Origin of the sequence: [Clostridium] aminophilum DSM 10710 (assembly GCF_000711825.1) — a bacterium.
GTDB classification, from domain to species: Bacteria; Bacillota; Clostridia; order Lachnospirales; family Lachnospiraceae; genus Clostridium_R; species Clostridium_R aminophilum.
On record NZ_JONJ01000013.1, the window covers coordinates 1 to 57,671 of the forward strand.

Here is a 57,671-nt window from a genome sequence, read left to right on the forward strand (position 1 = left end):
CTGGTGTATCTGTTAGGAATCAATCCTATGGCAGAGTAGCCAAGCCGGGAGGGGATAAACGCTGAAGGCATCTAAGCGTGAAGCCCCCCTCAAGATGAGATATCCCATTCGTAAGAAGTAAGACCCCTTAAAGAGTATGAGGTTGATAGGGCAGAGGTGGAAGTGCAGTAATGCATGCAGCTGACTGTCACTAATAGGTCGAGGGCTTATCCAGAAGGTTTCAAAAATCGGAGTATTTCAATCAGTAAGCAGTTTTGAAGGTATATTCCTTCGATGGCCCGGTGGCTCAGTTGGTTAGAGCGCCGCCCTGTCACGGCGGAGGTCATGGGTCCGAGTCCCATCCGGGTCGTTGTTCTGCGACAGCAGGACACATTGTTAAGAATATGGGGTGTTAGCTCAGCTGGGAGAGCATCTGCCTTACAAGCAGGGGGTCATAGGTTCGAGCCCTATACGCCCCATTTCTTCTTTCAAAGACAATTTTATATTCGCCGATATGGCTCAATTGGCAGAGCAGCTGATTTGTAATCAGCAGGTTGACGGTTCGAGTCCGCCTATCGGCTTATGGGCGATTTCCCGAGTGGCCAAAGGGGACAGACTGTAAATCTGCTGCAGATTGCTTCGGTGGTTCGAATCCACCATCGCCCATTTTTTTAATTTAATATCGCGGGGTAGAGCAGTCTGGAAGCTCGTCGGGCTCATAACCCGGAGGCCGCAGGTTCAAATCCTGCCCCCGCAACTTCTTTTGACATCGGATTTACATCCGGTGTTTTTTTTATTTCAGGTGAGAGGTTTTAATGATTTCCGATAATATTTTGACAGAAAATATGCAGGGTTTTATTTAAGAAAGATCCGAGCGGTTATGATATAACAGAATCTGAAAAAATGTGATCACGAAGCGTCGATGGAGGAATACAAGTGCTCGCTTGACCAGCGCTTTTTTGTGACATAACCGTCGCGCAGCGGCAGTTATGTCATGCCGTCTCCATATGAGCGTAAACGCTCGCATGGCTCGTGGCTTATGTGGTATAATGGGAACGTATTTTTGACATGAGAAAGATGAGAAGATCAATGAGTTTTACATACAGAATCCGGAACACCAGAAAACAGTGTATGATTTTTGCAGCGGCTGCCTTTCTGACAGCGGGGGGGATCGGAAGTTCCGTATCCTACGCTGCAAGTGCGCCGGATACCTCGAGCAATGCTGCCGCCATGCAGGTGAATGCACCGGAAAGCAGCGTGAGAGGCGCAGCGATATCGGATACAGCGGAGAATTATCTGAACGGTGCCGAGATTCGTATGATCGAACCGGTCGGAACCGCACAGAATATGTCGTTTGTACTGAAAACGGTGGATGGACATGTGATTGTTGTGGACGGAGGCCGCGAAGAGGATGCGGATGCTCTGATTTCCGAGATTCAGTCGATGGGAGGAACCGTTTCGCTTTGGCTGCTGACGCATCCGCATGATGATCATGTCGGCGCGTTGACGGAGATTTTAAACCGCAATCCGATTCCTGTTCAAATTGATCAGATCGCCTATCGTTTTCTGACCAACGATGATTATGAACAGGGCGATAATATGGGCCGTATGGAAAACTATACTTCGATTGCCACGGCGCTCGACCGCATTGACCAGTCGAAGAAAACGATTGTCGGAAAGGGTCAGACGATAACGGTGGGAGACGCCGTCGTTCACGTGCTGAATGATCCGTATGTCTGCAAGGTCAGTACCTTCAATAATGCATCCATTGCCTATCGGATCGATATGGGAGGAAAAAGAATTCTTTTTCTCGGCGATATGGGAAGAGAAGGCGGCAACCATCTTCTGAGCACCTGTAACGGAGCAGAATTGAAGGCGGATATTGTTCAGATGGCACATCACGGGAACCATGGAGTGGGACGGAATTTCTACGAAGCGGTCCGTCCGGAGGTTTGTATGTGGCCAACGCCGTCCTGGCTCTGGAACAATGAAAAAGACGGCATAGCGGGTGCGGGCCGGTATGAGACACCGGTTGTGCGCCGTTGGATGAAAGAACTCGGCGCCAAAAAGAATATCATTTCGAAGGATGGAACCCAGAGCCTGAAGTGATGCACAGGGAGGAACTCGGCGGTGGATAGGGCAGAACTTTTGAATAAGAATGCGATGCTGGCCAGAACCGGTGACGGCTCCGGGTATGAAAATATCTATATTCTCACGGTTGGCGAGACGTATGGGAAAGTACATTCTCTTCAGCTGGAACCGGGAGATGAGGAAGTTCTGATCGAAGAAGTGTATGTCAGTCTCTTTCGGCATGTCCATGAGCTGCCGATGACGGAGGAAGACCTTTCCGGTGCGATCGAGGATGAAATCTACCGATCAGCGGGTCGAATCTTCGGAGAAGAGGTGGCGGACCGTGTGATTACCGGAAGTCCGGTGGAAATGTCGGAAAATATCGCAGCCGCAATTTGGATGCGGATTGAGGACGCCGCCGGAATCCGAAGCGATGAGGATGCGGAGGAAGCGGACTGGAAGATCTGGGCGGTGATTGCCCTGAAGGTGTTCGGCACTTTTCTGATGCTGGTACTGATTGCGGCGGTGATCTGGTATATCTGGGAACATGCAACGAGGATCTGAAGATGGGAAAAATATATTATCTGATGGGAAAAAGCGCCTGCGGAAAAGACACGCTCTATAAGCGGATTCGCATGGATCTGCCGGAACTGGCCGTGTCCGTCCCATATACCACGCGACCGATGCGCGAAGGTGAGACCGACGGTGTAGAATATCATTTTACGACCGAAGCGGATCTCGATCGGATGCGGAAGGAAGGGCGCGTGATTGAGGCGCGAACATATCAGACGGTAGCCGGTCCCTGGACATATGCGACGGTGGATGACGGATCCTTCGATCGGAAGGGAAAGGATTTTCTGATGATCGGAACGCTGGAATCCTATTGCGCTGTCCGGGATTATTTTCCGGAAGGGGCAGTGATTCCGCTTTATATCGAAGTGGAGGACGGTATCCGTCTGGAGAGGGCGATCCGGAGAGAGAGAGAACAGGAGAAACCGCAATATGCGGAACTCTGCCGGCGATTTCTGGCGGATGAACAGGATTTTTCCGAAGAGAATCTCCGTAATGCCGGTGTCGCAACAGCATACCCGAATCTGGATTTTGATGCGTGTGCGGAGAGACTGGAGGACGTCATTCGAAACGGACGGGCGGATTCGGAATAAGGAGGAAGGAAGATGGCAGGTTTTCACGATATATTGGGACATGATTCCATTAAGGATCATTTCCGGAAGGCAATCGAATACGGAAGAGTTTCACATGCCTACATCCTTGCGGGTGAGCGGGGAATGGGAAAAAAGTCGCTGGCGAAGGCATTTGCCATGACACTTCTCTGTGAAAAAAGTGATGAGGAACCGTGCATGGAGTGTCATTCCTGCAAACAGATGCTGTCGGACAACCATCCGGATGTCATCTGGGTTACGCATGAAAAGCCGGCATCGATCGGCGTCGATGACATCCGTGTTCAGGTGAACGACACCATTGATATCCGGCCGTACAGTTCCGCACATAAGATTTACATCATCGATGAGGCGGAGAAAATGACGGCGGCAGCGCAGAATGCGCTTCTGAAGACAATCGAGGAGCCGCCGGCCTATGCGGTGATCCTTCTGCTCACAACCAATCAGGAGCTTTTTCTTCCGACGATTCTCTCCCGCTGCATTCAGCTGAAACTGAAACCGCTGCAGGATTCCCTGATCGTTCAGTATCTCACGGAGAAAATGAGTCTGAACGAGAACCGGGCCGGCATGGTTGCCGCATTTGCCCGGGGAAATCTCGGACGCGCGGCATCGATTGCCGGATCCGAAGAATTCGCGGAGATGACGGAGACATTGCTTCGGATTTTGAAGAGTATTCATGAGATGGACACCGAAAAGATGCTGGATACCATCCGGATGATGACGGCAGAATTTTCCGATCTGAATGAATGTCTGGATTTCATGCAGCTGTGGTATCGTGATATACTGATGTTCAAAGTCACAAAAGACATGAATACTCTGATCTTCCGGAATGAGTATTCGGCAATATCGAGAATCTGCGCTTCCAGCTCCTATCCCGGACTGGAGCAGGTGCTTGATGCAATCGACAAGGCGAGAGTGCGGCTCGGCGCCAATGTCAATAAGGAACTGGCATTAGAGCTCCTGTTCCTGACGATGAAGGAGAATTGATTTATGATAAAGGTAATCGGGGTTCGGTTCCGCAGTGCGGGAAAAATCTATTTTTTTTCGCCGGGTGAACTGGAGATCAAAAAGGGTGATCATGTGATCGTGGAGACCGCCCGCGGGGTTGAATTCGGAAAGGTCGTTCTGGGCAATCGAGATGTGGAGGAAGAAAAAGTCATCCAGCCGCTGAAACAGGTCATCCGTATGGCAACGCCGGAAGATATCGCAGCGCAGAAGGCACATCGCGAAAAATCGAAGGAAGCGTATAAAATCTGTCAGGAAAAGATCCGCAAACATGAGCTGGATATGAAACTGATCGATGTGGAATATACGTTTGACGGAAACAAGATCCTGTTTTATTTCACGGCAGACGGCCGCGTCGATTTCCGCGAGCTGGTCAAGGATCTGGCTTCCGTGTTCCGCACCAGGATTGAGCTCCGTCAGATCGGTGTCCGCGATGAGACCAAGCTTCTCGGCGGAATCGGTATCTGCGGAAGACCGCTGTGCTGCAACACATTCCTCTCGGATTTTGCGCCGGTTTCCATCAAGATGGCCAAGGAACAGAATCTCTCCCTGAACCCGACCAAGATTTCGGGTGTATGCGGAAGACTGATGTGCTGTCTGAAAAATGAAGAAGAGACATATGAGTACCTGAACAGTAAAATGCCGGCAAACGGCGATTTTGTGACCGCAGCCGACGGAACAAGAGGACAGGTACAGAGTACCAATGTTCTGCGCCAGACCGTCAAGGTGATTGTCAATACCGGAGACGACGAAAAAGAGCTGCGCGAGTATCGGGTGGAAGAACTGAAATTCCGTCCGAAGAGAAAAAAGAATGCGGAAAATGACAGCGATGAGAGCGCTGAGCTTCAGGCGCTGGAAGACGGAGATTTCTCCGGTGCGGAAAAGCAGGGAAGAAAAAAAGAACGCTCAGGCCGCGGAAACCGGGAAGGCCGGGATGGTCAGGAACGGGAAAACCGCGGCAGAGGCGGCCGTGAGAACCGCGAGGAAAAAGATGGACAGGAGCGGGAAAACCGCGGCAAAGGCGGCCGTGGAAACCGTGAGGGCCGTGACGGTCAGGAACGGGAAAACCGCGGTAAAGGCGGCCGGGAAGGCCGCGAGGAAAAAGACGGTCAGGAGCGTGAAAGACGCGGCAGAGGCAGCCGGGACAGCCGTGAGGGAAAAGATGGTCAGGAGCGCGGAAAAAACCAGCGCCAGAGAGGACGCCGTGACGGTCAGGAACCGGGAAACCGGGAAAACAGCGAAAGACCGGAAGAAAAAACTGCTTCCAATCCCGGAGATTCTGCAACCAACAGCCGTGAACCGGAAAGAGGGACGGAAGAATGACCTTGCAGGACGATCCGGGCAGAACAGAAGACGGACATCCGGTACCGGCAGTCATGCTGGCCAATGATGTTCCGCTCTATGAGGATGAGCTGGTGGATGATCTCCAGCGGAATCATTATCAGATCATCCAGAAGAAAAAAGGCTTTAAGTTCGGCATGGATGCCGTTCTGCTCTCCGGATTTGCGAAAGTGAACGACGGAGAGAGAGCCATCGATCTCGGAACCGGGACCGGAATTATCCCGATTCTTCTGTCGGCAAAGACGGAGGGAAAGCATTTTACCGGTCTTGAGATTCAGGAAGATATCTGTGAGATGGCACAGCGAAGCGTGCGGCTGAACGGAATCGGAGAGCGGGTGGAGATTCTCCGCGGCGATATCAAAGAGGCGTCAAAACAGTTCGGTGCGGCGTCATTTGAGGTCGTGACCTCCAATCCGCCGTATATGAATGACAGTCACGGACTGAAGAATCCGAATCTGCGAAAGGCGATCTCCCGCCATGAGGTGCTCTGCACTCTGGACGATGTGTGCCGGGAGGCGGCAAAACTGCTGATTCCGGGCGGCCGGTTCTATATGGTTCACCGCCCGCACCGGATTGCGGAGATCATTACGGCGCTGAAACAATACCGGCTTGAGCCGAAGCGGATGAAATTCGTTCATCCGTTTTCGGACCGCGATGCCAACATGGTTCTGATAGAAGCCGTGAGGGGCGGAAACCCGATGGTAAAGCTGGAAGCACCGATCATTGTTTACAAATCCCAGGGCGTATACACCGATGAGATTTATGAGATTTACGGATACTGAAAACCATGTTGGAGGAATATGATGGCTGGAAAACTGTTTCTTTGCGCGACACCGATCGGCAATCTGGAGGATATCACGCTGCGGGTTCTGGAGACACTCAGATCCTGTGATCTGATCGCGGCGGAGGATACCCGGCATACGATCGGACTGCTCAACCATTTTGAGATCAAAAAGCCCATGACCAGCTACCATGAGTTCAACAAAGTGGATAAAGCGCGGGTTCTTGTGGAAAAGATGCAGGAAGGTGTGAATATCGCACTGGTAACGGACGCAGGAACACCGGGAATTTCGGATCCGGGCGAGGAGCTCGTGCGGCAGTGTGTGGAAGCGGGAGTGGAAGTTACATCGCTTCCGGGACCGGCGGCATGCATTACGGCGCTGACGCTGTCCGGACTGGCGACCAGAAGATTCTGTTTCGAGGCGTTTCTGCCGATGGATAAGCAGGACCGCGCGTGGGTTTTAAAGGAACTGCAGAGTGAAACCCGCACGATCATCCTGTATGAGGCGCCGCATCGACTGGTCAGAACCCTGAAAGAACTGCGGGATGCCCTCGGCGAGAATCGGCGGATTTCCCTGTGCAAAGAGCTGACAAAGATCCATGAGACGGCATTTCGCACGACCATCGGAGAAGCGCTGGAGTATTACGGCGAAAATGATCCCCGGGGCGAGTTTGTCCTTGTGATCGAGGGAAAACCGATCGAGGAGATTCTCCGGGAAGACAGCGCCAAATGGGACTCCATGACGATTCCGGAGCACATGGAATTCTATATGAGCAAGGGAACCCCGAAAAAAGAGGCAATGAAACTGGTGGCGGCGGACCGCGGAATCTCCAAGAGAGATGTGTATGCGGCGATGCTCGAAGAGTGATCGCAGACGCCAGAAAATCGCGGACTCCGGTTTGGAAAGATACATTCGGACGGCGAAAGTCCTGAGCGTTATCGTTTCAGGTATTCCGAGGAAACCGGAAAATCAAAATAGGTGTCCGGGTAAGGTTCATTTTTCAGCGTGAAATGCCACCATTCGCAGTCCAGAGTGGAAAAGCCGTTCCGGACCATGGCATTCTGTAGAATCATACGGTTTTCAATCTGTTCATCCGTGATGTTCCGATAATCAATATGAGAAGCTTCGCTGAAGAGATCAAACGGACTTCCCATATCCAGTTCTTTTCCTGTCTTCATGTCCAGCAGAGTCGCATCGATCGTGCTTCCGCGGCTGTGGCTGGACTGTTTGGCAATGTAGCCTTTGGAAAACAGTTCCTGTTTTTCCAGATCCGGGTAAAAATACGGTTTCATCCGGATATCCTGATCTTCAATTCCCCAGAAAATAAAATGTTTTACGGCGCGGGCCGGACGATAGGCGTCAAACACCTTCAGGCGGTATCCTTTGACGGACAGCTCGGTGTTTACGGTTTTCAGGGCCCGGGCCGCTTCTTTGGTGAGGAGCGCGCACGGTTCTTCGTAGCCGTCGATCCGGTCACCGACAAAATTATATGTGGAATAATAGCGTATCTCCTGGATGATGCCCGGAACAAGATCGGCCAAAAGGACGAAGCCGGACGGATCCATCGTTTCATTTTTATAATCAGCTCGCATCGTTAAAACCTCAATTATCATTTTTATGATGCTATTGTAACGGGTAATTTTTTTCTTTTCAAATCATTCCGGAGACAATCGGAAAATTGGATACAACCAAACTGATTTGACGAGGAAAGAACGATACTTCGATGCATTGGTAAAAGAGGAAATCAAGACGGAATATTTCTGAAAAGGAAAGGGCGAAAAGAAGAAATAACGGTTTATTTTCGGGATAACGCTGAAAAGGAAAAAGGGACTTGCGCCCTGAAAAAAACGTAAATATAATTTAGACATCCTGAACGGAAGCAATCTGAAAGGCAGAGTTCTCCGGCGGTTCTTCGCCGATTCTGTCCGGCAGTTCAGGTCTTGGTGAATCAGAACAGGCTTTTCAAAAAGCCCGGACTGATTCCATATCGATCGGGTTTCACCGAACGTTCAAGAAGAAGTAAGAAGATTCAAGAAGATGAGGAATCAATATGGGTTTACGATGGACGATCCTGCTGGCGGTCTGTGCGGCGGGGGCGGTCAGCGACCTCAAAAAAGGAATAATACCGAACCGGATCCTTCTGACCGGCTTCGCCGCTGAGGCAGCAGGACTCCTGTGGACCGAGCCGCTGATCACTTTGGGAGCAGAAGAGGCAAAACTGTGTTTTATCACGATCGGAACCATGGTTCTGTTCAGCCCGCTGTTTTTTTTGGATCTGTGCGGCGCCGGGGATGTGAAACTTGCGTCACTGATCTTTGGCAGCGTCGGAATGTATGAGGGACTCAGGGTATTGTTCTGGGGCGGGCTTCCCGCCGCAGTCTGGTCGCTGGGAGTGATGCTCTCCCATGGGATACTTCGGCAGAGGATTCAGTGGGTGTATGAGTATCTGAGAACATGGATGATATGCGGGAGTCCGACGGCATATCCGGTCGGAATAACGAACCGGAACACCGGGACGGCAATCCGGCTTGCGCCATTTCTCTTGATTGGCGTTCTCCGGGAGATGCTGTTCGGCGGATGACAGGAGGGATAGTATGCGCAGGATTATGGCAATTTATGACCCGGATGAAGATTATGCGTATCGGTTTGCGGAGATCATCAACCGGAGGGAGCGGATGCCGTTTGAGGTGATCGCCTTTTCTTCTCTGGAGAGTCTGGAACGCTATGCAAAGGAAAATAACGTTGCGGTTCTCATGGCGGGCGGAAAGGCAGATCACAGCCGGGTGAGGGCTATCCGGGCGGAAAAAAGGGTCTGGCTGGAGGACGGCCGGTCGCTGGCAAAAGATGCGGACAGTATGAGCATTTACAAATACCAGTCCAGCGACAGTATTATCCGAGAGGTAATGAGTGAGTACTGTGATTCGGAGGAGATTACATCGGAGGACGGAATCCGGGGAAAAGCAGAGATTCTGGGCGTTTATTCACCGGCGGAAACAGGCCTTCGGGATGCATTTGCCGTGACGCTCGGGCGTATTTTTTCTCAGCGGACGCCGTCTCTGTACATCAGTCTGGAGGAATTTTCCGGGATGGGGATTCTCACCGGAGATGAGTTTCGGGAGGATCTGTCGGATCTGCTCTACTATTACGGTGCGGGATCATACAGCAATGTGCGTCTCGGAAGTATTGTCCACTCTCTGAACGGACTGGATTTTGTGCCGCCGGTGCGATGCCCGTCGGATCTCGATCTGTCGAGCGAGGGAATTATCCCCGGACTGATCGGAACGATCGCGAGTGAAAGCACCTACCGGAAGATTATTCTGGATCTCGGCAGATGCCGGAAGGTGACGCCGAAGATTCTTGCCATGTGCGCCAAAGTCTATATGCCGTTAGCAAAAAACGGTCTTTCCGGGGCAAAAACGGGGGAATTTGAGGAATATCTGAAAAACACCGGGGACAGCAGCATTCTGGACCGTGTACAGAAGGTCTATCCGCCGACGGAACTTCCGTCCGTGAGCAGAGGATATTTTGAACAGCTTCTGTGGGGACCGATGGGCCGGTATATCCGTGGACTGGTGATGGGAGGAGCGTATGAAGAAGAGGAAAACAGGGGAAACGGATATGCGGGAGAATGCGTCGGATGAATGGGAAATGGATAACAACCGGACGGGAAGCCTTTCGGAGCGGATCCGGGACGATATCGAGATACGGCTGCATGACCGCATGGCCGTTTCGGATGAAGAACTGGCCGAACTGATCGACGACCGGATCCGGGAGCACTCCAGGGAGGGAATCCTGAATCTGGAGGACCGGCTCCGGCTTCGCAAGGAATTGTTCGATTCGTATCGGAAACTGGGGGTTCTGCAGGATCTGGTGGATGACCCGAATGTCACGGAGATCATGGTCAACGGATATGACTGTATTTTCTTTGAAAAGCGTGGCAGAATCACGCTTTGGGACCGGAAATTCCGGTCAGAGGAGGAACTGGAAGATCTGATTCAGCAGATTGTGGGCCGCGTTAACCGGACAGTCAATCTCGCATCACCGATCGCGGATGCCCGTCTGGAAGACGGATCCCGTGTTCATGTGGTACTGCCGCCGGTATCCATCGACGGCGCATCCCTGACCATCCGAAAGTTCCCGGAGAGTTTCGACATGAAAAAACTCATCGCAAAGGCTTCTCTGACGGAGGAAGCGGCGGAGTTTCTTCAGGTTCTTGTCCGCAGTGGATACAACATTTTCATCAGCGGCGGAACCGGAAGCGGAAAGACGACATTTCTCAATGCACTTTCCGGTTTTATCCCGGCATCGGAGCGTGTGATTACGATCGAGGATTCTGCGGAGCTTCAGATTCAGCATGTCAAAAATCTGATCCGGCTGGAGACAAGAGAAGCGACCCGGGACGGTGCGGAAGCGGTCACGATGCGGGATCTGATTCGGGCCAGTCTTCGTATGAGGCCGGACCGGATCATTGTGGGTGAGATCCGCGGCGCGGAGGCACTGGATATGCTGCAGGCGATGAATACCGGACATGACGGATCACTGTCGACCGGACATGCGAACAGTGCGGCGGATGCCCTGAGCCGTATTGAGACTATGGTTCTGACCGGGGAAGGCGGACTGCCGCTTGCGGCGATCCGTCGGCAGATTGCCTCGGCAATTGATCTGATTATACAGATTGCAAGGCTCCGGGACCGCTCGAGACGGGTAATGGAGATTACGGAGGTGACCGGATATGAAAATGGTGAAATTACGCTTTCACCAATCTTCCGATTTGAGGAAGAGGGATGGGAAGAAGCAGGTGCCGGGGAACGGAAAAACAAAAAAAGAAAGGAACCTTTTTCGGACGGGATTCACGTGGAAGGAACACTTCGGAAAGTGGGGGAACTTAAAAACCGCCGGAAGCTTCTTCTCAGCGGAATCTGCACCGGATAACGGGGGCGGAGGGAGAAAGAGAAAGACGGAAGGAGCGGAGAATGCACCGCCGGATTACCGGGTATACCGGCTGAGTCCTCGGGAATGGATTTCCTATCTTCTTCAGGGAGCAGCGGCCTGTGCATTGATTTCCTATGTGTTCTACCGGTCCGTTCCGGTATTTGGCATTCTTCTTCCGCTGTCGGTCCTTCGGCCGCTGTTCGCGGCAAAGACACTCGGGAAAGCGCGCAGAGACCGGCTCCGGTTGGAGTTTCGGGAGGGAATCGGGGCGATCGCTTCCGCGCTGGAAACCGGTGCCTCTCTGGAAAACGCCTTTTCACTGGCAGCAGAAGATATGAAGGAGATCTACGGGGAAGACGGAATGATTGCGGGAGAATTTTACAGAATATCCCGTCAACTTCGAATGAATCGGACGGTGGAGACACTGGTGGAGGGATTTGCGGAGCGAAGCGGCGTGGAGGAGATCCGGAGTTTTGCGGAGATTCTTGCGATTTCCAAGCGGAGTCAGGGGGGAACCGCGCAGATCATCGCCCATGTATCCGGAGTGATCAGCGGACGGATCCGGGTGAAGGAAGAGATTGAAAACATGACGGCGGAAAAACGATTTGAACAGAAGATTATGAATCTGATTCCGTTCGGCATTGTGATCTACATCGATTTCACGTCGCCGGGGTTCTTTCAGGTGATGTACACGACCGTCGCAGGCAGAGTCGTGATGACGATTTGCCTTATCGTCTACGCGGTCAGCTGGATGATCTCGGACAGGATTCTCCGGGCGGGACAGGCAAAGTGCGCGTAAAGGAAAGCGTCAGAGCGAATGAACGCCGGCTGTACATGTCTGTGGCGGAAAAGTGACCGGTCAGAGACAGAACAAAGAAAAATGAACGGATCGATCGGGGAAAAAACGGTATGAAAAAGAGAAAAAGCGGGAGGAGAGAAGGTGAAGATTCCGAAAGCGAAAGTCGGCATTGACCGGCGGCAGCTGATCGCCGCCGGCGCGGGAATTCTGCTCGGAGCAATGATGTGCGTGGTTTCATCCGCGGAGGATCATTCCGGAATCCGTTCGTTTCACCGGAATCTGTACGGCGGCAGCGGGCGGGATGAGGAGGTTATCGTCTCCGGCCTGACGGATAAGGATGAGACGATGACCATTCATGTCGCGGAACGGGCGTACAGCAAAGAGGAGGCATACCGGGCGATGGAAGAGGCAGCGAAGATGCTGCCGGAGCTGATGCGGGGAAAGAATCCGGGTCTTTCGGAGGTGAGCGGCCCGCTGAATCTGCCGGAACGTCTTCCGGATTCGGGAATCCGTCTGGACTGGATTCCCGATGATCCCGATCTGATCCGTTTTGACGGGGAAGTGGACCGGAAGCACATAAAGGGGAAAATGGAGACCGGAATCACTGCATCGATGGAGGCAGAAGATTACAGCAGCCGGTTTTATTATCCGATCACCCTTGTGGAATCTCAGCAGACAGATGGAGAGAAACTGCGCAGCGGGCTGGAGCAGCAGCTGGAAACGGAAGATGAACGGCAGAAAACAGAGGAACACTTTCAGCTTCCGGAGGAATACGAGGGAAAGCCGATCGTATTTCGAAAGCCGGAGGATCGTTCCTGGGCGGCATTTCCGCTGCTCGGATTTCTTGCCGCAATGGCGATACCGGCGCTGGATCGTCAGAAAAAACAGGAACAGGAGAAAAAACGGGGAATCCGGCTTCAGGAAGACTATCCGGAGATTGTATCGAGACTGGTGGTTCTCTCCGGGGCCGGGCTTCCGGTGATACGGGCCTGGGAAAAGATTGTCCGGGATTATGAGAAGACGGAAAAAGAACGGCCGGCCTATGAGGAGATGGCGAAGACCTGGCATCAGATGGAACGGGGGATGCCGGCTGGAAAGGCGATGGAACTGTTCGGCGCAAGATGCGGTGAGCTTTCATACCGTCGTCTGATCGGACTTCTGCGCCAGAATATCCGAAACGGTTCCGGGCAGTTCCGGGAGGCATTGGAGAACGAGATGGAAAGAGCGTTTGAAGAAGAGCGGAATATGAGCCGCAAGAGAGGGGAAGAGGCGTCGACGAAGCTTCTTCTGCCGCTGATTTTAATGCTGATGATTGTCATGGTAATGGTGTCGGTTCCCGCATTTTTAACATTTACGGCAGGCTGACAGAAAGGAGAAGAGTATGATTCGTGAGATGTTCTGGGAGTTTTGGGATGATGAGAGAGGTGTCGGTGTGATCGAGCTTGTACTGATTCTGGTTGTCCTGATCGGCCTGGTTATTCTTTTTAAAAAGAATATCACCATGCTGCTGGAAAACATTTTTAACCAGATCAACAATTCCAGCAAGCAGGTATACTGATGCGCAGGCAAATGCCGGCGTCGGTAACCGTATTTCTCGCCATGGTCTTTGTTCTGATGCTGTCGCTGCTCGGCGGACTTTTTGAGTCGGTCCGGGCAGCAGGAGCGGGGACTTATGTGCAGACAGCACTCGATGCCTCTGCGGATTCCGTCATGAGCCGTTATGACCGCAAGGTCTTTGATCATTACCGGATTTTTCTTCTGGAGGAACCGACGGGGGAAATCCGGGATCAGATCCGGAAAAACATGCTGACCTATCTTAAGGATGCACCGTTCTATCCGGTATATTCGCCGGAACTCTCCGTCAGTCCCGAGGTGAAACTGACGGATCGGGATGGGAAGCCGTTTGAAGATCAGGCGGCGGCTTATATGAAATTTGCGGTCATCCCGGAGCTTCCGAAAGCGGAGGAGGCGGTGGAACAGGCAAAAGCGGCGCGCAGCGGGGAACAGTTCGGTGAACTCGGCCGGGAGTTTAACTTTTCCGGAGGCGATGTGGTCCGGTTGGAAGAGGCGCTGGACCGGATTGGAGAATCCAGACAGAAACAGCTGGATCGTATGGCAGAGGGCGATCGGGCTCTGGACGGCGGCGATGGCGATGGATTTCGGGCATCAACAGAGGAACTTCTGCGGGAGCTGAGGCGAATGCCGGGGCTGGCTGCAGATTATGAGAAAAAGGCGGACCGGCTCGGAGAACAGGTAAAAAAAGCGGGAGAATCCTATGAAAAACGGAGGGAGGACATGGATGATACCGCGAGAGCGCATGCGGAGGAACAGCTCAGCCTGTACCGGAGTTATACGGAAGCCGGCGGTGCAGTCCGGGAATCGGTCAGAGAGTCGGTGAGAAAGGCGGAAAAGAACACGGAAACGGCCGAACGGGCGTTGGACCGGGCGGATGAGGTCGAGGAACTGATCGAGAGGCTGGAAGAAGCCTTTGACGACGAGGACGATGATGCGGATGAACTGGAAGCGAGAATCGAAGCTCTCTGGAGGAGCATCCGATCGATCACGGCAGGATATCAGAAGGAAACACCCTGGGATAAGGGAAAACGGGACCGGAAGAAACTGTCACTGCTGGAACGTATGGCGGATCTGACGGAAGAGGGAATCTTCCATCTCTGTCTTCCGGAGTCGGATTCGATTTCTTCTGTGCGGGCAGATTGCAGAAACTGGCCTTCTTATCAAAGAGAAAAAGGGTCTGTTTCCGGTCTTGCGCCGGGAGAAGGGATCGGTTTTCTGCCGACGGAGGCAATCGGAAAGATACTGCTGGACGAGTACGGAATGCAATTTTTTACCGATTATCTCGGGGGCGGAGAAGCACGTGGCGAGATTCCGGACGGAGGGTTTACCTGTGAAAAGGAATATCTTCTGATCGGCGGAGAGACGGATCGGGAAAATCTGCGCGGAACCGTCATGCGGCTGTTTGCGCTGCGGCAGGGGATGAACCTTCTGACGATTCTCGGAAGCAGCAGTATGAAGGCGGAGGCCAGAGCCGCGGCGGCATCCATTGTCGGTGCGTCCGGCGGAGTTCTTACACCGCTGGCCGCAGTGGTCTATGGACTGATCCTGACGGTCTGGTCGGCAATGGAGTCGGCAGCCGATGTAAGAGTGCTGTTGAAGAACGGAAAGGTTCCGATTATGAAAAAATCCGGAGACTGGAAGGTATCTCTTAAGGGTATTCTGGAGCAGGGAACGGGAATTTTAGACAACGTAACTATGTCGGAAAAAGGACTGAATTATTCGGAATGGATCCGGATTCTCATGCTGGTTACCGGAAAACGGGAACTTCGATTCCGAATGATGGATATGATACAGAAAAATCGTGACAAATTAGGTAATTCGATTCGTTTAAACAACGGAATAGTGCGCATAAGAGCGGAATATTCCGGTCAGGGCATGCTGATCCCGGTAAAGAAACGAACCGTACGGGAATATTGAAAAAAATTGTATCCGGCAGCGACAGCAGGACAGGACCGAACGGAAAAAATAACAGTTTGAAACTAACATTCAGGTTAAAACGTGCCTCTCCAAGTACAGTTCAGCCGCATTGCGATCGTTCAAAAAGGATGTGTTCGGAGTTCCTGCCCTGCTCTCACTGCCGGATGCAGCGAGATGTAGCAACGGGGGGCCTGCTGGATGGACAGAAGCAGAAATGGAGTGCAAGCCGGTTCGGGTATGAAGGGGAAACTTTGCGCAAGCCTGACCGTGGAAGCGGCTATGGCGTTTGCCCTGTTTTTATTTGCAGTGATCGCGATGGCATTGCCGATGGATATGCTGAATACGCATCGACGTGTCGAATTCGTTCTGGAACAGACTGCCCGCGAACTGAGTCAGAATGCATATCTTCTTCACGGGGGAAGAATGCACGATGATCCGGGGAAGCAGCAGGAAGAACAAATGGAAGAACAAATCAGGGAGCGGAGTGATCCGTCTCTTCTTTCCATCGTGGAAGATGCGGCAGTTCAGGCGTATCTTTACACCACGATACAGAAGAGGAGCGGAAATCATCGGATTGAGGCACTGGATCTGACGAAATGTCATCTCACAAAAGACGGAGAGTGGGTTGATCTGAAAGCGTCCTATCGATACCGGATTCCTTTTGGTATCTTTCCGAATCTGACCGTTCCGTTTTGTGCCCGCAGTCGGCACCGCGGGTGGATCGGATCCGATCCGAAACGGGAAAAGGACGGGGAAGAGGCGGAGGAAGACCGGATCGTTTATGTAGGAAGAGACAGCACCCGATATCATCTTTCTCCGAGATGTCATTATCTGAATCATGAACTGAAGCCGATTTCCAGAAACGAACTGGAATCCGCACGGTCCGGAAGCGGCTCGACGTATCGGCCCTGTGATATCTGCGGAAAAAAGGGTTCATCCGGCACCGTCTATATATTGCCGAACGGCGAAAAATATCATACCGATCCGGACTGTTCTTCACTGAGAAGTTACATCCGGGAAGTGTGGCTGTCGGAAGTCCGGAATCTGGGCGCCTGCAGCTACTGCGGTGGGGGATAATAACATGACAGCAATGGTCAGAATGATATATTTTGTGATCCTCGGATGGATGGCCATATCGGACTTGCGGACAAAAACCATTCCGGTATGGGCACCGTGGATCATGGGAATTACCGGGCTGCTTTTTTGCACCGCACCGGGGCTGATTGAGAATCCGGCATGTTATGCGGGAGAAGAGGGCTTTGGGCAGATTCTTTTCCGGTTTCTGCCCGGAATCGCCGCTCTGATTCTGTCACATCTGAGCAGGGAATCGATCGGCCGGGGTGACGGAGGCATACTTCTTTCGCTGGCGTTCTGGTTGGATGCGGGAGATCTCTCCCGCATCGCGCTGGCGGCTGCCGCATTCTGCGGAATATACGGGATGCTGCTTTGCGGGTGGTCAATTCTTGGCGGAAGAGGCATTGCCGGCATACGAAAGAGAAGAATTCCATATCTGCCGTTTTTGTGCGCGGCATCGGTCATGATTCAGGGGAATATGTTATGAGGAACAGCGTGTATGCAGTCCGAACGACGAAACATCGGGAGAACATTTTTCAGGATAATCAGGGTAGAGTGGAAGGAACCGGGACAGCGGCGAAAAAAGGACTGAACGCCAGCCTGTCTGTGGAGGCGTCACTTGTAATCTCACTGACGCTTCTTTTTTTCGCGGTTTTGATGAACGGCATTTTGGGGATACACCGGCGTTCGGTTGAGGAAATGATTCTGGCGGAAGGGGTAGAGAAAAATGCAGTATTTGAAGAAACGGCGGAATTGGAGGAAGGACGGACAAGAAACGATATCACCGAGTCGGAAAATGCGAAAGTTCACTGCTTTTATGGATGCGGCGGGGCAGAGATCACGTATGGGAGAAGGGGATTGTTTCATGTCGTCGGCAATGTGCGGGATCAGCATGAGATAGAGATTTCCATGCGGATATACGACCCGGAGAATATGCTGAGGCTTCAGACAGCGATACTGAAAGGACGGTGACACGGATTGGAAGTTCGTTATCAGCGGGAAATGACGCACAACTATATGATGATACGAGCGGAAAAGCCGGAATGGAGTGATAATTACACCTGTCATATGATGGAGGAAAACGCGATTCCGGGGCTTCTGGCTTTCCAGACGAGACATACCGGACAGGGCGTGGATTTCTATTATGAGATTACGTCCAGACAGCCGTTAAACCGGATTTTTGAGCGAAAGAAGCCGGACGGGGAAACCATACGGAAGGTGATTTCCCAGATTCTGGATACCCTTTGGGTATTGGAGGATTTTCTGCTGGTGGAAGAAGGGGTGGTGATGGACGCATCCTACATCTATGCGGATCCGGACACCATGGAGATTCGGCTTTGCTTTGTGCCGGGGCTCTATATGGACTTTGCGGAGAAAATGAAAGATTTTCTGCGATGGATCATGGAGCGTGCGGATCATCGGGATTCCAGAGCGGTAATGCTTTCCTATGACCTGTATGAGGCGAGTCTTCGGGAAAACTATGGAGCAGAAGATCTGAGGCGATGTCTGAACGGAAACCGGAGCAGCATTTTCTGTGAAAGAGAAGGCGGAACACATACCGAATGTGACGGACTGCATTCGGGAGTGGACGGATACTGTGCGGTCTGTGAGAAAAAAACGGGAGCTGCGCCGGGGCAGGAGGGGAGCAGAGTGATGCCGGATTATCCGGTTAGACCGGGAAGGAGGCCGGATTTTCCGGAAAACGGAAAAACAAAGATGCGAAAAACCGGAAGAACAGGACAGGAGGACTGTAACCCTGCGGTATGGCAAAGCGGAATCCGTCAGATCGAGGAGAATGGGGATCGGATCAATCCGGTTCTCTCCCCGAACTGGAGAAAAAAAGCGGCGGATCGTTTCCCGACGGTTTATCTGGCGGGCGGTTTTGCATTGGAGCTTGTCCTGTGGTTCGCGACCGGATTTCGGGGACAGGGATTCTATGCGGGTATCTTCTGTGCGGTGATGACGGTGATTCTGATCGTGTTCCGGCTCACGGCCGCTGGAAAAACAGAGTCGGCAGAAGATGATGTTGTTGATGATGCCGCCTGTGAGGAGAAGCCAAAAATCGATCCGGGATACGAGTGGGAATCGGATCCGGCGTGGAATGAGGAGTGGCATTCCGCCGAGGGATATGAAAGTGCTGCAAGATATGAACGGAGAATACCGGAAGAAGCACCGGCGGAGAATCGAATCCGGACCGAAGCCACGGATCGGACAGAGGGATCGGAAAGAAAACAGGACGAGATACTGCCGGATAGCCCTTATGCGGAGCTGATTCCGGATCCGGCAAACGACAATGCGGCGTTGAATTACGAGGAAATCCGGATACCGTATACACCGTTTTTTATCGGTCAGAATCCGGATCTGACAGATTGCTGCATTCCGGATGCGTCAGTCAGTCCGCTGCATCTCCGGTTTGATCAGGATGAGCGGACCGGGGAGTATACCGTCACGGATCTGAACTCGGAGGACGGAACCTATGTTGACGGGAAACTGCTCTGTAACAATGAGCGTGAACTTCTCCGAGATGGTGACCGGCTCCGGATCGCCGGGCTGGAATATCGTTTTGCCGTCAAAAACGGACCGGTTGTGATGTGACCGGCTTGTGCTGTTTCGTGGTTTAACAGGCTCGAATCGCCTGTTATCACGCAGCGTTGCCAGATGAGAACAAGTGCTCGCGCGGCTCATGCTTTTCGTAGTATAATGTTTTCGAAAATATTCCCGCAAAGGATATGGAATACCGCAGCGGGGAGATCAGAACAGGGAGGGCCGACGAATGACTGACAAAGACTGTATCTTCTGTAAGATTGCAAACGGAGAGATTCCGTCTGCAAGTGTCTATGAGGATGAAAATTTCCGTGTGATTCTGGATATGGGACCGGCAGCGAAGGGACATGCGCTGATTCTGCCGAAGAATCATTTCAAGGATCTGAATGAACTGGATGAAGCCACTGCGGCGAAGGTGCTTCCGCTTGCGGGAAGGATCGGCGCGGCGATGAAGAAGTCGCTGGGCTGTGCGGGATATAACGTGGTTCAGAACAACGGCGTGGAAGCAGGCCAGACAGTTTTCCATTTCCATGTTCATGTCATCCCGAGATATGAGGGCGGACCGAAGATGGTTGAATGGGAACCGGGATCATCGACTCCGGAAGGACTGGCGGAGACCGCAAAATCCATCGCACAGGGTTTAAACTGAGCGGATACGAAATCAGAATAAGTCGAAATGTCTGGGAGGAAAGCCGTTGATTCAGCGGCCGGATCAGACACAATAGAGTGAGCAAAAGCCGCAAACCGTGGAAAGACGGTTTGCGGCTTTTGCTATAGAGGACGGCCGGTGCATTGCATATTGTAAACTTAAATAAAGCAATAGGTTGACAATTCAAAAAAGACTGTTTACGATAGGACTCGTTGAGAAACGCTGCGCAGTGTTCCAGACAAAAAGAATACACTCTGTGTGATGAAAAATCCGCACAGGGGAGGGGAGAACAAGAAGATGAGAAACTCTAAGATCAGAGATCTGACCTTTATGGCCATATTCATTGTATTGATCGCAATTGGTGCCAGAATCACGATCCCAGTGCCGGTCTGCCCATTCACGCTGCAGTTGGAATTCACCACTCTTGCGGCATTGATCCTCGGATGGAAGAAAGGCGGATTTGCCGTTTTTGCCTATGTTCTGCTCGGACTGGCAGGGCTTCCGATGTTTGCTGCCGGCGGCGGACCGGGATATATTGTTCAGCCGACGTTCGGGTATCTGGCCGGGTATATTTTCGGAACCATTGTGACCGGACTGATTGCGGGGAAAAACCGGGAGCACAAGAGCTTTATCCGCCTTCTGGCTGCCAATCTTGCGGGGCTCATGGTGGTTTACGCATTTGGCATGGCTTATCTCTGGTTCATCCGGAACATTTATATGACCGGAAATCCGATCACCTTTCAGGCACTTGTGATTTACTGTTTTTTTCTGGCTGTTCCGGGCGACATTCTGCTCTGTGTTTTTGCGGCGGAACTCGGGAGGCGGTTATTGCCGGTTCTGGAGAAAAATGATCTTTTGCTGGACAACCGGACCCGGGTGGCCGGTGTGTAAGAAAAGGGAGAATGAGGAAGATGAGCAGAAATCTTTTTATTACGGGAACCGGAACGGATGTCGGCAAGACATTTGCGGCGGGGCTGATTGTGAAGAAACTTCATGACGCGGGAGTCCGCGCCGCCTATTACAAGGCAGGCATGAGCGGCAACGAGCGGAGTGCGGACGGAACGCTGATTCCGGGGGATGCGCTCCATGTAAAAAATGTGTCCGGGATCCCGCAGCCGATTGGGGAAATGAGCCCGTACGTCTACGAACACGCGTATTCACCGCATCTGGCTTCCCGGCTGGAGGGAAATCCGGTTTCGTTCGAGAAGGTCCGGGAAGGATTTGATCAGGTGTCTCAAAAATATGATTTTGTGACCATGGAAGGGAGCGGAGGAATTACCTGTCCGCTGGAGTTTGACCGTGAAGAGCTCTATCTGGATCAGATGGTGAAACGCCTTGGACTTTCGTCGGTCATTGTGGCGGATGCGGGGCTCGGAACCATCAATTATGTTGTACTGACCGCAGAGTATATGAAACATCATGGCCTTCCGGTAAAAGGAGTCATTTTCAACCAGTGTCATCCGGGAGATGTGATGGAGGAAGACAACATTTTCATGTGTGAACATCTCACCGGACTTCCGACCATCGCGAAGATTAAGCCGGGAGATACGGAGCTGGAGATCAGCGCAGAAGACCTGATGAGACTCTATGACTGAAAAGAGAATAAAAAGGGAGAAGAATCAAGATGCCGACTGAAAAGAATCATATCTGGTATCCGTATACCCAGATGAAGAATATGAAAGAGCCGTATCATATCATCGATGCGGAGGGAGTTTATCTGTACACGGAAGACAGCAAACTGATCGATTCCGCGTCCTCCTGGTGGTGCATGATTCATGGATATAAAAATCCGGAAATCACGGAGGCCATTAAGCGACAGGCAGATAAATTCTGTCATGTGATGCTCTGCAATCTGACCCATGACGGAGCTCTGAATTTTTCCAGAGAACTCGCCGATTTTCTGCCCGGAGATCTGAATCATGTGTTTTTCTCCGACTCCGGGAGCGTCAGCGTGGAAGTCGCTCTGAAAATGGCGCTGCAGTTTTATGTCAATGATACCGTCCGCCGGGGAACACACAACGAGCGGACGAAAGTTCTGTCCCTGACACATTCCTATCACGGAGACACTTTTAAAACCATGGAGATCGGAGATGATGAGGATTATCATTTTGCATTTCCGGAGAAAAAAGGTGTGACACATATCAATACGGAGATCGACGAACTGGAAAATGCGTTCCGGCGGGAGGGAGAGCAGTTCTACTGCATGATCGTCGAGCCTCTTCTGCAGGGGGCAGGCGGAATGCGTATGTATGATGTCAGCTTTTTGAAGAGAGCGAGAGAACTGTGTGATCAGTACGGCGTACTCCTGATCTTTGATGAAGTTGCCACCGGATTTGGAAGAACCGGAAACCGCTTTGCGGCAGATCTCGTGCTTCCCGATATCATTTGCCTCGGAAAGGCACTGACCGGCGGTTATGTGGGACATGCCGCGACGGTTGCATCCGAGAAAGTTTATCAGGGATTTTATGACGATGATGAGAGACTTGCGCTTATGCACGGGCCGACGTTTATGGGAAATGCTCTTGCGATGGCGGCCGGCCTCAAATCGCTGGAGATCTTCCGTCGGGAAAATTATATGGATAAGATTCATCATATTGAGACGGTTGCCAGGCGGGAGATCGCAGGGTATGAAGCGGAAGGTCTGCGAGAAGTCCGGACAATGGGAGGTTGTATCTGTTTTGAGGCGGACAACGGAGAATCTCTCTCCGGATTTCAGGATTTTGCCGCAAAGAGGGGCGTGTTTGCGAGAAATTTTCTGAACGTACAGTATGCGATGGTTCCATACATTATAAAAGATGAGGAACTGATACAGATTATTGATACCATGAAAGCATGGTGGGAAAGATAACATTAATGTGGAAGAAAGACTGCAATCTAAGTGATAATTCAGATTGCAGTCTTATTATTGTTTCATAGTTTTCCTTCTTTTGAAAAATTTACATTAAAACCAAATTCCATGCAGGAAGAGTTTATTGTTAATCTTCGAAAAATAATTCAGAACGGCAAAAACAAAGCACTTCTGATTTCCGCCACGGGGGACGATGCAATAATACAGACAGGACGAAAAGCCGCTTAAAATAAGGCTTTTTCGGACCTGTCATTTTTACGGAAACATAATATTGTTTATCAAGAGAAATGAACAGGCTCGGACTGTGAGAAATCACAACGTCCGAGCCTGTTTTATTTTGCGTGATAGAAAAGTGTTGCCTGAGTGTTAGAAATTGGATTGCTATAGAAAAACGTTGATATTGCCAGCAATTGGCTCATGTTAACTGAGTGTTAGGTTAAGCGTTACCGCAATATCGATACTTAGCATAGCGTCCTTTATTTATTGGTTCAAGCAATTTTTGTTCTACAAGAGCTTTGAGTAATCGATAAGCCTTATTTTCATCGACATGTAATAACTGAATTACGTCAGCACGAGAAATGAACTCATTGCTTTTTGCCATATTAATAATCAGTTCCGGGTATCTGGTTTCATCAATATCAACCTGACGCACATAACCGATATTCTTAGATTTTGTGCTGTAAACCTTTGGTGACAAGATATAAGTCCTATTTCGTCCGCTACCGTAAATATCAACGATGCCAGATTCAATAGAGCTATCCAAAATAGCCTTTGTAGCAATCTCTGATAAGTTTGCCGCGGCAGCAAGTTCGCCAACTTTAGTACGGGGCATATCTTTTAGCGTATTAAGGACTAAAAGTGTATTTAAGGATAAAGGACGTCCTAAGCGGTTCTGTTCATTTGAAACTAATTTTGCAATTTGCGAATCTGGTTTGCTACGTGGAATGAATAGCGAAACGGTAACAGGCGTGGAATTGCTGTAATCCGGAAGTGGATTACCATAGATTAAAGAACCTTCAAAAATTCGGTCAATTCCACGACCAGTTTTTTCAGCAAGTCCGATTCTCTTTAACGCATCTGCTTATTGTGGATTTCTGCCATGCGGTTCAGCTGTAAGTAGATTTTTTATAGAAACACCTTCGATAAAGCCACCAGGGTTTGCAATTGTAAGACCGTCATCGCTTACAGCAACACGAACACGCCCCATCTTAGAATAGTCGCGATGGCTGAATGCGTTAACAAGAGCTTCACGAAAAGCACGTTTATTAAAGGCAGGAACAGAAACACGAAATAGTCCCATTTCAATTTCTTGCTCAGGGTTCCAAGCTTCCATGTATGTGTTTATTTTATCGATGGTTGATAGGAGCGGAAGACAAATATCGTCATTAACTTTTATATCAGTACCAGATAAAACTTGGAATGAAGAGCTATGGGTAGGGATGTATCTCTTTATGACAGGTACGCGACCAATCATAAGAATACCAGTTACCGTGGGGATTAATTGTCCATTAAAGTCTCTCACAAATCCTAAAGCTTTAAATAGATCGTCATTAGGAAGTTGAAGCAAAGTGGCTTCACCGTTGTATGCAAGTATTAGGTTGCGTAGATGCTCTATTTCGACAGGATCGAAATCTTCAGTTGTGCAATCAAGAAGTGGCATAGCTGAATAATCGAGCATCCTGAGATCTGAGAGCCGTGTTGCAAACTCTGCTGGGTACATAGGGACATTTTCTGGAGTCCCGTCAGCTTTGATTTGACGGCGCTGAATTTTACCAGTAATTGTCGCGACAATACCGCTATAGGACTTAGGAACTGAAATTTTAAGTACAGGATAAATATCTTCAATGATCTCTGCACGTATGGCAACAGGTGGCAATGTGTTATTTGCAATAAAGGCACCAAGAGTGGATGGATCCATGTGATCTTTGTGTACACCAGTCACTTCACCGGAATCCTCGATACCTAGATACAAATCACCACCTTCAGTATTAGCAAAAGCGACAACAGCATCGAAAATATCAGAGTTCTGTAATTTACGTTTATCACTTTTGAATTCAATTGTAAGAGTTTCCTTTGTAGGCAGCATCGTATCACCTCCTTCTGACATTCTAACACTATTGTGTGTTAAAACAACGTTTCTAACGCACATAACGCGTTAAAACGAGTGTTGATGTGATAGGATCACTAAGCTCGAAAAGACCAGCCGCAGCACGCTATTTCACTAAGCGGCAAAGCCGCTAAGTGAAATATGTGTCGCTAAGAGCTTCGCCAAGGAAGCTGTCACCTAACGGTGACCAGCGGACTTTTTTCTATGACTTCGAAGCGCACCCCGCGGACTTTTTATGTTAAAACGGATCCGTTTGCGGTAGAATTGTGATATGAAACCGAGCAGGAATAAAGACATGTCGGAAGGTGAGAAGGACACATGGGAAATGCAGTAACTTCGAAGATAACCACGGAGAGGTTATCCGATCTGAGAACCGGTTTTGAGACAGCATATGTCAATGGAGCTGTCGCATCCAATCTGGAATACAAACCGAGCTTTGTATCCAACAATCCGAATGAGGGTAAGAAGGTTATCTCCTCCATCGAAGAAGAGCTGCTCCGATGTGAATCCTTTCAGATCAGTGTGGCATTTATTACCATGGGCGGGATTACTCCGCTTCTGCAGACACTGAAAACATTGGAAGAAAGGCAGATTCCGGGCGAGATCCTCACGACAAACTATCTGAATTTCAGTGAGCCAAGGGCGCTTCAAAAGATTCATGAATTAAAGAACATCACCTTGAAAATGTATGATGTGGAGGCGGCCAACACCGGTTTTCATACGAAAGGATACATTTTCCGAAAGGATGAGGTTTACCGGATTATCCTTGGAAGTTCGAATATGACCAGTGCGGCGCTGACAAGCAATGTCGAGTGGAACACAAGGCTGATTTCGACGGAGCAGGGAGAGGTCGCGGGACAGATCCTGAAAGAGTTCCGGGAACTCTGGAACTCGGACTACGCATTGGACTATGATTCGTTCTATGAAATCTATCAGGAACGATACCGAATCATCAAACATCAGAGAGAAATCGCAAAAAGGGAAATAATTCCATCTTTTGACAAATTTACATTAAAGCCCAATTCCATGCAGGAGAAGTTTATTGTAAATCTTCGGAAGATAATTCGAAACGGCGGTGACCGTGCGCTGCTGATCTCTGCAACCGGGACCGGAAAGACCTATGCGGCTGCTTTTGCGATGCGGGAGCTGGGCTTCCGGCGTGTTCTCTTCGTGGTTCACCGGGCACAACTGGCCGTGCAGGCGAGGAAGTCTTTTTCGCGGGTGTTCGATTCGTCGGTTTCGATGGGAATTGTCGGAGCGGGTCAGCATGACTATGACAGCGATTATGTGTTTGCCATGGTTGAGACACTGAATCGGGATTCTCATCTGTTTCAGTATAAAAAGGACGATTTTGATTGCATTATCCTGGACGAGGCCCATCACAGCCCGGCTAACACGTACCAGAAGATCATGAATTACTTTACGCCGAAGCTCTTTCTCGGTATGACAGCCACACCGGACAAGCGGGACGATCATCTGGAAGGAAAAAATGTATATGAACTGTTTGACCGGAATATTGCGCACGAAATCCGGCTTCAGAAGGCGATGGAGGATGACCTGCTATGTCCGTTCCATTATTTCGGTATTAGTGATATCGCTGTAGTGGATGATAAAACGATGCGGAAAAAGGAGCTTGCGGACACAGACTTCAATCAGCTGACAAGTGAGGCGAGAGTCCGCCATGTCATTGAACAGGCAAATTACTACGGTTACAGCGGAGAGCGAGTCAAGGGTTTCATTTTCTGCAGCAGGAACCGGGAGTGTGAGATTCTTTCAAAGATGTTCAATGAACGGGGCTTTCGGACACTTGCACTGAGCAGTGCGACTTCCGAGGAAGACCGTGCAAGGGCCTTTGAACGTCTGGCAATGAGTGAAAAGGATGCAACGGACGAAATGCAGCCGCTCGACTACATTTTTTCCGTTGATATTCTGAACGAGGGCATTGATATCGTTGAGGTCAATCAGGTCATCATGCTCCGGCCGACACAATCGCCGATTGTTTTTATCCAGCAGTTGGGCCGGGGACTCCGAAAAGCAGAGGGAAAAGAGTATGTTGTGATCCTCGACTTTATCGGAAATTACAACAATAACTTTATGATTCCCGTGGCGTTGTCCGGGGACCGGACTTACAATGCGGATGTGATCCGAAAATATGTCATCAGCGGAAACAGCACAATCCCGGGAGCTTCGACGATTCACTTCGATGAGATTTCCAAAAGCAGGATTTTCCATGCGATTGACAATATCAAATCCGGAACATTCAAGGAGCTGATCAAAGAAGGATATCGCAATCTGAAGAACCGGCTTGGAAGGATACCAAGGCTGATTGATTTTTATGAGAATGAAGAAATGGATCCGATCGTGATTATCCGCGAATACCGGACGTATTACGCATTTGCGGAAGCGATGGAGAAAAAGCCGCTCTTTGCATTTTCAGAGCAGGAAAAACGGACGCTGGAATATCTCTCCAAGACCGTTTTGAGCGGCGTTCGCCCCGATGAGCTGGAGATTCTGCGCCAGCTCCTGTTCAGGGACAGTGTTGATTATTCGGAGATCATGGATTGCTGCCGGTCCCGGTACGGATATGAGATGAACAGCGCAAAGATCGATGCGGCGGTTGACGTGCTGGACGGAGCGTTTGTCACGAATTCGGCCGAGTATGAAAAATTCTGTCACATTGATCTGGTGAGATCGGATCAGAAATCCCGTCTGATGCGGCTTGGAAGCTACCGTGAGAGATTACAGCATAGGGATTTTTACCGTCAGATTGAAGATATTGTAGAGGTCGGTCTTCGGCGGTATCAGGATAAGTTCCGGACATCCGGTTCCGGAGAGGTTCCGTTTGTCCTGTATGAAAAATATTCCCGGCGAGATATCAGTCTTTTGATGAATGCGGGAAAAGACCTCTCTTCCACCATGTATGGCATGTCGCGTCTGGGCGATGATATGTTTATCTGGGTTACCTATCATAAGGAGGAGACTACGGATGAAGAAAAAGAGTATGTGGACGGAAAGCCGGATTATGCGGATGAATTCGTGGACAATGTCATCTTCCGGTGGGACTCTCAGATCGGCAGAAAGCTTGGCAGTGCGTATATGAACAAAGTGATGACTGCGCCGAGAAAGCATCTGATGGTTCAGAAGACGGACGCGGAGAATAATTTTTTCTATATGGGTGAATTCGATGTCGCAGAAGTGAGGGAAGACCGGAAAAAGAATAACAGCGGTGTATATATGCCGATCTGTAAATTGAAATGCCGGATGAAAACGGCGGTTCGCGAGGACATTCTGCGGTATCTGCAGAGCTCGAATTCTTTGGAAAAATCAGATGTTTCAGCAGGTACGGTTTGACAGAATCAAACAGTATGAGACATTCCTATGATGTCGTATTGTCTTAAAAGGTGACAGTTCGCGCTTGCGGAAACACAAAATAACAGAACAGAAACAGAGTACCGGAGAAATGCGCCAAAAGGTCCATTTCTCCGGCGTTTTTTTACCCATCAACGTCGTTGACCGCTTACCGCTTACCGGTACAATAACTCATCGACCGTTATATTGGGATTCCGGTACCGGGCGGCACTTTTTTCCCGGTTGTGATGGATGGCATTGTTCGTACAGTTCTGGATGCAGGCCCCGCAACTCACACAGGTTTGGGAAAAGGCAGGTTTTCCGTTTTGGATATGAATATTGTTCATCGGGCAAAGCCTCTCGCAGAGTCCGCAGCCGGTGCAGCTGCTTAGGATAGTGAGCTCTTTGGTAATTCCATCCCCGGTAGAGAATTCATAGTTTTTCCTGTGTTCGTTGGAAAGGAAGCGGTGAAGAAATGTATCCGGCCGGACATATGTCTTTTGTTCGCTGATGTCATTCCGGATTCGAAGGATCTCCGCGCGCTGTTTTTGGCTGTCACCCGTCTGCTTTGCCATATCGGAAAAGGTGATACAGTTTTCTGCCATTTTCAGACGTTCGATATAGTCAAATTCCCGTCCGTTTGCGGTCCGGATCTCCTTCAGAATGGATGTGATCCCGCCGGGAAAGAATCCGTATGTCGCAACGGCAAAGAAATAGTCGCAGTCTACCGATATTTTTCGCAGAAAATCTTCGATAAACGGCGGGATCAACAGTCCGTAAACCGGGAAAATGATGCCTACCCGGCTGTCTTTGAAGTGATCAATTCCGTGATCGATACAGTACGGGATGGAAAGGCATTTCCCGCCCAGTTTTTTTGCAGCGTACAGGCAGTTGCCGGTGGAACTGAAATATAATGTGGTCATGCGGTTTCTCCTTTGGTGTGGGTGTCAGCAGTACGGATGGCAGAAGGATATTCTTTCGGTTCGCGGCACAGAATGTGATCCAGCAGGACCGCGATCAGAACCGCTGAAATGTGGCTGATCAGGAACGAAAACCACATTCCGTCGAGGCGGAGCGGACTGTCCATCAGAATCAGCGCGAGGGGAAGCCGGATCACGATGTAATAAAAAAACATGAGGAGCAAGGAAAGATTTACCTTTCCCATACCGGACAGTTTTCCGAGAAAAATATTTGTGATCATATAGCATGGATAACCGATACCGATGATCCAAAGGCCGCGACTTGCGATCGAGGCGATAACCTCTTCGTGTACAAATGCCATGGAGATACGGCCGGAAGAAAAAAGAACCAGAACCGTCAGTATCCCTTCAATCAGCGTTCCATAGATCAGCGCTGTCTTCATATAGTCTTTGATCCGCTCCGGTTTCCCCGCTCCGTAGAGATGACCGGTTATCGTGATCATGGACATATTCATTGCCATTGCCGGATAGAACAGGAAGTTTTCGATATTTTTGACCACTCCGTAGGCCGCTATGGTTGTCACATCGTAACGGTTCACAAGAATCACCATGACCATTGAGCTGATGGCAGGAATACAGTTCTGCATACTTGCAGGGATTACGGTGGTGACAAAGTCTTTTACATTTTCCCGGTTGCAGCCGTTCAGGTTCGGAGAAAAATAGGACTTTTTTCTGCCGTAGAGGATCGCAAATACAAGGCAGATGACCTGAGAGAGAACGGTGGCCGTGGCAGCGCCCGAAATCCCATAGGAGCGGATGAAGAGGGGATCCGTGATCAGATTGATCAATGTTCCGAGGAACATTCCCTTCATCTGGAATACCGGGTCTCCGAAGCTCCGGTAGATGGATGTCAGCTGCATATAAAGGAAAACGGCGACATATCCCGGGAGAAAGATCGCAAGGTAGATCCATGCATCCCGGTAAATGTCCATGGGGGTATGGAAGATCTGCAGAATCCGGTCAAGCGAGAATTCCAGAACCGCAGTCAGCAGAACGGAAAACAGGGCGGATATCAGGAGAATGGCTCCGGTCATTTCACGGATCTTTTTTTCGTCCTTGTTGCCGACGAGACGGCTCACAACAATGGCAGTTCCGTTGCCGACGCCGGTGGTAAATGCGTAGAGCAGGATGCTGACCGATCCGGCCGTGGTGAGCGCGGCATAGCCGTTTTCTCCCAGCAGATTGCCGACCCATATACTGTCTACGAGATTGTAGGCCAGCATGAGGACAGTGGCGAGAAAAAGAGGCATGGCCATTTCAAACAAAGCTTTGCCGGTGTTTTCGTTTGCAAAATCAATTTTGTTTTTCATTTGTGAGATTCCTCCTGTTAGTTTAGTATATATATAATATAGTCGCTATACACTTTGGCCTGTGAAGAGCCGGTCTTCTGACCGGCTGATTCCGCTTATATGAGCGAACCTGCAAAGCCCATGGCGCTCCCCGCAGGATGGAGGGGATGGCGATCCGAAGTCCGCGGGCTCCCCCATCCCCTCAGGACTGAGGGGATGGGGGAGCCGAAGTACGCTTGCGGATTTTGTTCTCTTACAGGAATTCGTCAAGTTCGTCTTCGAAGGCCTTCAGAAAATGAATCATCTGAGCGCTGATCTCTTCGGGGATCTCGTCGAAAAGTCTGGAAAAGGTCATTCCCATGGTCTCATGGAGTTTGCGGTGATCATTGCGCGCCTGCATTCCTTTTTCCGTGAGATAGAGGTTGCGCTGGGCATCCGAATCCGGAGAGATCCGTTTTTCCACCAGGCCTTTGTCCACAAGTTTATATACCATCTGGGAAGCGGCGCCCTTGGTGACACCTCGTTTCATGGCCAGCTCGGTAACGCTGATTCCCGGATTGTCTCCGATCATCGTTACCGTATGTATCTCGGGCTGGGTAAGGAGAAGGTCCTTACAGTATATCTGGGGCTTTTTCTCATACTGGGCGTACTTATGCATGATTCGTTCCATAAGCCAGGCCATCTCTTTGTAATCTTTCAAACTGATTGACACCTCCGTATAGCGACTAAAGTGTAAAGTAACTATACACATTAAGCAAATGGCTGTCAACATTTTTTTGTTTCAAATTGTGATCCGGACGAAGTTGATTATTTTGTGCCGGTGATGGAAAATATAGAGGAGAGGTTCTGGGGAAGCGCCGAGAGAAGAAAAAGACAAAAACAAGAAAACAGTAAAGGAAACAGACGATGAAGACAGTAAAAGTAGTGGCGGCAGTGATCCGCGCAGTCAATGAAAACGGAGAGCCGGTCGTATTTGCCACACAGCGGGGATACGGAGAATACAAGGACGGATGGGAATTCCCGGGTGGCAAGGTCGAAGCGGGGGAGACGCCGCAGGAGGCGCTCCGCCGGGAGATCATGGAAGAACTGGATACGGAGATCTCGGTGGGAGAGTATATTGACACGATCGAATACGATTATCCGGCATTTCATCTGTCCATGGACTGCTTCTGGTGTGAGGTCGTGAAGGGGCATCTGGAACTGAGAGAACATGAGGCCGCAAAGTGGGTGACAAAGGAAGGAATCGAAAGCGTGGACTGGCTTCCGGCAGACCTTACCATTCTGGATGCGGTAAAGAGCGGACTGTAAGAAGAAACGGAAAGAGATTTTGATGATCTGCCGGGACGAATTCGGTTTAACGCAACAGCACGTTGCGTGTTAATCCGTCCTTTTTATATTACAATCAGGAAAAAGGAGGAAGGAACATGAACACGAAGGAAGTCTTATATGAGCTCAGAACCAGAAACCGGCTGTCTCAGGATGAACTGGCAGAGAAGGTATTCGTGACCCGACAGGCGGTATCCCGATGGGAACATGGCGATACCGTGCCGAATACGGAGACACTGAAACTTCTGTCGAATCTGTATCAGGTATCCATCAATACACTGCTGGGATCGCCCCGGAAGCTCGTCTGCCAGTGCTGCGGAATGCCGCTGGAGGATGAATTCATCGGCCGGAATAAGGACGGATCGATGAATGAGGATTACTGCAAATGGTGCTATGCGGACGGATCCTACACCTACAGCAATATGGATGATCTGATTGAAATCTGTATACCGAATATGACGGGAGAGGGATTGGATGAGGATCAGGCCAGAGCATATCTGAAGGAAACGCTGCCGAAACTGGATTATTGGAAACGGCAGGAAGAGCTGGGCGATCACGGCGAAATGGAGGTTTTCAAGAAGACACTGATCGGAGAGATCAATGCCCTTTCGATTCCGGGACTGCCGAAGCTGGAAAAGCTGAATGCATTGGTGGGAAAGTTTGTGAATCTGGAGTACCGGCTTCCAAACGGTGCTGCGGTGAAATATCTGGATGACGAGAAGACCTATCTTGGAAATCAGCTGCAATCGCTGACCGATGAAAAAAAGTATTTCGGTGTGGCCTGCAGCCGGGATTTTATCCTGATTTCAGCATATGAGGCCGACTGCCGGAATCCGGAAGTGGTTTTATACAAAAAAAGAGAACAATGATCGGAGCAGTTTCCATTCAAAAAAGCGAATTCCGGGACGTCCTGTCGGATGTCGGGAATTCGCTTTTTGCATGTTGTGTGGTTATTCCGCGTCTTTGGTCAGTTCGCGGATGAGGCCCATGATGGTTTCAACGGCATTGCCCTGATGGCTCTGGCGCATCGCGGAGATGTACTCGGCGCGCTTGCGGAAGGTGTCATTGACCGCGGCAAGCAGCGTATCCGTGGTAAGAACTTCCTCTTCGAGAAGCGCGGAATAGCCCTGTTTTGCAAAGGACCGGGCATTCAGAATCTGGTCACCGCGGCTTGCCTTGGCGGAGAGCGGGATCAGAATGTTCGGTTTGCGGAGCGCCAGAAGCTCGCAGATTGAGTTCGCGCCGGCGCGGGAGATTACAAGGTCTGCCGCCGCAAAGAGGTGGCGGAGCGGAGTGTCCACATACTCATACTGGACATAGCCGTGTGTGCCGATGAGGCTCTCGTCGAGGTTTCCTTTTCCGCAGATATGAATTACCTGGAAGGTCTCGAGGAGGGTCGGCAGCGCGGCGCGGACGGCGTTATTGACCACAACCGAGCCGAGGCTTCCGCCGATGACGAGGATCACCGGGCGGGTGTCGTAGAGTTTCGCGTATTTGAGTCCGGTTTCGCGATCACCGGTCAGAAGATCCGCCCGGATCGGAGAGCCGGAGAGGACGGCCTTGTCTTCGGGGAGATACTGCAGAGTCTCCGGGAAATTGCAGCAGACCCGGTCAGCGGACGGAATACAGATCTTATTGGCCAGCCCCGGCGTCATATCCGACTCGTGGATGATCACCGGAATTTTCAGCTGGTGCGCGGCCAGAACTACCGGAACCGCGACGAAACCGCCCTTGGAGAAGACGATGTCCGGACGGTATTTGCGCAGGATATGATGCGCCTCCGCGAAACCTTTCAGCACGCGGAACGGGTCGGAAAAATTCTTGAGGTCAAAGTACCGGCGGAGTTTTCCGGAGGAAATGCCGTCATACGGAACTTCCGCCGCGGTGATGAGTTTTTTCTCCATGCCGTTGTAGGAACCGATATAGCGCACTTCAAAGCCGTCCGCCTTCAGGGACGGAAGAAGCGCAAGGTTCGGAGTGACATGCCCGGCGGTTCCGCCGCCGGTCAGAACGATTTTTTTCATAAGATGATCCTGCAGGATGCGCCGGAAACGGGAGCATCCTTTTTCCTCCTGTGAGAATTTGATCTTTGAGTTATAGGAAAATTCCTCGAAATTCTTATAACAAAAAACGCTCCGCGAGGATGCGTGTGCCGCAGAATGGAATGTGACACTGTAAAGTGACACATTCCATTCTGCGGCGGCGTGCAAAGTCCGCGGCGCTCCCCTCAGGATTGAGGGGGGATGGGGAAGCAGAAGTCCGCTTGGGGACTTTGTTCTGCCGTAAGTATACTCCTTTTTGGAAGCGGATGGAAGATTCGGCTTCCGGGGCCGTTCGGAAGCCGGACTTCCGCATTGTCGATTCTTGAGTAAATATTGTAAAGCATCCGAAAATCATCTATAATTTTTTCAAGTGTATCCTGAGATAAGAGGATGCAAACACATCATTGGAAGATGCAGCATGTCAAAACTGCAGAACTCATATAACACAGAAAAAGAGAAACAGCACAGCAAAAGAACACAGCGAAAAGGAGGGCTTATGCTCGGAATTATCGGTGCGATGGACGAAGAGGTCGCAAAAATAAAGGAACACATGACAGAAACCACAATTGAGAAGATTGCCGGAATGGAGTTCCACAAGGGAATTCTCGAAGGAAAGGATGTCGTGACGGTCCGCTCCGGAATCGGCAAGGTAAATGCCGGAATCTGCACGCAGATCCTGATTGACCATTTCGGCGTGGACGCCGTGATCAATACCGGTATCGCAGGTTCTCTGCGGAGCGATATCAAGATCGGTGATATTGTTCTGTCGACGGATACCGTTCAGCATGATATGGATGCCAGCGGATTCGGATATTCCTACGGTCAGATCCCGAGACTGGACACGCTCTCTTTCCCGGCGGATGAGAAGCTGATTGATCTGGCGGAAAAATGCTGCAGGGAGGTCAATCCGCAAATCAGTGTATTCCGCGGCCGGGTTGTCAGCGGAGACCAGTTTGTCTCCGAGCAGACCAAGAAGGATACCATTGCAAACATCTTTGAGGGCTTCTGCACAGAGATGGAAGGAGCTGCGATCGGTCAGGTCGCATACCTGAACAAGATCCCGTATCTGGTAATCCGCGCAATTTCGGACAATGCCGACGATACCGCGGGAATCGACTATGACACGTTTGAGAAGCAGGCAATCGAGAATTCCGCAAAGCTTATGATTGCGATGACCGCAGCTTACGAGGGCTGATGCGGATAGGAAAGTCAGTCATTCACGGACATTCCGGAAAACGGGAAGCCGGAGGGAGCGAAGTCTTCCGGCGGACCGGATTTTTCGAAAACCGTGAAACCGATCAGTTGAGAAAGAGGCACAGATGTTTCGTCTCTGGGGAAAAATAATGAAGGACAACCGTCTGGAGCGGGATACGGAGTACCGGACCATCGATTATTCCAAATCCCGCACGCAGATGGTACTGGACGGCGTCGATCAGATCTGTCGTGAGTTTGATCTGGCGAACCCGATCTGGCTGGAAAAGACGATCCAGGAGTTTAAGTATCATGACAAAGCCCGGTTTACGCAGGACAATTTTATCGAGCCGCTGGAGTTCGATTATCTGGAGATACAGGTCCTGGAAGAGTAAGGTGACCGCGGCGCACAGGCGTTGAGTATGATTTCATGCCGAAAGTCATGCCAAAAGCGCAGGATTTGCAGTGACAAGGTATATGAAATATGGTACAGTAGCACTATTCCTCGTTAGTTTAACAGGAGGAGTCTGATGGCACAGAACATTGATTTCGAGGCGTTTCTGAAAGAGGCGGAGCAGGCGCTGGAGGAAACGGCGCAGTTTTCCCGTAAGGAGGAAGAACTGCAGACCAAGGTGGAAGCATTGGAAAAGGAGCTGGTCGGCGAGAAAAAGGCGACGGCTTCCGCAATCGATACCACTGTTCAGAAACGAAGAGCGGAATTGGAAGAGAGCTATGACACAGAGGCAGAGAAGATCCAGTCGCTTCTGAAAAAGGCGAGAGCCCGCAGGGAAAAAGCCAGAAATCAGGGGATCCGGGACCGGATCGCAGAAGATACGGAAGAACTCCGGGAGAATAATAAGGAACTGGAAGGAAAGCTGAGGGATATTTACCGCTCCGACCGTGTTCCGGTGATCTGCCGGACCGGGCTTTACAACGCATTGTATTTCCCGCAGTCGTTTGGCGATTTCGTGACGATTCTGGCATTTCTCCTGATCCTCTTCGCGGCGGTTCCGATCGGGGTATATTATCTCGCGCTTCCGGAACAGAAGACGGTCTATCTCGTCGGTATTTATTTTGCGGCGGTGGTCGTGTTCGGCGGCCTCTATGTTCTGATTGGCAATATGACCAAAAACCGTCACATGAACGCGCTGAAAGAGGCACTGAAGGTTCGGGGAATGATCCGCTCCAACCAGAAGAAGATTGCCGTCATCGCGTCTTCGATCCGGAAAGAGGGCGACGATACCGTCTACGATCTGGAAAAATACGATGACGAGATCGCCCGCCTGGAACAGGATCTGGCGGACACGCTGGAGAAGAAGAAATCCGCGCTGAATACCTTTGAGTCGGTTACCCGCACGATTATCACCGATGAGATCGCGGGCGGGACAAAGGAAAAGATCGATCGGCTCACGGCAGAACTCACGGAGACGGAAGGTCAGCTGGATTACACCCGACAGGTTGTAAAAGACAAAAAGATCTCTATGGCAGAGCGGTATGAGAGCTATGTCGGCAGAGAGTTTATGACGAAGCAGCGGCTGGAGGCGCTTCGCGAGCTGATCGCGGGCGGAGAGGCTGCGAATATCAATGAAGCCAGAGAAAAGTATCTGGCACGAACCGAGAAGAAATGATGCAGGGAAGCAGGGGATTTTCGGGTCCCCTGCCCTTTGTGTGCGAGGCGGAAAACCATATGAGCGATATGAATCCATATCAGCGCGAGGAGCAGAAACAGCGGCTCCGGCGCAATATGATCGTCAGCGAAGATCCGGAATTGGACACCGGAGAAGAGGCTGAAGAAAAACCTTTCAGGCCTGCGCGCGGGCGGCGGAAGTTCGGCCGTCTGAAGATTGTTCTGATTGTCCTCTGCGTGATCGCCGCACTGGCGGGGGCATGGCATTACTATCAAACCCATCACAGGTACAGCGGCTATACGCAGGTGTGGTCCAAACAGATTCCGTCCACGGAGGGAAGCTATACCGGATACCGGAAGTTCGGCTCGAACGTGCTCCGGTACACCAAGGACGGCGCATCCTATATCGACGGAAACGGTGATGTCGTCTGGTCCATCAGCTATCAGATGAAGGCGCCGATCTGCAGTGTGAACGGCGATTTTGCCGCGATCGCGGATCAGCAGGGAAATGACATCTATATCTGCGATACGACGAAGAATCACGGCAAGGCGACGACACTTCTTCCGATCATGCGCGTCAGCATCTCGGCTTACGGTGTGGTTGCGGCGCTGACGGAAGACAGCACGTCGAGTTATGTGTCATTTTTCAAAAATGACGGAAGTGATCTCGACTGGGGAATCAAGACGGTGATGTCGGGCAACGGCTATATGCTGGATGCGGCGCTCTCACCGGACGGAACACAGGTGATGATTTCGGATGTCCATGTAAACAGCGGACAGCTGGGAAACCGGATTGTGTTCTACAACTTTTCGGAATACGGAAAATCCTATCCGGACCGACTGGTCGGAGGGTTTGATGAGTTTGGCTCCCATCTCTGCCCGAGAGTCCGGTTTTTCTCAGACCGGCGGGCGGCGGCTTTTGCCGGCGGACAGATCGCATTTTTCTCGATGGAGAATGTGACCAGCCCGGAACTGATCCAAATGGTGGATGTCAAGGACGAGATCAAGGCAGTAGCGGCATCCGACCGCTATGCGGCAGTGATCACCGCGGACGGAACGGGAGAATATCCGAACCGCCTGCTGATTTTCAATACAAACGGCAGGAAAATCGCAGACACAGGAATTTCCTGTTCCTGGCAGGAAATGGATATCGCGGATGATTACATCATCCTTCGGAATTCCGATTCCTGTGAGATTATCGGAACCAACGGAAAGCTCCGGTTTGACGGAACCTTCGACACACCGGTTTCGATGATCACCAAAGGAAAGAAGCCCGGAACGCTTCTTCTGACCGGCGGAAACACCGTGTCAGAGATCAAACTCCGATAAAGCATATAAAAAGTCAATGTATCATTCAGGAGGTTTTTTCTTATGAAACGAATTGATGAGCTGTCCGTCAACAGTATCCGCATTCTGTCCGCAGATGCGATTCAGAAGGCGAATTCAGGACATCCGGGACTGCCGCTGGGATGCGCGGCGATCGGATATGAGCTCTGGGCAAATCACATGAAGCACAACCCGGCAGATCCGAAATGGGCAAACCGCGACCGCTTTGTACTCTCCGGCGGACACGGATCCATGCTGCTGTATTCGCTCCTTCACCTGTTTGGTTACGGCCTCACGAAAGAAGATCTGATGAATTTCCGTCAGTGGGGTGCAAAGACCGCAGGACATCCGGAATACGGTCATACCGTCGGCGTTGAGGCGACGACCGGACCGCTCGGACAGGGCATGGCGATGGCTGTCGGCATGGCGATGGCGGAGGCACATCTGGCGTCTACCTTCAACCGGGAAGGCTTTCCGGTGGTTGACCATTACACATATGTTCTGGGCGGAGACGGCTGCATGATGGAAGGTATTTCCTCGGAGGCATTTTCCCTTGCGGGAACGCTCGGACTTTCCAAACTGATCGTTCTCTATGATTCCAACCGGATCTCCATCGAGGGAAGCACCGATCTGGCATTCCGCGAGAATGTTCAGGAGAGAATGGCGTCCTTCGGTTTCCAGACCATCACGGTAGAAGACGGCAATGATCTCACTGCCATCGGCGCAGCCATCGAGGCGGCGAAAGCCGACACCACAAGACCGTCCTTCATCACCATCCGCACCGAGATCGGCTACGGCTGTCCGGCAAAGCAGGGAACCGCATCCGCACACGGGGAGCCGCTGGGCGAGGAGAACGTAAAAGCACTTCGGGAGAATCTTCAGTGGCCGTACGACGAGGCATTCTTTGTTCCGGATGAGGTTTACCAGAATTATGCGGACATCGCTTCCGAAAAGGCCAAGGCTGAGGATGAGTGGAAGAAGATGTTCGAGGCTTACACCGTGCAGTATCCGGATATGGCTGCCCTCTGGAACCGCTACCACGACGCCGACGACGCAAAGAAACTCTGGGATGATGCGGAGTTCTGGGCAGAGCAGGAGAAGGCGGAAGCAACCAGAAGTCTCTCCGGAAAGACGATCAATGTTCTGGCCGGAAAGCTTCCGAACCTCTTCGGAGGAAGCGCGGATCTTGCTCCGTCCAACAAGACTAACATGAAGGACGGCGGTGATTTCGCGAAAGAGAATTATGCCGGAAGAAACATCCACTTCGGTATCCGCGAGCAGGCGATGGCAGCGATCGGAAACGGTCTCATGCTTCACGGCGGCCTGAAGGCTTATGTTTCCACTTTCTTCGTATTCAGCGATTACTGCAAGCCGATGATGCGTCTGTCTGCGCTGATGGGCCTGCCGCTGACCTATGTTTACACTCACGATTCCATCGGTGTCGGCGAAGACGGACCGACTCATGAGCCGATCGAGCAGCTGGCAGGACTTCGCGCAATGCCGAACCTGAATGTCTTCCGTCCGTGCGACGCGACCGAGACACAGGCCGCATGGTACAGCGCGATGACATCCACCTCCACACCGACGGCTCTGGTTCTGTCCAGACAGAATCTTGCACCGATGCCGGGTTCCTCGAAGGAAGCGCTGAAGGGTGGATACATCATCGACGACTGCGCCGGCACACCGGATGCAATTCTTCTGGCTTCCGGCTCCGAGGTCGGCTGTGCTGTTGAGGCAAAGAAGATCCTCGAGGCGGAAGGAAAGAAGATCCGCGTGGTTTCCATGCCGTGTACCGAACTCTTTGACAGCCAGAGCGCAGAGTACAAAGAGTCCGTTCTTCCGAACGCCGTTCGCAGAAGAGTTGCGGTTGAGGCACTCTCTTCCTTCGGATGGGGCAATTACGTCGGTCTGGACGGAAAGACCGTCACGATCGATCATTTCGGCGCCAGCGCACCGGGCAAGGTACTGTTCGAGAAGTTCGGCTTTACCGCGGAGCATGTCGCTGAGACCGTAAGATCCCTGTTCTGATTCACACGGGGACCGGTTCAGCGCCTGAGGGCAGGAAAACTTCGGAATATTCAGCAGCCGGCGGAGTGAAAGCTCCACCGGCTGCCTGTGCACAAAATGGGGGTGTGTCATGGATCACAAAAGGATATTCGGAATGGACATCGGCGGGACGGAAATTAAGATCGGATTGTTTGACGGAGAAGGGAATCTCCTGGAAAAATGGAGCATTCCGACGGACCGGACGGATGGGGGCTGCCGTATTCTTGCAGACGCGGCCGCATCGCTCCTCGCAAAAATGAGGGAGCGCGGTCTGGGATCTTCCGATGTCATCGGTGTCGGCGTCGGCGTTCCCGGAGTCGTCCTGCCCGACGGAACGGTCGAGCGGGCGGTCAACCTCGGATGGGGACGGCTCGATGCCGCCGGGGAGCTTACAGAACTTCTGGACGGCATCCCTGCCTTCATCGGAAACGACGCCAACGCGGCCGCTCTGGGCGAGGCCTGGAAAGGTGCCGGAAAAGGCCGCAGATCCATTGTCCTGGTGACGCTGGGAACCGGTCTCGGAGCAGGCGTGATCATCGACGGAAAGATGATCACCGGAGCGCATGGCGTCGGCGGAGAGATCGGCCACATGCGCGTGAGAGATGATGAAAAAGAGCCGTGTACCTGCGGCGGCTATGGCTGTTCACAGCAGATCTGCTCGGCAACCGGGCTGGTCCGGGAGGCGGAACGCCTTCTCAGCGCGGAACCGGAGGCGGAATCGGTTCTTCGGACGTTCGGATCCGGTCTCACCGCCCGCGATATCGCGGATGCGGCGAAGGAGGGAGACCGGATTGCGGAAAAAACAATGGATATCATGACGCGGTATCTTGGCCGGACGCTGGCGCTGACGGCCATGGTCGTGGATCCGGAGGTATTTATCCTCGGCGGAGGCGTATCCGCAGCGGGGAGCTATCTCACGGAACGGACAGAGAAGTATTATAAGGAGTATTCGCCGATCTCGGAATACCGGGCCGATGTCGTGACCGCGCGTCTGGGCAATGATGCCGGAATCTATGGCGCGGCGGCAATGGCCGGCGGTTTCGGGAACGGAAGAACAATTCTCGGGAAGTAAATATCCGAAAATGGCGGCAATGGGGCGTGCCGCGAAATGAAAGAACAAAGACAGAAAGGTTTATCATGTCGAAGAAAGAAACACTGACAATGAGTCACAATGATACGATTGTAATCGGTCATAAGAATCCGGACACAGATTCGATCTGTTCCGCCATCTGCTATGCCAGATATAAGGAGATGACCACCGGAGAGAGATATATCCCGGCACGCGCCGGCGCGCTTAACCCGGAGACATCCTATGTGCTGGACTATTTCAAGGTTCCGGCTCCGGTCCTTGTGGAGAGCGTCAAGACGCAGATCAGCGATATTGACATCCATTGTTCCGCGGGCGTGAGCAAGAATATTTCCCTCAAGAAGGCATGGACAACCATGCAGGACAACAATGAAGTGACCATCGCTGCCGTAACGCCGGACAACAAGCTGGAAGGCCTGATCACCGTCGGCGATATCACCCGTTCCTACATGAATGTCTATGACAGCGGAATTCTGGCTGAGGCGAAGACACAGTACAGCAACATCGTCGAGACCCTGGAGGGAACCATGGTGGTCGGCGATCCGCAGGCATTTTTCGATAAGGGAAAGGTTCTGGTTGCCGCAGCGAATCCGGATGTGATGGAGCAGTTCATCAAAGAGCATGATCTGGTTATCCTCGGAAACCGCTATGAGTCCCAGCTCTGCGCCATCGAGATGGGCGCCGACTGCCTTGTTGTCTGCAACGGCGTTGAAGTATCCGTGACCATCCGCAAGATCGCGCAGGAAAAGAACTGCACGATCATCATCACTCCGTATGACACCTACACCGTAGCGCGGCTGATCAACCAGAGTATGCCGATCAGCCACTTCATGAAGACCGACGGCCTGATCACCTTTGAGCAGGAAGAGTATGCGGACGATATCCGCAGCGAGATGGCGAACAAGAGATTCCGTGAATTCCCGGTTCTCGACAGCGAAGGCCATTTCATGGGCTTCCTTTCCAGACGTCTTCTCCTGAACGCGAAGGGCAAGAAGGTTTGCCTGGTGGACCACAATGAGCGCACGCAGGCGGTTGACGGCATTGAAAATGCGGACCTTCGCGGCATCATTGACCATCATCGTCTGGGAAATATCGCGACCATGTCTCCGGTTCTGTTCCGCAATCAGCCGGTGGGCTGTACCGCGACGATTCTCTATCAGATCTACACCGATCACAATGTAGAGATCGATAAGACAACCGCGGGACTGATGCTGGCGGCGATCATCTCCGATACGCTTCTGTTCCGTTCTCCGACCTTTACCGACTGCGACCGCAAGGCGGCAGACGCGCTGGCAAAGATTTCCGGAGAGGATCCGGAGCAGCTGGCCATCCGCATGTTCTCTGCGGGAAGCGAGCTGAGCGGCAAGACCGATGAGCAGATCCTTCATCAGGACTACAAGAAGTTTAACGCCGGATCGAAGACATTTGCCGTTGGTCAGATCACATCCCTGAACACGGATGAACTTGAGAACCTCAGACAGCGCATGCCGGCTTATATGGAGAAGGCGCGTGAGAGCGAGGAAGTGGACATGATGTATCTTATGCTCACCAACATTCTCACGGAGAATACCATTCTTCTGGCCGTCGGAGCAGGCTGTGACCAGGCGGTGAGCGAGGCATTCCATGTCGAGTGCAAGAACGGCGAGGCTTCCCTGAAGGGCGTCATGTCCAGAAAGAAGCAGCTGATTCCGCCACTGACGGCAGCGCTCAGCCAGTAAGTACAGATTTTTGTACATAAGAAAAAAACGAAAAGAGGGCATTTTCGCTGTATAATAACGGCGGAAATGCCTTTGTAGAAACCAAAGAAATGAATTGATAAAGACAGGTGCAGAAATGACATTTACATATCCGGCAGTATTTACGAAACACGAGGACAACAGTTACAGCGTGTATTTCCCGGATCTCGAAATGTGCACAGCGGAAGGCCGAACCTATGAGGAGGCTTCCGACAATGCCCGAGAGCAGGAGAGAAACTGGATCGAACTGGAGCTGGATGAGACCGGAGAACTCCCGGCGTCCACTCTTCCGGAGGATATTCATCTGGAAGAGGGAAGCGAAGTGCACATGATGATGTGCAAGATCAAGTTCCTTCCGGACAGCGAATAAATCTATGGGTGAAGAAAAGAAAAAACTGGTCTGGAAAGGCGGCAACATGCTTTATCCGGTGCCGGCAGTGATTGTGAGCTGCGCGGACCGGAACGGGGAGTCGAATCTCTTTACCGTTGCATGGACGGGGACGGTGTGCACCAATCCGCCGATGCTGTCCATTTCCGTGAGACCCGGGCGATATTCCTATCATATGTTGAAAGAGACCGGCGAATTTGTGGTCAATATGACCACGGAAAAACTGGTGCGCGCCGCCGATTTCTGCGGCGTCCGTTCCGGCCGGGATATGGACAAGTGGGAGAAGTGCGGGCTGACCCGCCAGGATGCGGCGAAGGTTTCCGTTCCGCTGATCGCGGAGAGTCCCGTCAATATTGAGTGCCGGGTGCGGGAGGTCATCCCGCTGGGATCGCATGACCTTTTTCTTGCGGATGTTCTGGCGGTGGACGTGGATCCGGACCTTCTCGACGCGAAGGGAAAACTCTGTCTGGAGACCGCAAAGCCGGCGGTGTACTCTCACGGAGAGTATTACGGATTGGGAAAACTTCTCGGAACCTTCGGCTACAGTGTAAAGAAAAAAGGAAACGGCCGTAAAAAGAAGGGCGGAAAAATAGAATGGAAGAAAAACGGGGCAGAAACATTACACTGATCGGGATGCCGTCCGCCGGAAAGAGTTCCGTCGGCGTTGTTCTGGCAAAACGACTGGGATACCGCTTTCTGGATGTCGATCTGGTGATTCAGGATAAGGCCGGCAAGCTTCTGCGGGATATCATCGCCGAGGACGGACTGGAAGGCTTTCTGGATATCGAAAACCGCACGAATGCGGAACTGGACTGCGACCGGTCGATCATCGCGCCGGGCGGCAGTGTGATTTACGGAAAAGAGGCCATGGAGAATCTCCGGCGTCTCGGCATCGTGGTTTATCTGAAGATGAGCTATGACGAGCTGAAGCGCCGCGTCGGCAATGTCAAAGAACGCGGTGTGGCGCTGAAAGAGGGAATGACCCTGAGGGATCTCTACGATGAGCGTCTCCCGTATTTTGAGAAATACGCGGACATCACGATTGATGAACAGGGAAAAACGCTCGGAGCCGTCATCGAGGAGCTCCGGGTTATGATGGAAGAGAAAGGATTCTCTCTCCGATAATATCGTTCCACATAGAGGTACAGTCAATGGGGAGACTGCTCCCAGGAAAGGAAGTTCGTGGACGAAAAACGAAAAATCACGAGGAGACAGCGCTATTCGATTCTGTCTCTGATTCCGGTCTATTTTATGACGATCGGCGTTCTGATTGATCCTCCGTGGAGGATTCTGAACGGAATGCTCCGCATTGTCACGGAACCGGATTTTCTGATTACCGATTATATCAAGATCGGCGGCATCGGAGCGGCATTTCTGAATGCGGGCCTTCTGATGCTGATGAGTATCTGGCTTTGTTACTATCTCGGTCTCAGCGAGGACGGACATACGATCACGTCCAGCTGTCAGATGTTCGGATTCTCGCTCTTCGGCAAGAATCTCATTAATATCTGGGCGATCCTGCTCGGCGTCTTCCTGTATTCGTACTATCATAAGACGCACATGTCGCGATATATATATATCGGACTGTACGGGACGAGCCTGTCGCCCATTATCACACAGATCATGTATACGGTTGATCTTCCGTACACGCCGCGGTTTCTCCTGTCGGTCAGTGTCGGAATCATCATCGGATTCATCCTTCCGCCGCTGGCGACAAGCGTCCATTACGCACATCAGGGATATTCCCTCTACAACGTCGGGTTTGCGGCAGGTATCGTCGCGACGGTCGTCGTGTCGGTGTTCAAGTCCTTCGGGATCAATACCCATTCCCGGCTGATCTGGTCCTACGGACATAACCGTCTTCTGTTCGGCGTTCTGGCGATCCTGTTTCTGGGAATGATTCTGGTGGCGCTGATCGACGGCGGCGATCTTGTGATCGACAAGTACCGCAAGGTTCTGAAGACCACCGGCATGGGCGGAACCGACTTTCTGAAAAATGAAGGCGGCAGCCTGGTGATGCTGAACATGGGGATCAACGGTCTCTTTGCGACGGCAGCGGTCATCATGGTCGGCGGTGAACTGAACGGCCCGACCATCGGCGGAATCTTTACGATTGTCGGATTCAGCGCGACCGGTAAACATCTCCGGAACATTGTGCCGGTGATGTTCGGCGTGTGGCTGTCGAGCGTCAGCGGATTCTGGAGCGCGGATTCGCCGGCGGCGCTTCTCGCCTTTCTGTTTTCCACCACCCTTGCACCGATTGCCGGTGCCTTCGGTGTGATTCCGGGCATCATCGCCGGTTTTCTGCACGCGGCGGTGGCAATGCAGATCGGCTCGCTCTACGACGGCATGAATCTGTACAACAACGGTTTTGCCGGCGGTATCGTGGCCATCTTTATGGTGCCGGTGATCCAGTCGATCCGCGACCGGAGAGCGCGTGCGCGAGGCGGCATTTCGCTGTAGGATCGCAGATGCGGTGCTTTATATGTTGCATGAGAGCATGAGCGGTGGCATACGCCTCGCATCAGGAATAGAAAACGTCTGCTTCCGGCGCGTCCGGAGGCAGACGTTTTTTTGCGCAGGCAACGCACCAAAGCCTGTGCTTGCGCGAGGCCTTGGCAAATGCCGCGAGAACGAGGGAAACTCGCGAAGCGAGTTTCGTCTCGTTTCATCGGAAATTTCGGGTTCCTTTGGGATTGTAACAGGATCTTTACGGGGCATTTCGGTTCATGACAGGAAATCAGGTTATAATAACAATATCCATGACGAATTATGGATAAGACAGGAGACGTATTATGGTTAAGAAATTCAAAAACAACGATTCCAGTGTCTTTATCGCGGACGGCGCGCAGATGATCGGGGACATCACCCTCGGACACGGAGCAAGCGTCTGGTACAATGCCGTCCTCCGCGCGGATCTGTGCCCGATCCGGGTGGGGGAAAACACCAACATTCAGGATCTCTGCATTCTTCACGGTGATCCGCAGTGCAGTGTTGTTCTCGGTGACCGCGTGTCGGTCGGACATATGAGTATTCTTCACGGCTGTGAGGTCGGGGATGACAGCGTGATCGGGATGGGAAGCACCATCCTGAACGGGGCAAAGATCGGAAAGAACTGTCTGATCGGTGCGGGATCGCTGATCACGAAGAATACCGTCATTCCGGACAATACGATGGCGTTCGGCCGTCCTGCAAAGATCGTCCGCACGATGACGGAGAAGGACATTGCATACAATGAGAAGAACTGGAAGGAGTATGCGATGCTCGCCGAGGAGGCGGGAAGAGATTCCTGACGGGGACAGGACACCGGCCGCAGGGAACAATGCCGGGGGCCTGAAAGAAAAATCATCGGTCGGAAGGTGGGTCTTGCCGGATTTCGTCAGGAAAATACGAAATACCTCAAAGAAATGCGTTTTTCTGTTAAAAGAACGTTATGTTTTCATGTTTTTAATTTTGAAACGATAGTGGAAAAACCGCGTAAATGCACGGTTTTGCGGACAGTTCCATTTTTGTGAATGTCATATATCACAAAAAACGTATTGCATTTTTGTATAAATGTGCTAAAACATACTTCTGTGCCCGGAACCGGATTCCGGACAGCAACGGGACAAAACACCTTTCCGGTGCGCAGCCCCGTTCTTCGCGGAAGCTGCGGAAATGCCCAAAACGGCATCCGCCCGCAGACTGCGATCACTATGAAATCACATGGGAGGTAGTTATTTATGGCAACACCGGTATGGCTCAGCATTCCGTTTGCAGGACTTCTGCTCTGTATTGCCCTTTTTCCGATCATGAAGGCGGATTGGTGGGAGGAGCACAAGGCTCTGGTCGTCGCATTCTGGTCTGTGCTGACACTGATTCTGTTTACGATGGTCTTCGGCCCGGCGGCATCGCTGGAAACGGCGGTTGACTGTCTGTTCAATGACTATGTCACGTTTATCGTTCTTTTGTTCGGCCTGTACTGTGTATCCGGCAACATCACGTTTACCGGAGATCTGGCCGGTTCACCGGCGGTCAATGTGGGACTTCTGGCGATCGGAACGCTTCTTTCCAGCTGCATCGGAACCACCGGTTCCAGTATGCTGATGATCCGTCCGGTCATCCGGATGAATTCCTGGAGACGGAGAAGAGCCCACATCATGGTCTTCTTCATTTTCCTGATCTCCAACATCGGCGGATGTCTGACACCGGTTGGAGATCCGCCGCTGCTGATGGGCTTTATGCACGGAGTATCCTTCTTCTGGAGCCTTCATCTGTTTCCGGTTATGCTGCTCAACATGGCAGTGCTGCTGTTCATCTTCTACCATATTGATATGAAGGAATACCGCGCGGATGTGGCCGACGGCCGCAAACCGGATATCTCAAAACCGGGCACGGAGCTGAAAATCGGCGGCGGTCACAACATCATTTTCCTGTTTGCCATCGTGGCGGCGGTTGTTCTGAGCGGAACGCTGTCGAATTTTCCGATGTTCCAGAATGCGGACGGCTCTGCGGCGGGTGTGCCGCTTCCGGGCGGAAAGGTGTTCCCGTGGGCTTCCGTGATCGAGATTGTAATCATTCTGATTTCGGCCCTTCTTTCCTTTGTCACAACGAACCGGGAAGTTCGCCGGAAGAACCATTTTACCTGGGGGGCGATCGAGGAGGTCGCAACTCTCTTCATCGGCATCTTCATCACCATGCAGCCGGCCCTTCTTCTGCTGAAGGAAGTCGGACCGCAGCTGGGCCTGAATCACCCCGCCCAGATGTTCTGGGCAACCGGAATTCTGTCCAGTTTTCTGGATAACACGCCGACGTATCTGGTATTTCTGACAACGGCAGGAACCCTTGATTTTACACAGGGCATGATGACGACGCTCGGCATTGTTCCGGCGAACATGCTGATGGCGATTTCCTGCGGCGCCGTCTTTATGGGCGCGATCACCTATATCGGAAATGCGCCGAACTTTATGGTCAAGTCCATGTCGGATGAGAACGGTATCGCGATGCCGTCCTTCTTCGGCTATCTGAAATGGTCCGTAAAATATCTGGTTCCGGTATTCCTTCTGGATACCGTGATCTTCTTTCTGTGAGAGGAGGAGAAGGGATGAGCGAAGAGAATAAAAAGATCGATCCGGAACAGACGGCTGCGATGGGAAATGCGACAGACGACGGGGATTCCGAATCCTCCGGCGAGGAGTACCGCGAGCTCGCCGAGCACATCTACGATCTGGATCTGAAAGTATACGAGACAACCGGTTCCTCACTGGGCCGTGTATTCAACGACGACCGTGAGCGCTGTGTGCGGAGAATGATCCGCGCGATGGAAGACACACCGGAAGAGCATCTGGTTCGAAGCGAGGTTGTCCTGATCGGAAACATGGCGAGAACGATCCGGGACAAGTCGGTCCGCAAGGAGATTATGACCGCCTACAATGAGATCATGCAGAAGCTTCTCATGATGCAGCGAACCTCCATCGGAACGAATATTCTGGACAAGCGGAGAGCGAGACTGAATCCGATGTCGATCGACGGCCGGTTTGCGGAAAACCAGCATCTGATCATCTGCATCAGCCGTACCTACGGTTCCGGCGGAAACTATATCGGTTTCGGACTGGCGGATAAGCTCAAGATCGATTATTACGATGCGGAGATTTTCAACGCGACTCTGAAGCGCCTGGAGGCGGAGCAGGACGGTCTGACCGACGAAGCGGATTATGTCGGTCTTCAGCTGCAGAAAAGCAAGAGCAAGAATCCGGGACTGGATGTCTACACGGAGAAGACCGGTTTCCGCGAGTGGTTCAAAAAACTGAACCGGTATCACGGCCTGCCGAAGAAGGACGCACTGTTCTTCAACCAGAGCGATCTGATCTGCGAGATGGCCCAGAAATCGGATTTTGTGGTGATGGGACGGTGTGCGGATGTCATTCTCCGGAACAACAATATTCCGCATATCAGCATTTTCATCACGGCACCGTTTGAGCGCCGTGTCCGCAACATGATGGAGTATAACCATCAGGACCGGAAGACCACCGAGAAGTATGTTCAGCAGGTTGACCGCGCACATGCGGCCTACTATGAATATTTTACCGGGCTGAAATGGGGTCAGGCGAATCACTACGATTTCTGCCTGAACAGCGCAAGTTACGGAATTCAGGGATCGGTGGATTTCATCCTCCGGACGCTGAAATATAACGGCGTCAAGTTCCCGCACCATCTTGAACCGGAGACGGAGGCGGAGCGCGCAACACTTCAGGCCGATGCGGACGCGGTAGAGGCGACCGCACAGAAGGATGCCGAGAGAAGAGCGGCACAGGAGGCGGCAGAGGCAGCGCTTCCGAAGGAAGATTAAGTAAGAGTCAGAACAGAGGGACTCTGTCGGAGGCGTCCGGGCGGAACACCGTCCGGGCGCCTTATCTATATGTCATGGGGAAGTGCTTTGCACTTTCCCATGACATATAGCCGCTCTGCGAGGATGCGCACGCCGCTGTAAGCAAATTCACTAAGCTCGAGAAAACCAGCGGCGGCGCGCAAAGTCCGCGGGGCTCCCCTCAGGACTGAGGGGATGGGGGAACCGAAGTCCGCTTGCGGAGTTTGTTCTATACTCCCTGCGTTGATTTTGCATCATTTCTATGCTAAAGTAAGCGACGGAAAAAGGATTCATTTCCCGGCCGGGACTCCGGCCTGTTGAGTGATCATACAATAAGAAGACAACAGGAAAAACAACAAGAGAGTCAACAGGAAAATTAACAGGAAAATCAAGAATACCAAGAGAAATAAAGAATAAGAAGGTTTACGTTATGTTTGAGATCGATCTGAAAAAACCGGCACATGTGCATTTTATCGGAATCGGCGGTATCAGCATGAGCGGTCTCGCAGAAATTCTGCTTGATGAGAAATTCTGTGTCACCGGCTCCGACTCCCACCGCTCACCGATTACGGAGCATCTGGAGAGCCTGGGCGCGAAGATCGCGTATCCACAGGCTGCGGAAAATATTACAGAGGGAATCGATGTCGTTGTCTACACGGCAGCGATCCATCCGGAGAATCCGGAATTTGCCGAGGCGAAAAAGCGCGGCATTCCGATGCTGACCAGGGCGCAGCTGCTCGGCCAGATCATGAAGCATTACCGCAATGCGATCTCCGTTGCGGGAACGCACGGAAAGACGACCACAACGTCCATGATCACGGAAATCTTTATGGAGGCGGAGACCGATCCGACGGTATCGGTCGGCGGAATGCTGGACTCCATTGGCGGCAACATCCGCGTTGGCGGTCCGGACTACTTTGTCATGGAGGCGTGCGAATATACGAACAGCTTCCTGTCCTTCTTCCCGACGCTGGCGGTGATTCTGAACGTGCAGGAAGATCATCTGGACTTTTTCAAGGATCTGGCGGACATCCGTCATTCGTTCCGCCGCTTTGTGGGCAATGTCGCCGAGGGCGGCACGGTTGTCATCAACGGAGAGATTGAGAACCGGAGCGAGATCATCGGGGATGCGAAAGTGAAGGTGATTACCTTCGGACATGACCGGAGCTTTGACTATTCCGCCGGCGACATATCCTACGATGAATTCGGCCGGGCGTCGTTTGACCTGTATGTGAAGGGTGAGAAGAAAGAGCGGATCCGTCTCGGCGTGGCCGGCGAGCACAATGTCCTGAACGCGCTGGCGGCGATCGCGGCGGCACAGAATTATGCGATTCCGATGAGCGCCGTGACGAAGGCGCTGGAGCGCTTTTCCGGCACACACCGCCGTTTTGAGAAAAAGGGTGTGCTGGACGGCGTGACCATCATCGACGACTATGCGCATCACCCGCAGGAGATCGAGGCGACGCTTCGGGCGGCGAAGAATTATCCTCATGGGATCGTCTGGTGCGCATTCCAGCCGCACACCTATTCCAGAACTGCGGCGTTTCTGGATGACTTCGCAAAAGCGCTTTCCCTGGCGGATCGCGTCATTCTGGCGGACATTTATGCGGCGAGAGAGACGAATACCTACGGCGTCAGCTCCGATGACATTGTACAGCGGCTGAAGAAGATGGGTAAAGAGGCCTGGTACCTTCCGACTTTCCCGGAAATTGAGTCTTTTGTTCGTGAAAATTGCCGTCCGGGAGACATTTTGATCACCATGGGCGCCGGCGACATCGTGAAAGTGGGAGAGGATCTTCTGAAATAAGATGCCGTGACGGATCCCCGGTAACGGAAAGCAAATTTATCCACATTATCCACCGAGTTTTCAACAATTATGGAGAAAATCCGGTGGATTTTCTGTATATAAGCCTCAATTCAGAAAAGTCAGACAGAGACAATATCCCCGAGAGAAAGAGATTTATCCACATTTTTTGTGGATAAATGGTGGATAATGAAAATTATGATGTGCAAAATGTGGGTAAATATGTGAATAACCGGGTGGATGATCCAGAAAACCGGGTGAATGAAAGTTTTCCACGGTGGATAAGGAGAAACTCCGTGTTCTTTCGGTTTTCAGGGCGGTGTGTTAAAATAAGACACAAGACATAAGAGAAAACAGTGAGGAGAAGAACGTGAAATTTTCCGATCAGTTATCGGCGGGCGTGACCGTGGTGTCCAACCGTTTTATTGATGAGTGTATGGCCGGGGCGGACGGCAATTTTGTGAAGGTATATCTGTATCTTCTCCGCCATGAAGGTGAGGATGTGACCTGTGCATCGGTGGCGGATGCACTGGAATGTACCGAGGCGGATGTCCGGAGAGCGGCGGCATACTGGGTAAAGGAAGGTATACTCTGTCCGTGGGAGAGCGAATCCGCCGGACCAAGGGAAGAGACGGTGCGCGCAAAAGAGCCGGCAGAAGAAACGCCGGAACCGGATACGGCAGCAGGACAGAACCGGGCCGGGGCGGCAAAGAAACAGCCGGACATGACAAAGCTTGTCGGCGATCAGGAATATCAGGATCTTCTCTACGTGGCGCAGCGGTATCTGAAGAAGACCTTCAGTCACACCGACCACATGATCTTTGCGAATCTCTATCAGAATATCGGAATCCCGGCGGAGGTGCTGGAGTATCTGATGGAATACTGCGCGCAGTCGGGGCACAGCAGTATGCGCTACGCCGAAAAGATTGCGCTTGACTGGAATGACCGGGGATTCCGCACAAGGGCGGAGGCGGAAAACTATTCCGCAAATTATTCCAAGGGGATGTTTGCGGTCATGAAGGCATTCGGCCTCAATGACCGGAGACCGGCCACGGCGGAAAAGCAGTTTATCGACCGGTGGCTCGGCGAATACGGCTTTTCACTGGATGTGGTGCTGGAAGCCTGTGACCGCACGATCGCGCGGATTCATAAGCCGAGTTTTACCTATGCGGACGGGATTCTGAAAATCTGGCGCGGAAGCGGTGTTAAGACGCTGGATGATGTGAGAGCGCAGGATGAGGTGCGGGCCGCGCAGGAAAACCTGAAGGGCAAGGGGACGGACGGAAAAGCCGGGACGGATAAAAATGCGCACGGCAGGGCGCGGACCCGGTTTGATAATTTTGAATCGCACGGATATGACTATGAAGATCTGGTGTGGGAACTGATGGACCCGGCCGGAGACACAGGGAAAAAAGACTGAACGGGAAGACCGCCCGGCGGGAAAACGGTGACAGAAGGAGGAGACCATGGGGCTCAGTAATGCACAGTATGAGGCAATTATGCGCATCTACAGTCAGCGTCAGCTGAAATCCAGGCATGACCTGAATGCGCGGAAGGCGGAGATCGCGGAGAAGATTCCGGCCATTCCGCAGATGAATGACGAGGTGAGCAGCTGTGCGGCGGCTGCAGCGAGAAAGCTGCTTGCCGGAGATCAGAACGCGGTGACAAAGCTCCGCGCGCAGATTGCCGATCTGAAGGAACAGAAAGAGGTTCTGCTGAAAAGCCACGGGTATCCGGCCGATTATCTGGAACCGCGCTACCACTGCCCGGACTGCAGGGATACGGGATATATTGACAACCGGAAATGTCACTGTTTCCGGGAGCAGGAAATCAACCTTCTCTATGAGCAGTCGAATATCCGCACGGTTCTGGAGAAGGAAAACTTTTCGACCTTCAGCTATGACTGGTTTGACGATGAAAAAAAGGATCCGCGCAGCGGCATGACGGCCCGGGAGAATATGGCGCGGACCGTGCGGATCTGCCAGGAGTATATCGAGGATTTCAGGACCAGGAAGGGAAATCTTCTCTTTACCGGAAAGACCGGTCTCGGAAAGACCTTTCTTTCCAACTGCATTGCGCGGGAGCTGATCGAGCGCTATCACAGCGTCGTCTACCTTCCGGCATCGCAGATGTTCGACATTTTCTCGAGGGACCGTTTCTCCTACGATGACGACGAGGATCTGAGAAGCCGCGCGGAATACCTGATGGAGTGCGATCTTCTGATCATCGATGATCTGGGCACGGAGATGATCAACACCTTTACGGTCTCCCAGCTGTTCACGGTCATCAATGAGCGGCTGAACCGGGCAAACGGCACCATCATTTCGACCAATCTTCCGGTCAATGAGATGCGCGATGTCTTTACGGAGCGGGTGATGAGCCGGATCATCAGTGCCTACCAGATTATCCCGTTTTTCGGAGAGGATATCCGGATCCGCAGGAGAATGGCAGAAAACCGCAGAAAATCTTGACTGTGTACGGCATTTCGTGTAATGTCTATAACGTTGAGTACAATTTATATATGAAAAATTTCTCCGCAGGTTCCGGGAGAAATTTGGAGGATAGGATATGGCAAAAGAAATCATCGGACACAGTGAGAAGAAGATTGAGACCATCCCGGTCGCGCCGCTCGGCCTGATTGCGCTGGACGGATGCAGAGAGCTCGGACGGAACGTGGACCGCTATCTGGTTCAGTGGAGAAAAGAGAGAGAAAACGAGCACAAGGATACTCAGCCGTTTGCGGAGTATGAGAAGGATTCTTATCTTGTCAGCGCGTCCACACCGAGATTCGGCTCCGGTGAGGCGAAGGGACAGTTAAATGAATCCGTTCGCGGTGACGATCTCTATCTGATCGTGGACGTAACCAACTACAATATTACATATTCCATGGCGGGACAGGTCAACCATATGTCTCCGGATGACCATTTCCAGAACCTGAAGAGAGTGATTGCGGCAGCAAACGGAAAGGCAAGACGTCTGAACGTTATCATGCCGTTCCTGTATGAGGGACGCCAGCACAAGAGAGACGGAAGAGAGTCTCTGGACTGCGCAACCGCACTTCAGGAGCTGACCGCGATGGGCGTGGAGAACATCATTACCTTTGATGCACACGATCCGCGTGTCCAGAATGCGATCCCGAGAAAGGGTTTTGAGACGGTTCAGCCGAGCTACCAGTTCATCAAGCATCTGCTGCTCCACGAGAAGGATCTTCAGATTGATGCCGATCACATGATGGTCATCAGCCCGGATGAGGGCGGTATGAAGAGAGCAGTATTCTTTGCCAACGTTCTCGGTCTGGATCTCGGCATGTTCTACAAGCGCCGCGACTACTCTCAGGTTGTGGACGGCAGAAATCCTATCGTTGCGCATGATTTCCTCGGCACAAGCGTGGAGGGAAAAGATGTCATCATCATCGACGACATGATCTCTTCCGGCGAGAGTATGCTGGATGTCGCAAAGGAACTGAAGAGACGCAAGGCAAGAAAGGTATTCTGCTGTGCGACGTTCGGTCTGTTCACCAGCGGTCTTGCGAAATTTGACGAATATTACTCCAACGGTCTGATCGACCGCGTTCTCACCACCAATCTGGTATACCAGACTCCGGAACTTCTGGACAGACCGTGGTATACAAGCGTTGAGATGAGCAAATACATCGCCCTGATCATCGACAGCCTGAACCATGATGATTCGCTGTCCAGCCTCCTCAGCCCGGTAGACCGTATCCACCGCGCGGTTGAAAAGTACAGAGAAGAGCAGAAGGGCTGATCGTTCGATATCGGAGTCAGAGAATAAAAATATTCATATATCATCATACTATAAGAGGTAAAAGAGATGGATCTTATCACCGTAAAAGAGATTTTCCGCAATCGCGACAAGTACTTTGATCAGAAAGTGACGATCGGCGGCTGGGTCCGCAGCGTCAGAGCATCCAAGGCATTTGGATTTATCGTTGTGGCAGACGGAAGCTATTTTGACACAATTCAGGTTGTCTATCATGACACCATGGAGAACTTCACCGAGATCTCCAAGCTGAATGTCGGTGCGGCCATCATCGTAAAGGGAACGCTGGTAGCGACTCCGGATGCGAAGCAGCCGTTCGAGATCCAGGCGGATGAGGTTACCGTAGAGGGACCGTCCGCATCCGATTATCCGCTGCAGAAGAAGCGCCACACGCTGGAGTATCTCCGCACGATCACACACCTTCGTCCGAGAACCAACACCTTCCAGGCGGTTTTCCGTGTCCGTTCCCTCGCAGCATACGCAATCCACAAGTTCTTCCAGGAGCACGGTTTCGTCTATGTCAACACGCCGCTGATTACCGGTTCTGACGCAGAGGGTGCCGGCGAGATGTTCCAGGTGACAACACTGGATCTGAACAATGTTCCGAAGACCGAGGACGGTGCGGTTGATTTCAGCCAGGATTTCTTCAATAAGAAGGTCAGCCTCACGGTCAGCGGACAGCTGAACGGTGAGACTTATGCGATGGCGTTCCGCAACATTTACACCTTCGGACCGACCTTCCGCGCGGAGAATTCCAACACGACCCGTCATGCGGCGGAGTTCTGGATGATCGAGCCGGAGATGGCATTTGCCGATCTTCAGGACGATATGGAAGTTGCGGAGGCAATGCTGAAGTATGTCATCAATTATGTTCTGGAGAATGCGCCGGAAGAGATGAACTTCTTTAACAGCTTCATCGACAAGGGGCTTCTGGACCGTCTGAACAATGTTGTCAGCAACGAGTTCGGACGCATCACCTACACAGAGGCTGTAAAGCTTCTGGAGGAGCACAACGACGAGTTTGACTATAAGGTATACTGGGGCTGCGATCTGCAGACCGAGCATGAGAGATATCTGACGGAGAAGATTTTCGGCAAGCCGGTATTCGTAACCGATTATCCGAAGGAGATCAAGGCGTTCTACATGAAGCTGAACCCGGATGGCAAGACCGTTGCGGCAGTTGACTGTCTGGTACCGGGCATCGGCGAGATCATCGGCGGAAGCCAGCGTGAGGACGACTATGAGAAGCTGAAGACGAGAATGGACGAGCTGGGCATGAAAGAAGAGCAGTACGACTTCTACATGGATCTCAGAAAGTACGGTTCCGCAAGACATGCTGGATTCGGTCTCGGCTTTGAGAGAGCGGTTATGTATCTCACCGGAATGGGCAACATCCGCGATGTCATCCCGTTCCCGAGAACCGTCAACAATTGTGAACTCTAATCGGTTTTCATCATTTGAAAGAAGGTGCTGTCGCATTAGTTGATTTTTCAACTGGTGCGCAGCACCTTTTCGTATACCAGGGGGCTGATGTGCTAACTTAAGTTGGTGCGTCGGTCCTCTTTTTTTGAAAAAACGCTCCGCAAGGAAGCGCAAGCCGCTGAGCGGAAAATGTCGCCATAATTATCCTGTCAATGTTGTCCGATTTCGTTTATAAATGCAGAATAGCCAAAAAAGACGAAAATTATGTAAAAACTTTGTCGCATTTTCAAAAAACAATGCGCGGATTTGATGCTGTATGGTATAATGGTTATACATTTACATGGCATTTGCCTGATAATGAACGAATGCGGGAATGAGGCATTAATTGTTTAAGCATCGAGGGGTGATAGCGTGATTAAGAAAGAAATGATTGCCATGCTTCTTGCCGGAGGCCAGGGAAGCCGCCTCGGCGTTCTGACACAGAAGGTGGCAAAACCGGCAGTTTCTTTTGGGGGCAAGTACAGAATTATCGACTTTCCGCTGAGCAACTGTATTAATTCCGGCGTGGATACGGTCGGCGTGCTGACGCAGTACCAGCCGCTTCGTCTGAATACGCATATCGGAATCGGAATTCCGTGGGATCTGGACCGGAATGTCGGCGGTGTTACCGTTCTTCCGCCGTATGAGCGGAGCAAGGGCAGTGACTGGTATACCGGAACTGCGAATGCCATCTACCAGAATCTCGAGTATATGGAACAGTATAATCCGGAGTATGTTCTGATTCTTTCGGGCGACCACATTTACAAGATGGACTATGAGGTCATGCTCGAATATCACAAGTCGAAAAAATCGGATGTCACCATTGCCGTCATGCAGGTTCCGTGGGAGGAGACCAGCCGTTTCGGCATCACGGTTACGGATGAGGAGAACCGGATTACGGCGTTCGAGGAGAAGCCGGAACACGCACAGAGCAATCTCGCATCGATGGGAATCTACATTTTCAGCTGGGAGGTTCTGAAGAAATCTCTGACAACGCTCGAAAATGTTCCGGAGTGCGATTTCGGCAAGCATGTGATTCCGCACTGCTTCAGCACAGGAAAACGGATCTTTGCGTATGAGTTCAACGGATACTG

At 51.7% G+C, this 57,671-nt stretch carries 51 protein-coding genes, 5 tRNA genes, 1 rRNA gene and 1 pseudogene (1 of these 58 running past the window's edge); 51 read left to right on the plus strand and 7 right to left on the minus strand.

All coding sequences use genetic code 11. The annotated features are described in order from the left end of the window. The 13 genes and pseudogenes from BR86_RS0110030 to rsmI all read left to right on the plus strand — a co-directional run. A 23S ribosomal RNA gene (locus BR86_RS0110030) occupies window positions 1-214 on the plus strand; the annotation flags it as partial. Window positions 215-275: 61 nt separating this feature from the next. Then, window positions 276-349 (plus strand) — tRNA-Asp (locus BR86_RS0110035). 36 nt (window positions 350-385) lie between these two features. Beyond that, a tRNA-Val gene (locus tag BR86_RS0110040) sits at window positions 386-458 on the plus strand. Window positions 459-487: 29 nt separating this feature from the next. Further along, a tRNA-Thr gene (locus tag BR86_RS0110045) sits at window positions 488-560 on the plus strand. A gap of 3 nt (window positions 561-563) precedes the next feature. Further along, a tRNA-Tyr gene (locus tag BR86_RS0110050) sits at window positions 564-645 on the plus strand. Window positions 646-662: 17 nt separating this feature from the next. Continuing rightward, a tRNA-Met gene (locus BR86_RS0110055) sits at window positions 663-736 on the plus strand. 332 nt (window positions 737-1,068) lie between these two features. Continuing rightward, entirely contained in the window at window positions 1,069-2,088 is a 1,020-nt protein-coding gene (locus BR86_RS0110060) for a ComEC/Rec2 family competence protein (RefSeq protein ID WP_051684731.1), read from the plus strand. 21 nt (window positions 2,089-2,109) lie between these two features. Next, window positions 2,110-2,613, plus strand: coding sequence for a hypothetical protein (locus BR86_RS0110065; RefSeq protein ID WP_143050863.1), 504 nt, complete (start codon window positions 2,110-2,112; stop codon window positions 2,611-2,613). Window positions 2,614-2,615: 2 nt separating this feature from the next. Next, the gene (locus BR86_RS0110070; protein WP_031473564.1) at window positions 2,616-3,212 is read left to right on the plus strand and encodes a guanylate kinase; all 597 of its coding nucleotides are present in this window, start codon (window positions 2,616-2,618) and stop codon (window positions 3,210-3,212) included. A 12-nt stretch (window positions 3,213-3,224) separates the two neighbouring features. Continuing rightward, window positions 3,225-4,214 carry a DNA polymerase III subunit delta' gene (holB, locus tag BR86_RS0110075; RefSeq protein WP_031473566.1) on the plus strand — a complete coding sequence of 330 codons (990 nt, stop codon included), beginning with the start codon at window positions 3,225-3,227 and terminating at the stop codon, window positions 4,212-4,214. Between the two features lie 3 nt (window positions 4,215-4,217). Continuing rightward, window positions 4,218-5,132 (plus strand): annotated as a pseudogene (locus tag BR86_RS16620) (PSP1 domain-containing protein); the annotation flags it as partial. 476 nt (window positions 5,133-5,608) lie between these two features. Next, window positions 5,609-6,355 carry a tRNA1(Val) (adenine(37)-N6)-methyltransferase gene (locus tag BR86_RS0110085; RefSeq protein WP_031473570.1) on the plus strand — a complete coding sequence of 249 codons (747 nt, stop codon included), beginning with the start codon at window positions 5,609-5,611 and terminating at the stop codon, window positions 6,353-6,355. Window positions 6,356-6,376: 21 nt separating this feature from the next. Further along, a complete protein-coding gene (gene rsmI, locus BR86_RS0110090) occupies window positions 6,377-7,222 on the plus strand; it encodes a 16S rRNA (cytidine(1402)-2'-O)-methyltransferase (protein WP_031473572.1) in 846 nt (281 codons plus the stop codon). A gap of 68 nt (window positions 7,223-7,290) precedes the next feature. On the opposite strand, the gene BR86_RS0110095 is transcribed toward rsmI, so the two are convergent. Then, window positions 7,291-7,947, minus strand: coding sequence for a M15 family metallopeptidase (locus BR86_RS0110095; protein WP_051684732.1), 657 nt, complete (start codon window positions 7,945-7,947; stop codon window positions 7,291-7,293). Window positions 7,948-8,405: 458 nt separating this feature from the next. On the opposite strand from BR86_RS0110095, the gene BR86_RS0110100 reads away from it, so the two are divergent. From BR86_RS0110100 to bioA, 15 genes are all read left to right on the plus strand, one after another. Beyond that, complete coding sequence (locus tag BR86_RS0110100; RefSeq protein ID WP_031473576.1) at window positions 8,406-8,936, plus strand: prepilin peptidase; 531 nt, start codon at window positions 8,406-8,408, stop codon at window positions 8,934-8,936. Between the two features lie 13 nt (window positions 8,937-8,949). Next, window positions 8,950-9,996: a P-loop NTPase family protein gene (locus BR86_RS0110105; RefSeq protein WP_051684733.1), complete on the plus strand. Its 1,047-nt coding sequence runs from the start codon at window positions 8,950-8,952 to the stop codon at window positions 9,994-9,996. Between the two features lie 79 nt (window positions 9,997-10,075). After that, the gene (locus tag BR86_RS0110110) at window positions 10,076-11,287 is read left to right on the plus strand and encodes a TadA family conjugal transfer-associated ATPase (protein ID WP_031473580.1); all 1,212 of its coding nucleotides are present in this window, start codon (window positions 10,076-10,078) and stop codon (window positions 11,285-11,287) included. Window positions 11,288-11,411: 124 nt separating this feature from the next. Continuing rightward, on the plus strand, window positions 11,412-12,086 hold the full coding sequence (locus tag BR86_RS0110115; protein ID WP_242841596.1) for a type II secretion system F family protein: 675 nt from the start codon (window positions 11,412-11,414) through the stop codon (window positions 12,084-12,086). A 141-nt stretch (window positions 12,087-12,227) separates the two neighbouring features. After that, a complete protein-coding gene (locus BR86_RS0110120; RefSeq protein ID WP_051684734.1) occupies window positions 12,228-13,451 on the plus strand; it encodes a type II secretion system F family protein in 1,224 nt (407 codons plus the stop codon). A gap of 16 nt (window positions 13,452-13,467) precedes the next feature. Beyond that, window positions 13,468-13,644, plus strand: coding sequence for a Flp1 family type IVb pilin (locus BR86_RS15720; protein ID WP_074650169.1), 177 nt, complete (start codon window positions 13,468-13,470; stop codon window positions 13,642-13,644). Further along, on the plus strand, window positions 13,644-15,578 hold the full coding sequence (locus BR86_RS0110130; protein ID WP_143099355.1) for a DUF5702 domain-containing protein: 1,935 nt from the start codon (window positions 13,644-13,646) through the stop codon (window positions 15,576-15,578). The genes BR86_RS15720 and BR86_RS0110130 overlap by 1 nt, the downstream gene beginning before the upstream one ends. 198 nt (window positions 15,579-15,776) lie before the next feature. Beyond that, on the plus strand, window positions 15,777-16,655 hold the full coding sequence (locus tag BR86_RS0110135; protein ID WP_051684735.1) for a hypothetical protein: 879 nt from the start codon (window positions 15,777-15,779) through the stop codon (window positions 16,653-16,655). A gap of 4 nt (window positions 16,656-16,659) precedes the next feature. Then, window positions 16,660-17,139 (plus strand): prepilin peptidase, encoded by a 480-nt coding sequence (locus tag BR86_RS0110140; RefSeq protein WP_031473590.1) that lies wholly within the window; start codon window positions 16,660-16,662, stop codon window positions 17,137-17,139. Next, a complete protein-coding gene (locus BR86_RS0110145; protein WP_031473592.1) occupies window positions 17,136-17,624 on the plus strand; it encodes a hypothetical protein in 489 nt (162 codons plus the stop codon). The genes BR86_RS0110140 and BR86_RS0110145 overlap by 4 nt, the downstream gene beginning before the upstream one ends. A gap of 6 nt (window positions 17,625-17,630) precedes the next feature. Then, on the plus strand, window positions 17,631-19,247 hold the full coding sequence (locus BR86_RS0110150; protein ID WP_031473594.1) for a DUF6382 domain-containing protein: 1,617 nt from the start codon (window positions 17,631-17,633) through the stop codon (window positions 19,245-19,247). A 178-nt stretch (window positions 19,248-19,425) separates the two neighbouring features. Then, the gene (locus tag BR86_RS0110155; RefSeq protein ID WP_031473596.1) at window positions 19,426-19,845 is read left to right on the plus strand and encodes an HIT family protein; all 420 of its coding nucleotides are present in this window, start codon (window positions 19,426-19,428) and stop codon (window positions 19,843-19,845) included. A gap of 297 nt (window positions 19,846-20,142) precedes the next feature. Beyond that, entirely contained in the window at window positions 20,143-20,736 is a 594-nt protein-coding gene (locus BR86_RS0110160) for a biotin transporter BioY (protein WP_031473598.1), read from the plus strand. A gap of 20 nt (window positions 20,737-20,756) precedes the next feature. After that, complete coding sequence (gene bioD, locus BR86_RS0110165) at window positions 20,757-21,440, plus strand: dethiobiotin synthase (RefSeq protein ID WP_031473600.1); 684 nt, start codon at window positions 20,757-20,759, stop codon at window positions 21,438-21,440. A gap of 29 nt (window positions 21,441-21,469) precedes the next feature. Beyond that, window positions 21,470-22,693 carry an adenosylmethionine--8-amino-7-oxononanoate transaminase gene (bioA, locus tag BR86_RS0110170; RefSeq protein WP_031473602.1) on the plus strand — a complete coding sequence of 408 codons (1,224 nt, stop codon included), beginning with the start codon at window positions 21,470-21,472 and terminating at the stop codon, window positions 22,691-22,693. Between the two features lie 436 nt (window positions 22,694-23,129). Here the strand turns inward: bioA and BR86_RS16350 are convergent, their stop codons facing one another. After that, complete coding sequence (locus BR86_RS16350) at window positions 23,130-23,525, minus strand: hypothetical protein (RefSeq protein ID WP_242841597.1); 396 nt, start codon at window positions 23,523-23,525, stop codon at window positions 23,130-23,132. Between the two features lie 249 nt (window positions 23,526-23,774). Then, entirely contained in the window at window positions 23,775-24,779 is a 1,005-nt protein-coding gene (locus tag BR86_RS16355; protein ID WP_242841598.1) for an RNA-binding domain-containing protein, read from the minus strand. Window positions 24,780-25,118: 339 nt separating this feature from the next. Between BR86_RS16355 and BR86_RS0110185 the strand changes: the two genes are divergently transcribed. After that, window positions 25,119-28,151: a DEAD/DEAH box helicase gene (locus BR86_RS0110185; RefSeq protein WP_051684736.1), complete on the plus strand. Its 3,033-nt coding sequence runs from the start codon at window positions 25,119-25,121 to the stop codon at window positions 28,149-28,151. A 173-nt stretch (window positions 28,152-28,324) separates the two neighbouring features. On the opposite strand, the gene BR86_RS0110190 is transcribed toward BR86_RS0110185, so the two are convergent. The 3 genes from BR86_RS0110190 to BR86_RS0110200 form a co-directional block, all read right to left on the minus strand. Next, a complete protein-coding gene (locus BR86_RS0110190) occupies window positions 28,325-29,071 on the minus strand; it encodes an EFR1 family ferrodoxin (RefSeq protein WP_031473608.1) in 747 nt (248 codons plus the stop codon). Then, window positions 29,068-30,438 carry an MATE family efflux transporter gene (locus BR86_RS0110195; RefSeq protein ID WP_051684737.1) on the minus strand — a complete coding sequence of 457 codons (1,371 nt, stop codon included), beginning with the start codon at window positions 30,436-30,438 and terminating at the stop codon, window positions 29,068-29,070. Before BR86_RS0110195 ends, BR86_RS0110190 begins: the two co-directional genes overlap by 4 nt. Before the next feature lie 232 nt (window positions 30,439-30,670). Further along, the gene (locus tag BR86_RS0110200; protein WP_051684738.1) at window positions 30,671-31,117 is read right to left on the minus strand and encodes a MarR family winged helix-turn-helix transcriptional regulator; all 447 of its coding nucleotides are present in this window, start codon (window positions 31,115-31,117) and stop codon (window positions 30,671-30,673) included. A gap of 206 nt (window positions 31,118-31,323) precedes the next feature. Here BR86_RS0110200 and BR86_RS0110205 point away from each other — a divergent pair, with 206 nt between their 5' ends. Together BR86_RS0110205 and BR86_RS0110210 are read left to right on the plus strand one after the other, a co-directional pair. Continuing rightward, window positions 31,324-31,725: a (deoxy)nucleoside triphosphate pyrophosphohydrolase gene (locus BR86_RS0110205; RefSeq protein WP_031473614.1), complete on the plus strand. Its 402-nt coding sequence runs from the start codon at window positions 31,324-31,326 to the stop codon at window positions 31,723-31,725. Between the two features lie 116 nt (window positions 31,726-31,841). Then, window positions 31,842-32,612, plus strand: coding sequence for a zinc ribbon domain-containing protein (locus BR86_RS0110210; protein ID WP_031473616.1), 771 nt, complete (start codon window positions 31,842-31,844; stop codon window positions 32,610-32,612). Window positions 32,613-32,693: 81 nt separating this feature from the next. Here BR86_RS0110210 and BR86_RS0110215 read toward each other — a convergent pair whose 3' ends face one another. Continuing rightward, a complete protein-coding gene (locus BR86_RS0110215; RefSeq protein WP_031473618.1) occupies window positions 32,694-33,767 on the minus strand; it encodes an undecaprenyldiphospho-muramoylpentapeptide beta-N-acetylglucosaminyltransferase in 1,074 nt (357 codons plus the stop codon). Window positions 33,768-34,281: 514 nt separating this feature from the next. Here BR86_RS0110215 and BR86_RS0110220 point away from each other — a divergent pair. From BR86_RS0110220 to BR86_RS0110320, 20 genes are all read left to right on the plus strand, one after another. Beyond that, window positions 34,282-34,980, plus strand: a complete 699-nt coding sequence (locus BR86_RS0110220; protein WP_031473620.1) for a 5'-methylthioadenosine/adenosylhomocysteine nucleosidase — start codon at window positions 34,282-34,284, stop codon at window positions 34,978-34,980. A gap of 124 nt (window positions 34,981-35,104) precedes the next feature. After that, window positions 35,105-35,371 carry a hypothetical protein gene (locus BR86_RS0110230; RefSeq protein WP_031473622.1) on the plus strand — a complete coding sequence of 89 codons (267 nt, stop codon included), beginning with the start codon at window positions 35,105-35,107 and terminating at the stop codon, window positions 35,369-35,371. 135 nt (window positions 35,372-35,506) lie between these two features. Next, window positions 35,507-36,604: a hypothetical protein gene (locus tag BR86_RS0110235; protein ID WP_031473624.1), complete on the plus strand. Its 1,098-nt coding sequence runs from the start codon at window positions 35,507-35,509 to the stop codon at window positions 36,602-36,604. 59 nt (window positions 36,605-36,663) lie between these two features. Further along, complete coding sequence (locus tag BR86_RS0110240; protein ID WP_031473626.1) at window positions 36,664-37,932, plus strand: DUF5711 family protein; 1,269 nt, start codon at window positions 36,664-36,666, stop codon at window positions 37,930-37,932. A 42-nt stretch (window positions 37,933-37,974) separates the two neighbouring features. Next, a complete protein-coding gene (gene tkt / locus BR86_RS0110245; protein ID WP_031473628.1) occupies window positions 37,975-39,957 on the plus strand; it encodes a transketolase in 1,983 nt (660 codons plus the stop codon). A gap of 109 nt (window positions 39,958-40,066) precedes the next feature. Next, complete coding sequence (locus BR86_RS0110250; RefSeq protein ID WP_051684739.1) at window positions 40,067-41,047, plus strand: ROK family glucokinase; 981 nt, start codon at window positions 40,067-40,069, stop codon at window positions 41,045-41,047. Window positions 41,048-41,112: 65 nt separating this feature from the next. Then, entirely contained in the window at window positions 41,113-42,780 is a 1,668-nt protein-coding gene (locus BR86_RS0110255; protein ID WP_330372133.1) for a putative manganese-dependent inorganic diphosphatase, read from the plus strand. 115 nt (window positions 42,781-42,895) lie between these two features. Continuing rightward, on the plus strand, window positions 42,896-43,168 hold the full coding sequence (locus tag BR86_RS0110260; RefSeq protein WP_031473634.1) for a type II toxin-antitoxin system HicB family antitoxin: 273 nt from the start codon (window positions 42,896-42,898) through the stop codon (window positions 43,166-43,168). A 4-nt stretch (window positions 43,169-43,172) separates the two neighbouring features. Continuing rightward, window positions 43,173-43,814 (plus strand): flavin reductase family protein, encoded by a 642-nt coding sequence (locus BR86_RS0110265; RefSeq protein WP_031473636.1) that lies wholly within the window; start codon window positions 43,173-43,175, stop codon window positions 43,812-43,814. Beyond that, window positions 43,781-44,311, plus strand: coding sequence for a shikimate kinase (locus BR86_RS0110270; protein WP_031473638.1), 531 nt, complete (start codon window positions 43,781-43,783; stop codon window positions 44,309-44,311). The genes BR86_RS0110265 and BR86_RS0110270 overlap by 34 nt, the downstream gene beginning before the upstream one ends. A gap of 57 nt (window positions 44,312-44,368) precedes the next feature. After that, entirely contained in the window at window positions 44,369-45,649 is a 1,281-nt protein-coding gene (locus tag BR86_RS0110275; protein WP_031473640.1) for a DUF1576 domain-containing protein, read from the plus strand. A 332-nt stretch (window positions 45,650-45,981) separates the two neighbouring features. Then, window positions 45,982-46,479 (plus strand): gamma carbonic anhydrase family protein, encoded by a 498-nt coding sequence (locus tag BR86_RS0110280; RefSeq protein WP_031473642.1) that lies wholly within the window; start codon window positions 45,982-45,984, stop codon window positions 46,477-46,479. Window positions 46,480-46,908: 429 nt separating this feature from the next. Next, a complete protein-coding gene (locus BR86_RS0110285; RefSeq protein ID WP_031473644.1) occupies window positions 46,909-48,255 on the plus strand; it encodes a sodium:proton antiporter in 1,347 nt (448 codons plus the stop codon). 14 nt (window positions 48,256-48,269) lie between these two features. Then, window positions 48,270-49,514, plus strand: coding sequence for a cytidylate kinase-like family protein (locus BR86_RS0110290; RefSeq protein ID WP_075034479.1), 1,245 nt, complete (start codon window positions 48,270-48,272; stop codon window positions 49,512-49,514). A 448-nt stretch (window positions 49,515-49,962) separates the two neighbouring features. Beyond that, window positions 49,963-51,339 carry a UDP-N-acetylmuramate--L-alanine ligase gene (murC, locus tag BR86_RS0110295; protein ID WP_031473648.1) on the plus strand — a complete coding sequence of 459 codons (1,377 nt, stop codon included), beginning with the start codon at window positions 49,963-49,965 and terminating at the stop codon, window positions 51,337-51,339. A gap of 367 nt (window positions 51,340-51,706) precedes the next feature. Next, window positions 51,707-52,756, plus strand: coding sequence for a DnaD domain protein (locus BR86_RS0110300; RefSeq protein ID WP_031473650.1), 1,050 nt, complete (start codon window positions 51,707-51,709; stop codon window positions 52,754-52,756). A 46-nt stretch (window positions 52,757-52,802) separates the two neighbouring features. After that, a complete protein-coding gene (locus tag BR86_RS0110305; RefSeq protein ID WP_031473652.1) occupies window positions 52,803-53,807 on the plus strand; it encodes an ATP-binding protein in 1,005 nt (334 codons plus the stop codon). A gap of 97 nt (window positions 53,808-53,904) precedes the next feature. After that, complete coding sequence (locus BR86_RS0110310; protein WP_330372134.1) at window positions 53,905-55,101, plus strand: ribose-phosphate pyrophosphokinase; 1,197 nt, start codon at window positions 53,905-53,907, stop codon at window positions 55,099-55,101. Between the two features lie 66 nt (window positions 55,102-55,167). Beyond that, window positions 55,168-56,559, plus strand: a complete 1,392-nt coding sequence (gene asnS, locus BR86_RS0110315; RefSeq protein ID WP_031473656.1) for an asparagine--tRNA ligase — start codon at window positions 55,168-55,170, stop codon at window positions 56,557-56,559. A gap of 390 nt (window positions 56,560-56,949) precedes the next feature. Further along, window positions 56,950-57,671, plus strand: partial view of a glucose-1-phosphate adenylyltransferase gene (locus BR86_RS0110320; RefSeq protein WP_031473658.1) — the 5' portion only. 553 nt of this gene lie beyond the right edge of the window; only the first 722 of its 1,275 coding nucleotides appear in the window; the start codon lies at window positions 56,950-56,952; the stop codon falls past the right edge of the window.

Excerpts from the sequence above, each read along its gene's own strand:
- BR86_RS0110285 (WP_031473644.1), top strand. The coding sequence starts at position 46,909 with ATGGCAACACCGGTATGGCTCAGCATTCCGTTTGCAGGACTTCTGCTC.
- BR86_RS0110140 (WP_031473590.1), top strand. The coding sequence starts at position 16,660 with ATGACAGCAATGGTCAGAATGATATATTTTGTGATCCTCGGATGGATG.
- BR86_RS0110160 (WP_031473598.1), top strand. The coding sequence starts at position 20,143 with ATGAGAAACTCTAAGATCAGAGATCTGACCTTTATGGCCATATTCATT.
- BR86_RS0110105 (WP_051684733.1), top strand. The coding sequence starts at position 8,950 with ATGCGCAGGATTATGGCAATTTATGACCCGGATGAAGATTATGCGTAT.
- BR86_RS0110240 (WP_031473626.1), top strand. The coding sequence starts at position 36,664 with ATGAGCGATATGAATCCATATCAGCGCGAGGAGCAGAAACAGCGGCTC.
- BR86_RS0110265 (WP_031473636.1), top strand. The coding sequence starts at position 43,173 with ATGGGTGAAGAAAAGAAAAAACTGGTCTGGAAAGGCGGCAACATGCTT.
- BR86_RS0110190 (WP_031473608.1), bottom strand. The coding sequence starts at position 29,071 with ATGACCACATTATATTTCAGTTCCACCGGCAACTGCCTGTACGCTGCA.
- bioA (WP_031473602.1), top strand. The coding sequence starts at position 21,470 with ATGCCGACTGAAAAGAATCATATCTGGTATCCGTATACCCAGATGAAG.
- BR86_RS0110135 (WP_051684735.1), top strand. The coding sequence starts at position 15,777 with ATGGACAGAAGCAGAAATGGAGTGCAAGCCGGTTCGGGTATGAAGGGG.
- tkt (WP_031473628.1), top strand. The coding sequence starts at position 37,975 with ATGAAACGAATTGATGAGCTGTCCGTCAACAGTATCCGCATTCTGTCC.
- BR86_RS15720 (WP_074650169.1), top strand. The coding sequence starts at position 13,468 with ATGATTCGTGAGATGTTCTGGGAGTTTTGGGATGATGAGAGAGGTGTC.
- BR86_RS0110230 (WP_031473622.1), top strand. The coding sequence starts at position 35,105 with ATGTTTCGTCTCTGGGGAAAAATAATGAAGGACAACCGTCTGGAGCGG.
- BR86_RS0110110 (WP_031473580.1), top strand. The coding sequence starts at position 10,076 with ATGGCCGTTTCGGATGAAGAACTGGCCGAACTGATCGACGACCGGATC.
- BR86_RS0110250 (WP_051684739.1), top strand. The coding sequence starts at position 40,067 with ATGGATCACAAAAGGATATTCGGAATGGACATCGGCGGGACGGAAATT.
- BR86_RS0110310 (WP_330372134.1), top strand. The coding sequence starts at position 53,905 with ATGGCAAAAGAAATCATCGGACACAGTGAGAAGAAGATTGAGACCATC.
- asnS (WP_031473656.1), top strand. The coding sequence starts at position 55,168 with ATGGATCTTATCACCGTAAAAGAGATTTTCCGCAATCGCGACAAGTAC.
- BR86_RS0110215 (WP_031473618.1), bottom strand. The coding sequence starts at position 33,767 with ATGAAAAAAATCGTTCTGACCGGCGGCGGAACCGCCGGGCATGTCACT.
- BR86_RS0110145 (WP_031473592.1), top strand. The coding sequence starts at position 17,136 with ATGAGGAACAGCGTGTATGCAGTCCGAACGACGAAACATCGGGAGAAC.
- BR86_RS0110060 (WP_051684731.1), top strand. The coding sequence starts at position 1,069 with ATGAGTTTTACATACAGAATCCGGAACACCAGAAAACAGTGTATGATT.
- BR86_RS0110305 (WP_031473652.1), top strand. The coding sequence starts at position 52,803 with ATGGGGCTCAGTAATGCACAGTATGAGGCAATTATGCGCATCTACAGT.
- BR86_RS0110130 (WP_143099355.1), top strand. The coding sequence starts at position 13,644 with ATGCGCAGGCAAATGCCGGCGTCGGTAACCGTATTTCTCGCCATGGTC.
- BR86_RS0110095 (WP_051684732.1), bottom strand. The coding sequence starts at position 7,947 with ATGCGAGCTGATTATAAAAATGAAACGATGGATCCGTCCGGCTTCGTC.
- BR86_RS0110280 (WP_031473642.1), top strand. The coding sequence starts at position 45,982 with ATGGTTAAGAAATTCAAAAACAACGATTCCAGTGTCTTTATCGCGGAC.
- BR86_RS0110255 (WP_330372133.1), top strand. The coding sequence starts at position 41,113 with ATGTCGAAGAAAGAAACACTGACAATGAGTCACAATGATACGATTGTA.
- BR86_RS0110220 (WP_031473620.1), top strand. The coding sequence starts at position 34,282 with ATGCTCGGAATTATCGGTGCGATGGACGAAGAGGTCGCAAAAATAAAG.
- holB (WP_031473566.1), top strand. The coding sequence starts at position 3,225 with ATGGCAGGTTTTCACGATATATTGGGACATGATTCCATTAAGGATCAT.
- BR86_RS0110155 (WP_031473596.1), top strand. The coding sequence starts at position 19,426 with ATGACTGACAAAGACTGTATCTTCTGTAAGATTGCAAACGGAGAGATT.
- BR86_RS0110205 (WP_031473614.1), top strand. The coding sequence starts at position 31,324 with ATGAAGACAGTAAAAGTAGTGGCGGCAGTGATCCGCGCAGTCAATGAA.
- BR86_RS0110235 (WP_031473624.1), top strand. The coding sequence starts at position 35,507 with ATGGCACAGAACATTGATTTCGAGGCGTTTCTGAAAGAGGCGGAGCAG.
- BR86_RS16355 (WP_242841598.1), bottom strand. The coding sequence starts at position 24,779 with ATGCTGCCTACAAAGGAAACTCTTACAATTGAATTCAAAAGTGATAAA.
- BR86_RS0110195 (WP_051684737.1), bottom strand. The coding sequence starts at position 30,438 with ATGAAAAACAAAATTGATTTTGCAAACGAAAACACCGGCAAAGCTTTG.
- BR86_RS16350 (WP_242841597.1), bottom strand. The coding sequence starts at position 23,525 with ATGCCCCGTACTAAAGTTGGCGAACTTGCTGCCGCGGCAAACTTATCA.
- BR86_RS0110100 (WP_031473576.1), top strand. The coding sequence starts at position 8,406 with ATGGGTTTACGATGGACGATCCTGCTGGCGGTCTGTGCGGCGGGGGCG.
- BR86_RS0110085 (WP_031473570.1), top strand. The coding sequence starts at position 5,609 with ATGCTGGCCAATGATGTTCCGCTCTATGAGGATGAGCTGGTGGATGAT.
- BR86_RS0110070 (WP_031473564.1), top strand. The coding sequence starts at position 2,616 with ATGGGAAAAATATATTATCTGATGGGAAAAAGCGCCTGCGGAAAAGAC.
- BR86_RS0110210 (WP_031473616.1), top strand. The coding sequence starts at position 31,842 with ATGAACACGAAGGAAGTCTTATATGAGCTCAGAACCAGAAACCGGCTG.
- BR86_RS0110260 (WP_031473634.1), top strand. The coding sequence starts at position 42,896 with ATGACATTTACATATCCGGCAGTATTTACGAAACACGAGGACAACAGT.
- BR86_RS0110185 (WP_051684736.1), top strand. The coding sequence starts at position 25,119 with ATGGGAAATGCAGTAACTTCGAAGATAACCACGGAGAGGTTATCCGAT.
- BR86_RS0110270 (WP_031473638.1), top strand. The coding sequence starts at position 43,781 with ATGGAAGAAAAACGGGGCAGAAACATTACACTGATCGGGATGCCGTCC.
- BR86_RS0110290 (WP_075034479.1), top strand. The coding sequence starts at position 48,270 with ATGAGCGAAGAGAATAAAAAGATCGATCCGGAACAGACGGCTGCGATG.
- bioD (WP_031473600.1), top strand. The coding sequence starts at position 20,757 with ATGAGCAGAAATCTTTTTATTACGGGAACCGGAACGGATGTCGGCAAG.
- murC (WP_031473648.1), top strand. The coding sequence starts at position 49,963 with ATGTTTGAGATCGATCTGAAAAAACCGGCACATGTGCATTTTATCGGA.
- rsmI (WP_031473572.1), top strand. The coding sequence starts at position 6,377 with ATGGCTGGAAAACTGTTTCTTTGCGCGACACCGATCGGCAATCTGGAG.